The organism is Arsenophonus nasoniae DSM 15247 (assembly GCF_000429565.1).
Lineage (GTDB): Bacteria > Pseudomonadota > Gammaproteobacteria > Enterobacterales > Enterobacteriaceae > Arsenophonus > Arsenophonus nasoniae.
The window spans coordinates 1-46,380 of sequence record NZ_AUCC01000019.1 but is presented as its reverse complement, the minus strand read 5'-3'; the positions used below and the strand labels follow the sequence as shown (position 1 = coordinate 46,380).

Here is a 46,380-nt window from a genome sequence, read left to right as displayed (position 1 = left end):
CAGGCTGCTTTTCACCGGGGCGCAAATGGGTAAAAAAGCAACGGAATTGTTGTCAGAAAGACTGCATAACCTGGAGAAAAAGCGATGGTTACGCAGCTAAACGCAGGATCAATGTGTCTAAAATAAGGAAATCAGGTTAGAAATTACACTCTCTGAGGAAATGTTAACTGGCACTAAACACAATAAATCGATCCCCATCTCCTTTTTGCAATAAGGGATGGCTTTTGCTACTCACTTTAAAAGCGATTCAATTTCCTAACCATCAAGAACAACAACAACTAAAAGGGCCATTCATTGTATGCATTGACACGTCAGGTTCAATGGGAAAATTTAATGAGCGTTGTGCTAAAGCTTTCTGTCTCGCTTTAATGAAAATAGCCATGAGTGACAACCGTCAGTGTCACATTATTCTATTTTCAAAGGAAGTTATTCATTACGATTTGCTAAACATTGATGGATTAGAGCAATTAATGCAATTTCTTAATCAAACATTTAGTGGAGGAACAGATTTGGCGGCCTGTTTAAATAAATGTTTAGAAAAAATGCAACAACAGCAGTGGAAAGATTCAGATGTGGTTGTAATTTCAGATTTTATTGCTCAACGGCTACCTGATAATTTAATAAAAAGAATAAAAATTCACCAAACTAAACAACAACGCTTTCATGCTGTTACATTATCTAAATATGGAAAACCCGGTATCCTAAATATTTTCGATTATATCTGGCATTTTGATACCGGGCTAAAAAGTCGATTCATACGCTATTGTAAATAATTACAGCATATCCGCAATAACTGCATGACTTTCTGGCGACCATACACTACATTGAACTTGGCCAATATGCTTTTTCTGAAGTAATAACATTACTAAACGAGATTGTCCAATACCCCCACCGATTGTCTGTGGCATTTGATCTTTTATCAATGCTTGATGCCACTCAAGAGACATTCTATCTTCATCATCTGTGATTGCTAATTGGCGTGTAAGCGCTTCTGTATCGACACGGATCCCCATCGAAGAAATTTCAAATGCATCCTGTAATATAGGGTTCCATACAATAATATCACCATTTAAACCGGCATAACCTTCACCGTTAGGTGTTGTCCAATCGTCATAATCAGGAGCACGTACATCGTGAGCAAGGCCATGTGATAGTTTTCCACCAATACCAATAAGAAAAACTGCACCTAATTCTTTAGCTATTTCACGTTCTCTTCCTTTAGCATCAAGATCAGGATAGCGTTGTAATAGTTCTTCACTATGAATAAAATGAATTTGCTCAGGTAAGAATGGCTCTAAACCAAACTCTGTGTTTACGGCTTTTTCTGTTTCCTTTATGGCTTGATAAATTTTAATTACTGCCTGCTTTAAATAATCAAGAGAGCGCTCATCCTTAAGCATCACTTTTTCCCAATCCCACTGATCTACAAATACAGAATGAATAGGTGTGAGACGATCTTCATCAGGGCGCAATGCTTTCATATGGGTATAAAGGCCTTGTCCAGGTTTAAAATCAAAACGACCTAACGTTTTACGTTTCCATTTAGCCAATGAGTGTACAACTTCAAAAACAGAATCTGGCATCGATTTTACTTTGACTTGTACTGCTTTTTCATGACCGGAAAGGTTATCCTGAATTCCATCACCGAGACGACTTAATATAGGCGCTTGAACTTCAATTAAAGCTAACTTTTTTTCTAATAAACGTGAAAAATATGATTTAACAAAACTAATTTGTTGTTGTTTTTCGATGAATGACTTTTCCATTTTCTTACCCCATAATCTGTAGCATTGTTTGCTTTGTTATACAGATTAAGCAACAGATCAGGCCATAAATTCAATATACTTAATAAAAAAAAGTCATTATGATTTATAATATTCAAAATATATCCCTTTAAAATAGATAATCGCTAAAAATGGTGTTTTAAAATGGTTGAAAATTATCAGATCGATAATCTGGATCGTGACATACTTAATGAACTAATGAGAAATGCAAGGATCCCATACGCTGAAATGGCTAAAAAATTTGCCGTAAGTCCAGGTACGATACATGTCCGAGTTGAAAAAATGAAACAAGCTGGGATTATATTAGGAACACGTGTAGATATTAGTGTGAAGCGACTAGGTTTTGACGTCTGTTGCTTTATTGGCATTATTTTAAAAAGCGCAAAAGACTATCATACTGCCCTGAAAAAACTTGATGAATTAGACGAAGTGGTTGAAGTCTACTACACAACTGGACAATATAGTATATTTATCAAGGTAATGTGTCGATCCATTGATGCGTTGCAAGACGTACTTATCAACAAGATACAAACAATAGATGAGATCCAATCTACGGAAACCTTGATCTCTTTACAAAATCCAATAATGCGTACTATTAATCCATAAAAAATATAATAACCATATTATCCACAGGTAGATCCCAACTCATTCACAACATACAATAGCCATAGTTTTAAATAATGAGGTTTATAATGACAAAAGTAACATTGATAACAGGTAGCACTATGGGCAGCGCTGAATATGTGGCCGAGCATATTGCTGAAATATTGGAAAAAACTGGTTTCGACACTGAAGTTACATATGGTCCATCCTTAAAAGATCTACCAACAAAAGGTATTTGGTTAATTGTATGCTCTACCCATGGAGCAGGCGAACTACCTGAAAATATACAACCTTTAGCAAAAGAGATCAGCGAAGAAAAACCTGATCTTAGCCAGATTAATTATGGTGCGATTGGGATAGGTAGCAGGGAATATGATACTTTTTGTGGGGCAATCCATACTTTAGATCAACTACTAAAGGATCATCATGCAAAACGTGTAGGTGAACTATTAGAGATTGATATTCAAGAATATGACGTGCCAGAAGAACCCGCAGAAATTTGGATCGAAAAGTGGAAAGATAATATTACCGTTTTGAATAAATAAAATCACAAATAAATGTGGATAACTTTGCTTAAAAGCAGGGAATAACCGGTAGTTATCCATAGCATAAGCTTAAATGCTAGCAATCGTTGTGTATAACTAGCTATATTAATCCCAGCTTATACGGAGTAGGATCACTTATCATTCACAGCTAAAGATCATAAACAACATAATGATCTTCTTAGGGTATTTACGTTTATCCACAGAAGATCGCGATCCTAATAAAAGATCTAATAAAGAGATCTTTAAATAAAAAGATCTTATTTATATTAAACAAGGATCATATAACTTGCCTCTTTGCAAAACTCGAGTAAAATTCATTCCCAAAGTCATATTTAACACTAAGGTTCATACATGTTTTACCCAGAACAATTTGACGTCATTATTATTGGTGGGGGCCACGCTGGTACTGAAGCAGCTATGGCTGCTGCTCGTATGGGACGCCAAACTTTACTTCTAACCCATAATATTGATACGTTGGGTCAAATGTCATGCAATCCAGCTATCGGAGGAATAGGTAAAGGACATCTGGTTAAAGAAATTGATGCCTTAGGTGGCATTATGGCTATTGCAACTGATAAAGCAGGGATCCAATTCAGGACGCTAAATGCAAGCAAAGGGCCAGCAGTACAAGCAACAAGAGCTCAAACTGATCGCGTACTTTACAAACAAGCGATCAGGACAGCGCTGGAAAATCAAAACAATCTAATGATTTTCCAACAAGCTGTTGAAGACTTGATCGTAGAAAACGATCAAATTATTGGCGTAATAACCAAAATGGGATTAAAATTTCACACAAAATCTGTTGTACTAACCGTAGGTACCTTCCTTGACGGTAAGATCCATATAGGATTAGAAAATTATAGTGGTGGCAGAGCTGGTGATCCTCCTGCTATTGGTCTATCGCATAGGTTAAGAGAACTACCTCTACGGGTAGATCGACTTAAAACAGGTACACCACCTAGAATAGATGCAAGAACTATCGATTTTTCCCAATTAGTACCGCAATTTGGTGATGATCCTACGCCCATTTTCTCTTTTATTGGATCTGCGGAACAACATCCAAAACAATTACCTTGCTACATCACCTATACCAATGAAAAAACTCACCAGGTGATTCGTGATAACTTAGATCGCAGTCCTATGTATGCAGGTATCATTGAAGGAATAGGTCCTCGCTACTGTCCTTCTATTGAAGATAAAGTTATGCGGTTTGCGGATCGTTCAGCACATCAAATCTTCCTTGAGCCAGAAGGACTAACAAGTAATGAAATTTACCCTAATGGAATTTCTACTAGTTTGCCTTTTGATGTACAAATGCAAATTATACATTCGATGAAAGGTCTAGAAAATGCTCGTATTATTCGACCAGGATACGCTATTGAATATGATTTTTTTGATCCTCGGGATTTAAAACCAACTTTAGAAAGTAAATTTATCAAAGGATTATTTTTTGCTGGCCAGATCAATGGCACCACTGGTTATGAAGAAGCTGGAGCACAAGGATTATTAGCTGGACTTAATGCAGCTCGTTACGCTTTTGAACAAGAGGGATGGTTTCCTCGTCGTGATCAAGCTTACATTGGTGTTTTAGTTGATGATCTTTGTACATTAGGAACTAAAGAACCGTATCGAATGTTTACTTCACGAGCAGAATATCGTCTCATGCTACGTGAAGACAACGCTGATCTTCGTTTAACTGAAAAAGGCTATGAGCTTGGTCTAATTGATGAAAATCGTTGGCAAAAATTTTGTCGTAAAGTTGAATTAATAGAACAAGAACGTCAACGCTTGCGTAATCTTTGGTTACATCCTAATTCAGATAAAATTAATGATCTTAATCAAGTGTTAGCTGTTCCGCTTTCAAAAGAATCAAATGGCGAGGATTTACTACGACGTCCTGAAATGAGTTACAAATTACTTACTTCTTTAAAATATTTTTCACCTGCAATTGATGATCCTCAAGTTACAAATCAAGTTGAAATTCAAGTAAAGTATGAAGGTTATATTATTCGTCAACAAGAAGAAATAGAAAGACAACTCCGTAATGAAAATACAACATTACCGACTAATTTAGATTACAAGCAAATTACTGGCCTTTCTAATGAAGTCATTGCCAAGCTCAATGATCATAAACCTAGTTCTATTGGTCAAGCATCGCGTATATCAGGTATTACACCAGCTGCAATATCCATATTATTAGTATGGTTAAAAAAACAAGGTTTATTACGTCGGAGTGCTTAAAATGAGGTTAGTAACCTATTTTAAAACTTTATTAGATAAAACAGATATTATTTTGACCGATCAGCAAATACAACAGCTCATTGCCTATATTGAATTATTAAATAAATGGAATAAAGCATATAATTTAACTTCAATTAGATCTCCTGAACAAATGATTATTCGTCATATTTTGGACAGCATAATTGTTGATAAATACCTTGTTGGTAAACGATTTATTGATGTCGGAACAGGTCCAGGATTACCGGGTATACCACTTGCTATTGTTCGCCCTAATGCTCATTTCACACTGTTAGATAGTTTAGGAAAACGGGTCAGATTTTTGCGACAGATACAACATGAATTGATGCTTAAAAACATAGAGCCTATCCAAAAACGAGTTGAACAGTACCAACCGGTAGAAAAATTTGATGGCATAGTAAGCCGGGCATTTGCTTCAATACAGGATATGCTTTCATGGTGTCAGCATCTTCCGAAGCAAAATGGAGGACAATTCTATGCGCTTAAAGGTACACTTTCCGCAAGTGAAATATCAACTTTTCCTTCTAAATTTAAGCTAAATAAAATTATTTCGTTGGATGTACCTGGCCTCAATGAACAGCGACATTTAGTGATTTTAGGGTTCAATTAATATTGTTTTTGATCAAAAAAAGTGACATTTTTAGTCAAAAAAATAAATTTTAAAATGTTACTGTTATTTTTTGCATTAAAATTTTAAAAAGAAATAATATTAACTTTTTTATTACATTATGATAACCAAAAAGGATAATAATTATATTGTATTCTACTTATTATTAATTAGTTACATAAAAATATCTAAATGTATTTTTCCTATTTATTTTCAATAAAAAATAATTAGTATTTCAGAGTTAATTTTTTATCTTTGATTTTTCGATTTTTTTACTCTATTTCTTTTTAAGTAAATAATTTACCACATTAAAATGTGATAAAGATCATATTTTAAAAATTAATATAATTAAATAATGGTAATTAAATTGACTTAAATTTGTTTATTTTCGTGTTGCATCGAAAAATTTAAATATTTGTTCACGTTTTCGCTACTTATAGATTGAATTCATTTTTTTGGGTCGTATAATTTGCAGGTTTTTGTCTCTTGACACTCTTGAGCAAAGGCAGTTTTATACGCACTCTGCAATTTAAGATGCAAAATACTGGGAGAAAATATTAAGAGTCATGTCTGTATCCTTCTACAACGGTAAAATTGCTTTAAAACTGTTGTTATTTCAGTTAATGGCGCTTGTAATCCTGAGTATAGCTTTCTACATGAATAGTGTAGAATGGGGCTTATCTGCTTTTGCGGGCGGGTTCGCATGTTGGTTATCTAATGCTTTATTTATGCTGTTAATACGTTATCAAAAGGCAGTGAAAAAAGATGTTCCTATTCACATTGCATGGTTTTTTACCATTGGTGAGGGAGTCAAAGTTATTATAACAATAACTGTATTGGTAATTGCTTTGGGTATATTTAAAGCAGCATTTTTGCCATTAGGTTTGACCTATTTAGCTATGTTGACTATTCACATCATTACACCAGCTGTAATTAGATAGTGAGCATTTTTTAACAACAAAAGGGTAAAGACATCATGTCTGCATCAGGAGAAGTGATGACTGCGGGAAGTTACATAGGACACCATCTAAATAATCTTCAGTTGGACCTGCGTACCTTCAAATTAGTTGATCCCCATAACAACAATGATCCAACATTTTGGACGTTAAATATTGACTCGCTTTTTTTCTCAGTTGTCCTTGGAATTATTTTCTTGTGGCTCTTTAGAAAAATTGCCGTTAATGCAACCAGTGGCGTACCTGGTAAATTCCAAACTGCAATAGAAATGGTCATCGGTTTTGTCGATAATACTGTTCGTGATATGTATCATGGTAAGAGCAAAGTCATTGCACCTTTAGCTTTGACGGTGTTTGTTTGGGTATTATTAATGAATACCATGGATTTGTTGCCAATCGATTTACTTCCTTATATCGGAGAACACTACTTAGGTTTGCCTGCATTGCGTGTTGTTCCAACTGCGGATGTAAGCATTACTATGTCAATGGCGATTGGTGTATTTATCTTGATCATTTTCTACAGTATCAAAATGAAAGGATTAAGTGGATTTACGAAAGAGTTAACTTTACAACCATTCAATCATCCTATTTTCATTCCTATCAATTTGATTTTAGAAGGTGTTAGCCTGCTGTCTAAACCGGTATCACTAGGTTTACGGTTGTTCGGTAATATGTATGCAGGTGAATTGATCTTCATTCTTATTGCAGCTTTGTTGCCTTGGTGGTCACAGTGGATACTTAACCTACCTTGGGCAATTTTCCATATACTGATTATTACATTGCAAGCTTTTATTTTTATGGTTCTAACGATCGTTTATTTATCGATGGCGTCAGAAGAACATTAATTTCAACTTACTAATAAATTTTTTTATTTAACTGAAACAAACTGGAGACTGTCATGGAAAACCTAAATATGGATCTGCTGTACATGGCTGCCGCTGTAATGATGGGATTAGCAGCGATTGGTGCTGCAATTGGTATTGGCATCCTGGGGGGGAAATTCTTAGAAGGTGCTGCTCGTCAGCCAGATTTGATTCCTCTATTACGTACGCAGTTCTTTATTGTTATGGGCTTAGTTGATGCCATTCCGATGATTGCTGTTGGTCTAGGACTATATGTGATGTTCGCAGTTGCTTGATAATGCAAGCTAAATGGGAACATTAATATGTTAATTTTTAAAGAGGTATTGTGCGATGAATCTTAATGCGACAATCCTCGGCCAGGCTATTGCATTTGTCCTGTTTGTTTTGTTTTGTATGAAGTATGTATGGCCACCAATTATGGCGGCGATTGAAAAACGTCAAAAAGAAATTGCTGATGGTTTATCTTCTGCAGAGCGAGCTAAAAAAAACTTGGACTTGGCAAAAGCTGATGCGACCGAACGACTGAGAAAAGCAAAAGCAGAAGCACAAATCATTATTGAACAAGCCAATAAGCAACGTGTTCAAATGATTGAAGAGGCTAAAGCAGAGGCTGAAATTGAACGTAACAAGATCGTTACTCAGGCGCAAATTGAAATTGATGCTGAGCGTAAGCGTGCTCGTGAAGAATTGCGTAAACAAGTTGCTATGTTAGCAATTTCAGGTGCAGAAAAAATAATTGAGCGTTCCGTTGATGTAGCTGCTAATAGCGACATCGTTGATAAATTGGTCAACGAACTGTAAAGGAGGAAAGGGGCATGTCTGAAATTACTACGGTTGCTCGCCCCTATGCCAAAGCAGCTTTTGATTTTGCTGCAGAAAACCAACTTGTTGATAAATGGCAAAATATGCTTAGTTTTATTGCTGAAGCAACCCGTAATCAACAAATAGGTGAGCTGCTTTCTGGTTCAATAGCGCCAGAAACATTAGCGAAAACATTTATCACTATTTGTGGTGATGAAATCGATGAACATGTTCGAAATCTAATTCGCATTATGGCTGAAAACGGGCGTCTAAGTACGTTACCAGAGGTTTTGAAGCAATTCATACAATTACGCGCTTTTCTGGAGTCAACCGTTGATATTGACGTCATTTCTGCCACTGAGCTAAATGAAAAACAGCAATTTAAAATTTCTGCAGCGATGGAAAAACGTCTGTCACGTAAAGTTAAGCTGAATTGCAAAATTGATAAGTCTGTTATCGCAGGAGTTATTATCCGCGCCGGAGACCTGGTTATTGATGGTAGCGTGCGTGGTCGTATTGAGCGTTTAACTGACGTCTTGCAGTCTTAAGGGGATTGGAGCATATGCAACTGAATTCCACCGAAATCAGTGAACTGATCAAGCAACGTATTGCTCAGTTTGATGTAGTGAGTGAAGCTCACAATGAAGGTACAATTGTTTCTGTTAATGATGGGATCATCCGCATTCACGGTTTAGCTGAAGTTATGCAAGGTGAAATGATCGCATTACCTGGTAATCGTTATGCTATTGCACTCAATTTAGAGCGTGACTCAGTTGGTGCCGTAGTCATGGGACCTTATGCTGACTTAGCAGAAGGTATGAAAGTCAAGTGTACAGGTCGTATTCTTGAAGTCCCTGTAGGTAGAGGATTACTTGGGCGCGTTGTTAATACGCTGGGTGAGCCTATTGATGGTAAAGGGCCTGTTGAGCATGATGGGTTCTCTGCCGTTGAAGTTATTGCACCTGGCGTTATTGATCGTCAATCGGTTGATCAACCTGTACAAACAGGATACAAATCGGTTGATGCTATGATCCCTATTGGACGTGGTCAACGTGAATTAATCATTGGTGATCGCCAAACCGGTAAAACGGCATTAGCTGTTGATGCCATTATTAATCAGCGTGATTCAGAAATAAAATGTATTTATGTAGCAATTGGGCAAAAAGCGTCAACTATTGCTAATGTGGTACGCAAACTCGAAGAGCACGGTGCACTCGAGAATACGATAGTTGTTGTTGCTACTGCTTCTGAATCTGCGGCATTACAATACCTTGCGCCATATGCTGGCTGTGCAATGGGTGAATATTTTAGAGATCGTGGTGAGGATGCATTAATTATTTATGATGATCTCTCCAAGCAAGCGGTTGCTTATCGACAAATTTCGCTATTGCTACGACGTCCTCCTGGACGTGAAGCTTACCCGGGTGATGTTTTTTATCTCCATTCTCGTTTACTCGAGCGTGCTGCGCGTGTTAATGCTGAATACGTTGAAAAATTTACTAATGGTGAAATCAAAGGTAAAACCGGTTCATTAACGGCATTACCGATTATTGAAACGCAAGCAGGTGATGTTTCAGCATTCGTACCTACAAATGTAATTTCAATCACCGATGGACAAATTTTCTTGGAGTCTAACTTATTTAATGCGGGGATTCGCCCGGCAGTTAACCCAGGAATCTCAGTATCACGTGTAGGTGGCGCGGCTCAGACTAAAATTATCAAAAAATTATCTGGTGGCATTCGTACCGCGTTGGCACAATATCGCGAGTTAGCTGCATTTTCACAATTTGCTTCTGATTTAGATGATGCGACCCGTAAACAGCTTAATCATGGACAGAAAGTTACCGAATTGTTGAAACAAAAACAGTATGCACCAATGTCAGTTGCACAACAGGCTTTATCTTTATTTGCTGCTGAACGTGGTTATCTGGATGATGTTGAACTAGCAAAAATTGGTGATTTTGAGACGTCACTGCTGGCTTATGCTACTCGTGAGCATTCTATCTTGCTGAAAGAAATTGATCAGACAGGTAAATATAACGATGAAATCGAAGCCAAGTTAAATGCCTTGCTCGATTCTTTTAAAGCAACTCAATCCTGGTAATTCTATTCGGCCTTTATTGAGACCGTTTGGTTAATAAGGAGGAGCTGAAATGGCGGGCGCAAAAGAGATACGTTCTAAGATCGGTAGTGTACAAAACACACAAAAGATTACTAAAGCGATGGAGATGGTCGCTGCATCCAAAATGCGAAAAACACAAGATCGTATGGCAGCTAGTCGTCCTTATGCAGAAACTATGTGTAGTGTAATTGGCCACTTAGCATTAGGTAATCTGGAATATAAACATCCATATCTTAAAGAACGTGATGTTAAACGTATTGGTTATTTAATTGTTTCAACTGATCGGGGTTTATGTGGTGGTTTAAATATTAATTTATTTAAAAAATTGCTAACAGAAATGAAAATATGGACTGATAAGGGTGTTCAGGTTGATCTGGCATTAATTGGTTCTAAAGCAGTTTCATTCTTTAATTCGGTTGGGGGTAATATTGTTGCTCAGGTAACCGGAATGGGAGATGATCCTTCTCTGTCTGATCTTATCGGACCCGTGAAAATTATGTTAGAAGCATATGATGAAGGGCGTCTAGATAAGTTGTATGTGGTAACTAACAAATTTGTTAATACCATGACTCAAATACCAACGATTACTCAATTATTGCCTCTACCTGCGGGTGATGATGAAACATTGAAAAAGAAATCTTGGGATTATTTATATGAACCAGATCCTAAGATACTACTTGATACCCTGCTGCGTCGTTATATCGAATCACAGGTTTATCAGAGCGTTGTTGAAAACTTAGCTAGTGAACAGGCTGCTCGAATGGTAGCAATGAAAGCGGCTACTGATAATGGTGGTAACCTGATCAAGGAGTTGCAGTTGATTTACAATAAGGCTCGTCAAGCCAGCATTACTCAGGAACTTACCGAAATCGTTTCGGGGGCTGCCGCAGTTTGATGGTTAGGTTTACGAATTACGTAGAGGATTCAAGATGGCTACTGGAAAGATTATCCAGGTAATCGGCGCCGTAGTGGATGTCGAATTTCCTCAAGATGCGGTACCTAAAGTGTACGACGCGCTTGAGGTAATAAATGGTAAAGAAAAACTAATTTTAGAAGTTCAGCAGCAATTAGGTGGCGGTGTCGTTCGTTGCATTGCGATGGGGACTTCTGATGGTTTAAAACGTGGTTTAGACGTTGTTGATTTAGCTCACCCAATTGAAGTGCCTGTCGGTAAAGCGACCTTGGGGCGCATCATGAATGTGCTAGGTGATCCTATCGATATGAAAGGTGAGATAGGTGAAGAAGAACGTTGGGCTATTCATCGTGCCGCTCCCAGTTATGAAGATTTATCTAATTCAACAGAATTACTCGAAACCGGTATCAAAGTAATGGATCTTATTTGCCCATTTGCTAAAGGGGGTAAAGTAGGATTATTTGGTGGAGCTGGTGTTGGTAAAACAGTAAACATGATGGAACTTATTCGTAATATTGCGATTGAGCATTCCGGTTATTCTGTTTTTGCCGGTGTTGGCGAGCGGACTCGTGAAGGTAATGATTTCTATCACGAAATGACAGACTCAAATGTATTGGATAAAGTTTCTCTGGTTTATGGTCAGATGAATGAACCACCTGGAAACCGTCTACGTGTTGCGTTAACGGGATTGACGATTGCTGAGAAGTTTCGTGATGAAGGACGGGATGTCTTGTTATTTATCGACAACATCTATCGCTATACATTAGCAGGAACAGAGGTGTCGGCCTTGCTAGGCCGTATGCCTTCGGCAGTAGGTTATCAACCGACCTTAGCGGAAGAGATGGGGGTATTACAGGAGCGAATTACATCAACTAAAGCGGGTTCCATTACGTCTGTTCAAGCAGTTTATGTTCCTGCCGATGATTTGACCGATCCTTCACCAGCAACGACTTTTGCTCATTTGGATGCAACGGTCGTTCTTAGTCGTCAAATTGCCTCATTAGGTATTTATCCTGCGGTTGATCCATTGGACTCAACTAGTCGGCAGCTTGACCCATTGGTTGTAGGGCAAGAGCATTACGACGTAGCACGTGGTGTTCAGTCTATTTTACAGCGTTATCAAGAATTGAAAGATATCATTGCTATTCTGGGAATGGATGAGTTGTCTGAAGAAGATAAGTTGGTTGTTGCACGTGCTCGTAAAATTCAACGCTTCCTGTCTCAGCCATTCTTTGTGGCGGAAGTTTTCACCGGTTCACCGGGAAAATTTGTTTCTTTAAAAGATACTATCCATGGCTTTAAAGGTATTTTGAATGGTGATTATGATCATCTGCCTGAACAAGCGTTTTATATGGTAGGTACTATCGAAGAAGCGATAGAAAAAGCGAAAAATTTATAATGTCGCTGGTGGGAGGTTGATATGGCTGCAATGACATACCATCTGGTTGTGGTAAGCGCTGAAAAGCAGATGTTTGACGGCCTTGTCCAGAAAATCCAGGTGACAGGCAGCGAAGGGGAGTTGGGGATTTATCCACAACATACGCCGCTGTTAACTGCCATTAAGCCTGGTATGATACGTATTACTAAACAGTTTGGCGAAGAAGAATTGATCTATCTTTCTGGTGGTATTCTTGAAGTTCAACCAAATGGTGTTATTGTATTGGCTGATACAGCGATCCGTGGTAAGGATTTAGATGAAGCTAAGGCATTAGAATCTAAACGTAAAGCGGAAGAGCATATTCGTAAAGCACATGCGGATGTCGATTACGCTCAAGCATCGGCTGAATTAGCGAAAGCAATTGCTAAATTACGTGTCATCGAGCTGATGAAAAAATAATATAATCCTAAGAAATTATTAAAAGAATAGCTGTAGAAAGACAACTATTTTTATAAAAATTAGGTAAATACAGGGAGTGAGACAATTTATTTATGTTTCGCTCCTTTTCTTTTATATAGATAGTAAGCTTTTTTATTTGAACGAAATATGTAGTAATTTGCTTAATAAATAGTTTTACTTTTACCTAACTGATGGAGTTATTAGGTTTTTATGTCTATGAACGCAAAAAGTGTTGTGATTCTCGCGGCGGGGAAAGGTACCCGCATGTATTCTGACTTACCAAAAGTTTTACATCCACTGGCTGGCAAACCAATGGTGCAGCATGTTATCGACACGTCATTATCACTTGGGGCAGCTAATATTCATTTAGTTTATGGCCATGGAGCTGATTTAATTAAATTAGCTTTAGCTAATCAACCTGTTAATTGGATCTTACAGGCAGAACAGTTAGGAACAGGGCATGCAATGCAGCAAGCAGCACCATATTTTGCTGATAATGAAGATATCCTCATGCTTTACGGTGATTCTCCCCTGATCACAAAAGAAACACTTGAACGATTAATAGCCGCTAAGCCCGATGGCGGAATAGGTTTATTGACGGCAATCGTTAATGAACCGACAGGTTATGGACGTATTATTCGTGAAAGAGGCCAAATAGTTGGTATTGTTGAACAAAAAGATGCAACAGAAGAACAAGCTAAAATTAACGAAATTAATACTGGTATATTAGTTGCTAATGGTAGTGATTTAAAGCGATGGCTGAAAAAACTTAATAATAACAATGCGCAAAACGAATATTATGTAACCGATATTATTTCATTGGCGCATGAAGAAGGTTGTAAAATAAATGCTGTTCATCCTAAGAAATTGAGTGAAATGGAAGGAGTGAATAACTGTTTACAGCTTTCAGCGCTTGAACGTATTTATCAACAAGAACAAGCAGAAAGGTTGTTATTAGCGGGTGTTATGGTTATTGATCCGGCTCGTTTTGATTTGCGTGGGACATTAAAGCACGGGCGTAATGTAATTATCGATACTAATGTTATTATTGAAGGGGACGTTGTACTGGGTAATAATGTACATATTCATGCCGGTTGTATATTAAGAAATTGTATTATCAATGATAATTCAATTATTAGCCCTTACTCAGTTATAGAAGGCGCAGAATTATCTACCGCCTGTACTGTTGGCCCTTTTGCTCGTTTACGTCCGGGAACTAGGCTAGCAGATAAAGTGCATGTTGGTAATTTTGTTGAGGTTAAAAACGCCGCTTTAGGTGTGGGCTCTAAGGCTGGCCATTTAAGTTATTTAGGTGATGCTGAAATTGGTGCTGATGTTAATATTGGCGCAGGAACAATAACTTGCAATTATGATGGGGCTAATAAATTTAAAACCACTATTGGTGATAATGTTTTCGTTGGATCTGATACGCAATTAATTGCCCCGGTTACCATTGCTGATGGGGCAACTATTGGAGCAGGAACGACTTTAACTAACGATGTTAAAGAAAATGAACTCGTTATTAGTCGTATCAAACAGCGGCATATTCTCAATTGGCAACGCCCAGTAAAGAAAAAATAGCCACAAAAGAAATAATGACGATTGATCATCTATTTTATAAAGAATAAACCCAATATCTACAGGCTCTGGGAACGGTAAAAACCGAATTTATTAATCAGGTTACGGCAGCATAAGAGCAATATGCTCCTCTATTTTGGAATGAAAATTGATGTGTGGAATAGTTGGTGCAGTAGCACAACGTGATATAGCTGAAATTCTTATTGAAGGGCTTCGTCGACTGGAGTACCGAGGTTATGACTCTGCCGGTATAGCCGTGGTTGATGATAAAGCCAATCTGACACGATTACGTGAAACGGGTAAAGTTCAGATCCTGGCTGATGAAGTAGAAAAACATGCTGTCATTGGTGGCACAGGTATTGCGCATACACGTTGGGCCACTCATGGTCAGCCAAGCAAAAAAAATGCCCATCCGCATACATCGGAATATATTGCGGTTGTTCACAATGGAATTATTGAGAATTATCAAGAACTGCGTGAACAACTTAAAAAACAAAAATATGTTTTTACTTCAGAAACTGATACTGAAGTTATCGCGCATTTAACGCATTGGGAATTACAAAAGGGTGGCACTTTGCTTGAAGTGGTACAGCGTGTTATACCCCAGTTAAAGGGCGCTTATGGTACCGTCATTATGGATAGCCGTACTCCTGGATTACTGGTGGCTGCGCGTTCGGGTAGCCCTTTAATTATAGGTTTAGGTGTTGGTGAAAATTTTCTTGCATCTGATCAATTAGCCCTTTTGCCGGTTACACGTCGCTTTATCTATTTAGAGGAAGGTGATATTGCTGAAGTGACTCGTCGAACAGTGCGAATTTTTGATCAGCAAGGCATAGAAGTTGAACGAGAGTCAATAGAATCTAATGTTCAATATGATGCTGGAGATAAAGGAATTTATCGCCACTATATGCAAAAAGAGATCTATGAGCAGCCCTTAGCAATAAAAAATACCTTGGAAGGTCGCTTTGATCAGCAGGATAGAGTTATTTTTACCGAATTAGATAAAAAAGCCCAAAATCTATTATCTCAGGTTGAACATATTCAAATTGTTGCTTGTGGGACTTCATACAATGCTGGAATGGTTGCCCGTTACTGGTTTGAATCTTTAGCCGGGATACCTTGTGATGTAGAAATTGCTTCTGAATTCCGTTATCGCAAACCGGCCCGGCGGAAAAATAGTTTATTGATCACCCTTTCTCAATCGGGTGAAACCGCCGATACTTTAGCGGCATTAAGATTATCGAAAGAGCTTGGTTATCTGGCATCATTGGCCATATGTAATGTTTTCGGTTCTTCTTTGGTTCGTGAATCAGATTTTGCATTAATGACAAAAGCCGGCGCAGAAATTGGTGTAGCATCCACCAAAGCATTTACCACCCAATTGACAGTTTTATTATTGTTGGTTGCTTATCTGAGCCGCTTGAAAGATAAAGATATTGCCCTTGAGCGAGACATCGTTCAGGCATTACATGCCCTACCTGCTCGTATTGACAGTATGTTATCGCAAGAAAAAATGATTGAAGTTTTAGCAGAAGATTTTTCAGATAAAAATCATGCTCTTTTTCTGGGGCGTGGTGATCAATTTCCGATAGCGGTTGAAGGTGCGTTAAAGCTAAAAGAGATTTCTTATATTCACGCCGAAGCCTACGCAGCTGGTGAGTTGAAACATGGCCCATTAGCCTTGATTGATGCCGATATGCCCGTGATTATTATTGCGCCGAATAATGAATTATTGGAAAAGCTTAAATCAAACATAGAAGAAGTTCGTGCCCGAGGAGGATCACTTTATGTTTTTGCTGATAAAGACGCCGGTTTTATTGACAGTGAAAATATGAAAATTATCCCATTACCCCATGTTGAAGAGTTAATTGCCCCGATTTTTTACACCATTCCACTGCAATTATTATCTTATTATGTAGCCTTAATCAAAGGTACCGATGTGGATCAACCAAGAAATTTAGCTAAATCTGTGACTGTTGAGTGAGTTGGGTTAGGCTATCCTCATAAATTATTGTATAGAATAGTCTGAGATAGCTTTTTTACATTTTGTTACCTATTTTTATACTGAAAAATGCGCTTTGCTCTAGCGTATTTTTTTATAAGATTAAAAAATAGCAAGCTAAAATATTATTATTAAGTTAATTTGATTATTGATTACCGAAAATAAATATTTTTATATTTAATAAGGTCATTAATATAATACCATCAATTAAACAATACTCACAATTTATCGAGCTCTGAACGATAACAAAATAAGGAATGAAGGATGCGATTGCGATTAAAGGGGATAAGGTGGTTTATTACTTCGTTATTTTGCTTGTTTTTAGTCGTTGGTTGTAATAATAAAAAAGTCGCGGATGAGCAGAAAACAACAATTAAAGCAGAGATACCCGTACGTGGTGTGTGGTTAACGACCGTATCTCGCCTTGATTGGCCCTCCCTTTCATCGGTTAACCTTGATTCAGATCAGCGTAGAATTGAAGTACAGAAAAAAGAGCTAATCGATAAACTAGATAATTTGGTAAAAATAGGCATTAACACCATTTTTTTTCAGGTCAAACCCGATGGTACAGCGCTTTATCATTCTCACATTCTTCCTTGGTCTGACATGCTTACAGGCGTAGTCGGTAAAGACCCAGGTTATGATCCGTTAGCGTTTATTATTGCTGAAGCACATAAAAGAAATTTAAAAATACATGCTTGGTTAAATCCCTACCGTGTTTCAATGGATACGCAGCCAGAAACTATTGCTTCACTGAAAAAGACACTTTCTTCTCCGCCTGCTAGTGTTTATGTTTTACATAAAGATTGGATACGTACTGCCTACGACCGTTTTGTGCTTGATCCAGGCTTACCAGAGGTTCGTAATTGGATCACCAGTATTGTGGCTGAAATAGTTAGAAACTATGATATTGATGGAATTCAGTTTGATGATTATTTCTATTATGAAACACCTTCCTCCAAAATTAATGATGATGCAACATTTCAACGATATGGTCAGGGATTTTTAGATAAAGCCAGTTGGCGAAGAAATAACACTTTGTTGTTGATTCGAGAGGTTTCTTCAACAATTCGTGCGTTAAAACCCAATATTGAATTTGGTATCAGTCCTGGCGGTGTTTGGCGAAATATTGCAGATGATCCACGCGGCTCTGATACTAAGGCGGGTGGGCCTACTTACGACAAAGCCTATGCCGATACCCGACTATGGGTAAAAGAAGGTTTATTAGATTATATCGCCCCACAGATTTACTGGCCTTTTGCCCGCGAAATTGTGCGATATGATGTGATTGCAAGATGGTGGGCTGATGTGGTGAGATCGACTAACACTAAATTGTATATTGGAATGGCGTTATATAAAGTTGGTGTGCCATCTCAGGCAGAGCCAGATTGGTCTCTTGACGGCGGTGTCCCGGAACTAAAAAGACAACTCGATCTAAACGATCAATTACCTGAAATTAAAGGCGAGATCCTATTTAGAGAGGGACTACTCCAGTCTTCTCCGCAAACTGAAGAGGCAGTAAAATATCTTAAATCTGGTTGGCATCCATAAGCGTAGTAAAGTTATTTACCGTTATTTTAAGCAAAACACCCTTAATACGGGGTGTTTTTTTATCAGTTATAAATAGATTTTTATTTATTAAATAATTAGTGTTAATAAATGGCGAAAATGATTTCAATTTGCGATTATTGTTTATAAATGACGATAATTTTACTTGAGCTTCAACGTTCAGATTGGATATAAAAAGAATGAAAAATGTTGGATTTATTGGCTGGCGAGGAATGGTTGGTTCTGTGTTGTTGCAACGAATGGCTGAAGAGGGTGATTTTGATAATATCAATCCTGTTTTTTTTACCACCTCTCAGCATGGTGAGCTGGCGCCAAAATATGGTCAACATCAAGGAACACTACAAGATGCTTTTGATCTTGATGGGCTGAAGGAATTAGAGGTAATAATTAGCTGTCAAGGGGGCGACTATACCGAGCAAATTTACCCTAAACTACGTGCTATTGGTTGGACAGGTTATTGGATAGATGCCGCATCTTCGTTACGGATGGAAGAGGAGAGCATTATTATTCTTGATCCCGTTAATCGCCAGCATATTGATAGAGGTTTAAATGAAGGGATAAAAACCTTTGTTGGTGGTAATTGCACGGTCAGTTTAATGCTAATGGCATTAGCTGGTTTATTTGCTGAAAACTTGATTGAGTGGGTTTCGGTCGCAACCTATCAGGCGGCTTCTGGTGCAGGTGCGCGTAATATGCGTGAATTATTACTGCAAATGGGTGAGTTACATGCACAGGTTGCTGATGAACTGCAAAATCCGGCGGCGGCGATTTTATCGATCGAGAAAAAAGTCACTGACTTCACGCGTAGCGGAAAAATGAGCACAGAAGCCTTTGGTGTGCCATTAGCCGGTAGTTTGATCCCCTGGATAGATAAACAACTGCCTAATGGTCAAAGCCGGGAGGAATGGAAAGGGCAGGCGGAAACTAACAAAATTTTAAATAGTGTTAGTCATATTATTCCTGTCGATGGTTTATGTGTTCGTATTGGCGCATTGCGCTGCCATAGCCAGGCATTTACCTTAAAATTGAAAAAAAATGTGGCTATTGCTGATGTTGAGCAAATTTTGGCTGCCCATAATGAATGGGTTCGCATTGTTCCTAATGAACGAGAATTAACCATTCAACAGTTAACACCGGCGGCAGTGACTGGAACCCTAAATGTTCCGATAGGGCGTTTGCGGAAATTAACTATGGGGCCAGAATATTTAACCGCTTTTACGGTTGGTGATCAGCTATTATGGGGAGCAGCCGAGCCTTTACGCCGTATGTTAAAAATATTATAAAATATTAGATAGCTTGATTTAATAAAAAGCCCCAAATTAGGCATGGGGCTTTTTGTTTTGTTATTTAAAAATTAAATGTCGATATTTTCGGCTTTTAATGCGTTTTCTTCAATGAAAGCTCTACGTGGCTCAACCGCATCACCCATTAGGGTGGTAAACAGTTGGTCAGTTGCGATTGCATCTTTAACGGTAACACGCATCATGTGGCGGGTATCTGGGTTCATCGTTGTTTCCCATAATTGCTCTGGATTCATTTCGCCCAATCCCTTATAGCGTTGCACCATCAAGCCACGGCGTGATTCTTTTGATAACCAGTTTAATGCATCTTCAAAGGAAGAAATAGTCTGGCGACGCTCACCTCTTTCCACATAGGCACCATCCTCAATTAGATCGCCTATTAGCTGACCTATTTTAGTAATGCGAGTATATTCAATACCATGAATAAAATCGAAATCTAGATTGTAATCGGTATCAACGCCATGGGTTCTAATACGTAAAACCGGTTCAAATAATTGACGCTCACTATTTTCATTAATGTGGTAACTATAAGTACTACCATGTTCTTCATTATCGGTTAGGCGTTTAACTAACATGTTTATCCAATCTTCTACTTTTGCTTTATCTTTCAAATCATCTTCTACCAAAGTAGGTTGATAGATAAGATTATTTAATAAAGCCAGCGGATAGACACGTTCTAACCGTTTGATAATTTTCTGCGCCGCATTGTATTCAATGATTAACTTCTCCAATGGCTCACCTTTCAATGCCGGAGCATGAGGGCTGGTATAGAGTGCGGCATTGTCTAAAGCAATTGAGATCAAATATTCGTTCATCGCCTCATCGTCTTTAATATATTGTTCTTGCTTACCTTTTTTCACTTTATATAAAGGTGGCTGCGCAATATAGACATGGCCTCGCTCGATGATTTCTGGCATCTGACGATAGAAGAAAGTTAATAACAATGTCCGAATATGAGAGCCGTCAACATCGGCATCGGTCATGATAATAATGCTATGATAACGTAATTTATCAGGATCATATTCATCGCGTCCAATACCACAGCCTAAAGCAGTTATTAAGGTAGCGACTTCCTGTGAGGAGAGCATTTTATCGAAACGGGCTTTTTCCACATTAAGAATTTTACCTTTTAACGGTAAAATTGCCTGATTTTTCCGGTTACGCCCCTGTTTGGCAGAGCCGCCTGCGGAATCACCCTCCACTAAATAAAGTTCTGATAACGACGGATCACGTTCCTGGCAGTCTGCTAATTTGCCTGGTAATCCGGCCAGATCCAGCGCACCCTTGCGGCGAGTCATTTCACGTGCTTTACGGGCGGCCTCGCGGGCACGGGCAGCATCAATAATTTTGCTAACAACGATTTTGGCGTCATTAGGATTCTCTAATAGATATTCAACCAGCTTTTCATTCATTAATGTTTCAACAACGGTTTTTACTTCGGAAGAAACCAGCTTATCTTTTGTTTGTGAAGAAAATTTTGGATCGGGAACTTTAACTGACACAACGGCAATTAAACCTTCACGGGCATCATCACCAGTAGCACTAACTTTGGCTTTTTTCTGATAACCTTCTTTATCCATATAACTGTTTAGTGTACGTGTCATTGCGGTACGAAAACCAACCAGATGCGTTCCTCCATCTCGTTGTGGAATATTATTGGTAAAGCAATAAACATTCTCCTGGAAGCCGTCATTCCATTGCATGGATATTTCTACATTAATACCCTCTTTTTCAGCCGAAAAATAGAAAACACTGGGATGAATTGGGGTTTTATTTCGGCTTAAGTATTCGACAAAAGCTTTAATTCCACCTTCATAATGAAAATGGTCTTCTTTATTATCACGTTTATCGAATAAACGAATGGAGATGCCCGAATTGAGAAAAGAGAGCTCCCGTAACCGTTTTGCCAAAATATCGTATTCGAATTCGGTAACCGTTTTGAAAGTTTCCAAACTTGGCCAGAAACGAATATAAGTTCCCCGCTCTTCAGTTTCACCGGCAATCGTTAAAGGTGCCTGCGGAACACCTAATTGATAAGTCTGCTCATGGATCTTTCCTTCACGGCGGATCACCAACGATAATTTTTCGGATAAGGCATTAACGACAGAAACGCCAACACCATGTAGGCCACCCGAAACTTTATAGGAATTATCATCAAATTTGCCTCCAGCATGGAGAACCGTCATGATGACTTCTGCGGCAGACACCCCTTCTTCTTCATGAATATCGGTTGGAATACCACGACCATTATCGAGAACAGAGATGGAGTTATCGGTATGTATAGTTACAATAATATCGGTACAATACCCTGCCAAGGCTTCGTCGATAGCGTTGTCGACAACCTCGAAGACCATGTGATGAAGGCCTGTACCATCGTCGGTATCACCGATATACATGCCTGGGCGCTTACGCACCGCGTCTAGCCCTTTTAATACCTTGATACTTGAGGAGTCATATGTATTCGACATCAACGTTTCTCGCTAATTTCTGATCCTATGGTTGAACTTCTATTTTGCCATGTTTTACGCAAAACATCCTACTATTTCCATCTAACATATCTTTAACTTGCGCGATGGTAATCGCGCTAACAAAGACCTGAGCTTGTGTCGCTTTAAGCCGTTCGGCTAATAATTGACGGCGATCCTTATCTAACTCAGAAGCAAAATCGTCTAATAGATATAAGCATCGTTGCCCACTCTGTCGGGTGAAATATTCACCTTGTGCTAATTTTAGTGCGCACATTAATAATTTTAACTGCCCGCGGGATAAAATATCTTCAACGGCAATTCCTCCTACACGGAGCCGTAAGTCAGCTTTGTGTGGTCCTAATGCGGTATAGGTTAGCATTCGATCACGTTCAAATTGCCTTACTAGTATATCTGAATAATCAGTTTCTTTATCCCATCCTCGTTGATATGAGATGCTAAGTGAAAATTCAGGTAAGAACTGTTTACAGGTGTTTTCAATATCTTTCGCAATACCTGCAATATAATTGGCCCGCCATTCGCTTATTTTATGGGCCAGCGGGATCAGTTCATAGTCCCAATGACTAAGCTCATTATAACGTGTTGCTTGGCGCAATGCTGCATTACGTTGCTTTAATAGCCGTTTTAAATCAGACCAGGCAGCAAAAAACTGAGGTTCATTATGGAAACATCCCCAGTCAAGAAAAGCTCGACGATATTTAGGGCCACCATTTAATAAAGTAAAACCTTCAGGGGTTATTAATTGCATCGGTAATAATTTGGCTAATTCAGCAATTTTATGTCCATCACTACCATTAATACGAACTTTACTATCACCATTACGATCTTTACTTAGCCCCAAAGTCAGTTCACGCGATTCCGGCTCTAAAGGAACAAGACGACCATGTAAAATAAAATTATCTTGTTCATGTCGAATGACACGCGCAGCTTGAATGCTACGAAAAGCCCTGCCGTGCCCTAATGTATAGATCGCTTCAAGAATACTTGTTTTTCCGCTGCCATTTGGACCAATCAAAAAATTAAAACCTGTTGCTAATGATAGATCCGCACTTTCAATATTACGAAAGTCGCGGATAAGTAAACGCGAAAGCATCATAGAATTTGAATATTATAGACGCATAGGCATAACAACATAAGCTGCTGCGTTAGTGGCCGCGTCTTCGATTTGTACGCTTGAATTTGAATCAGTCAACAATAAATTAACCTGCTCGCATTTTAGTGTATTTAATACATCGAGGATATAACTGACGTTAAAACCAATTTCTATCATCGGACTTTGATAATTGACATCAACAATTTCTTCTGATTCTTCTTGTTCTGGATTGTTTGCGGTAATTCTAAGTTGATTTTCACTTATATAAAGGCGAACACCGCGGAATTTTTCATTGGATAAAATCGCAGCTCGAGAAAATGCTTGTTTTAGTTTATCACAATCCGCGGTCAATGTTTTATCCGGATTTTTGGGCAAAACACGTCGGTAATCAGGAAAACGGCCATCAACCAGTTTGGAGGTGAAAATAAAATCACCAACATGAGCTCGGATATTATTACTACCAATCTGTAACTTAAGTGACTCGTCGCTACTATCCAGTAATCGCATAAATTCTACCACTCCTTTGCGAGGAACAATCACTGAATGGGTTGGTAAATCCTTATCAATATTGAGTGAACAAACAGCTAAACGATGGCCATCAGTAGCAACAGTGCGTAATTCTTGACCTTCAGTTTCAAATAGCATGCCATTAAGATAATAGCGCACATCTTGATGTGCCATTGAAAATTGGGTAGCTTCAATTAGGCGTTTTAAGGTAGCTTGAGGCAGTTCAAATTCGACTTCACTTTGCCAATCGTCTAGGTTGGGAAAATCAGCGGCAGGAAGAGTAGAAAGCGAAAAACGGCTGCGGCCAGAACGTACAAGCAGACGGTCTCCTTCAAGTGTGACCTTGATTTCTGCGCCATCGGGTAACCCACGCCAAATATCGAAAAATTTACGGGCGGGTACAGTGATTGAACCACTTTCACCTGGTTGTGTTAGTGTTACCTTTGCGACCATTTCTACTTCTAGATCGGTACCAGTTAATGAAAGTATATTTTCACTCACTTGCAGTAATAAATTACCTAAGATAGGTAATGTAGGCCGCCCACCAAGTGGACCACTGACTTGTTGCAGTGGTTTGAGTAATTGTTCACGTTCAATAGTAAATTTCATAGCATTAGGATGATAATGTTCTGATTAAGTTAGAAAAATCCTCTTTAATGTCGTGACTTTCCTCCCGTAGTTGCTCAATTTTTCTACAAGCATGGAGTACGGTTGTATGATCGCGTCCACCAAAGGCATCCCCAATTTCGGGCAAACTATGGTTTGTCAGCTCTTTTGCTAATGCCATTGCCATTTGCCTCGGACGCGCCACAGAACGGGAACGGCGCTTGGATAACAAGTCAGCAACTTTAATTTTGTAATATTCTGCAACGGTTTTTTGAATATTATCAATAGTGACAAGTTTTTCTTGTAATGCGAGTAGGTCGCGTAATGCTTCGCGAACAAAATCAATGGTAATTGCACGACCGGTAAAATTAGCATTGGCGATAACTCGATTCAGTGCCCCTTCCAGCTCTCGAACGTTTGAACGCAAGCGTTTAGCAATAAAAAAAGCGACTTCATCAGGCAATTGGATCTGATTTTCGTCGGCTTTTTTCATCAAAATAGCAACCCGTGTTTCCAATTCTGGTGGTTCAATCGCAACCGTTAATCCCCAGCCAAAACGAGATTTTAGTCGATCTTCAACCCCATTAATTTCTTTAGGGTAGCGATCTGAAGTCAGAATGATTTGCTGATTACCTTCGAGTAAAGCATTAAAGGTATGGAAAAATTCTTCTTGAGAACGCTCTTTATTAGCAAAAAACTGAATGTCATCAATTAATAATGCATCTACCGAGCGATAATAACGTTTAAAATCTTCAATCGCATTATTTTGTAACGCCTTTACCATATCTTGGACAAAACGCTCAGAATGCATATAAACCACTTTGGCATTCGCTTTGCGCGCCATGATGTTATTACCTACTGCATGAAGCAGGTGAGTTTTACCTAATCCTGTGCCCCCATAAAGAAAAAGTGGATTATAAGCTCCGCCAGGATTATCTGCTACTTGGCTGGCAGCGGCACGAGCAAGTTGGTTTGATTTACCTTCGACAAAGTTATTGAATGTGTGCTTAGGGTTCACATTTGAACGATAGGCGATTTCAGGTTGAACCTGTGTATTGTCCCAACTAGGCCGTATTATTGAATTTATTGGTGTCGAAATGGTTTTATTTGCAGCGGTATGCGTTGAAGCACCGCTTGGTGTTATTTGCGGTTTATTACCCACTTCGAATTTCAGTGCAGGCACATCAGAACCACAAAAATCACTCAATAATTCATTAATATTATTGATGTATTTATCTCTTACCCAATCTAGTACGAAACGGTTAGGAGCATAGAGTGCTAATGTGTTATCACTCAATTCTGCCTGGAGAGGGCGTATCCACATACTGAATTCTGTGGCAGGTAACTCATCCTGCAATCGGGCAAGACATTGCTGCCAAAGTGAAAATGACACGACGGACTCCCCTAAAACAAGACCAATGGAAAATTATTAAATTTAATAGGTAATAAAAACTGTTAATACCTCAGAAAAGATTTACCGAAAATTCGCGCGATAAACGATATCAACTTATACAAGCTATGATCTTAGTACACTATAATAGATCATAACGCAAAATTTGAATAAGATCCTCACTCTTTTACACAGTTTTAGCACTTTTTATCCACAGGATTAAATTTAGGATTAAGATGTATAAAATGAAGTAAGGAAGCAAAAAGAATACTAGCACATATATTAGATATACATAACACCTAGTAACAGATAACTTTAGATCAAACTTGGCAATTAGTCTCTATCTTGAGCCAAATAATTTTTGATCTTTTAATGATCCTTGAGATTTCCATGAGAATCCGTATAATTTTGCACCTTGTGTGTGATATCATCATTTTTCCAGTTTTCTGGCAGTACTTGGTAAGAAAGAAAAGTAGGGTATTAGTTTAAGTTTTATAGTAGCTAATGATGGAGAAAAGCGTCGAATTTGTCTCCTGCATTGCGTAATGCTAGATATTTTATTACAATCCTGCCTCTTTACTATATTGGTGTTGTTACGATTGGATATATCAGTATTGTTTGTTCCACTGGTCACCCACGAATTTACTGAATCAATAATAACTATTTTGTTAAGTTAGGTAGAAACCGCTATGAAACGCACTTTTCAACCGTCCGTACTAAAACGTAATCGTTCTCACGGTTTCCGTGCTCGTATGGCAACTAAAAATGGTCGTCAGGTTTTGGCTCGCCGTCGTGCTAAAGGCCGCGCTCGTCTGACCGTTTCTTCAAAGTAATAACCCTATCGAAGTGGTTATGCTTGCTTTTCCTAGGGAGTTAAGATTATTAACTCCCAGGCACTTTGATTATGTCTTTCAACAGCCACAACGGGCGAGTTCTCCAGAAATAACCATTCTTGGACGCCTCAATGAGCTGGGGTACCCGCGTATTGGTCTTACTATCGCAAAAAAAAATGTTAAACGCGCTCATGAACGCAATCGCATTAAGCGACTAACGAGAGAATATTTTCGTTTACATCAGCATGAGTTGCCTTCGATGGATTTTGTGATATTAGTAAGAAAGGGGGTTGCTGATTTGAATAATCAAGAAATCACCGAAACATTAGGCAAATTATGGCGTCGTCACTGTCGTTTGGCTCGCGGCTCTTAATCTCGATAATAAGAGGTTATCAATTGATAATAAGTCCTTTATTAGGGCCTCGCTGCCGTTTCAACCCTACCTGCTCACAATATGGGATCGAAGTATTATATCGATTTGGATTGATAAAAGGTGGTTGGTTAATGATGAAACGCGTATTAAAATGCCATCCTTTACATAGAGGTGGTGACGATCCCGTTCCACCTAGACAGAATGACCATAATAGAGAACATTAACGATGGATTCGCAACGCAATCTTTTATTCATCGCTTGGCTATTTGTTTCGTTTTTGATTTGGCAGACATGGGAAAGTGATAAAACACAACCTATAAAAACTGACCAAATCGTAAAACAAATGGATATGCCAAGTCATGATGACCAAGCTAATCTGGGTCATGAGCAAGCTAAATTTATCACCGTAAAAACTGATGTGCTTGAATTACGCATCAATACCCGCGGAGGTGATATTGATGGGGCTGATCTATTGCTTTACCCTAAGGAATTACACTCATCTGATCCGTTTCGTTTATTGGAAACCAGTAAAGATTTTATTTATCAAGCACAGAGCGGCTTGATTGGTCAGGATGGTCCCGATAACCCAGGCTACAATAACGGATTGCGTCCTTTATACCTCTCAACTGCAACCAGTTATGCGTTACAAGATGGCCAAGATGAACTGCGTGTTCCTCTTACCTTCACAGGTAAAGATGGTGTGGTTTATCAGAAAGTCTATGTATTAAAACGTGGAAAATATAATATTTCTGTTGAATATAATATTGACAATAAAAGTGCTAAACCATTGTCGTTGGCTTTTTTTGGTCAATTGAAACAGACTGTGGAACTACCAAAAGAGCGTGATACAGGAAGTAATAATTTTGCTTTACATACCTATCGCGGCGCAGCGTATTCTTCCGATGAAACGAACTATAAAAAATATAGCTTCAGCGATATTACTGATAATAACTTAAACGTTAATAGCAAAGGTGGCTGGATCGCAATGTTGCAGCAATATTTTGCGACAGCATGGATCCCTGGCTATCAGAACCAAAACACCTTTTATACAATCGATTTAGATAAAGCCATTGCTATTATTGGCTATAAGAGTTCGCCGATAACAGTAGCGGCTAATAGTAAAGAAAATTACACTTCAACTTTGTGGGTAGGTCCAGAATTACAAGCGGAAATGGCAGCCGTTGCACCACATTTAGATTTAACCGTAGATTATGGTTGGCTATGGTTTATTTCTCAACCGTTATTTAAATTATTGAAATTTATTCATGGATTTATCGGTAATTGGGGCTTTTCCATCATCGTTATTACTTTTATTGTGCGCGGGATTATGTACCCATTAACCAAAGCACAATATACATCAATGGCAAAAATGCGTCTATTGCAGCCTAAACTTGCAGCAATGAAAGAACGGATTGGTGATGATAAGCAACGAATGAGCCAAGAAATGATGGCGCTCTATAAAGCAGAAAAAGTCAACCCGTTGGGTGGTTGTCTGCCTTTATTGATTCAGATGCCTATTTTCCTTGCTTTATATTATATGTTGATGGGTTCTGTCGAGCTACGCCATGCTCCCTTCATTGGTTGGATCCAAGATCTGTCAGCCCAGGATCCATACTATATTTTACCGTTGTTAATGGGCTTAACCATGTATATTATTCAGAAAATGTCGCCAACGACAGTAACTGATCCTATGCAACAGAAGATTATGACCTATATGCCGGTTATTTTTACGGTATTTTTCTTGTGGTTTCCTTCTGGTTTGGTTTTATACTATATCGTTAGTAACCTGGTAACGATTATCCAGCAACAAATTATTTATCGTGGATTAGAAAAGCGTGGCCTACATAGTCGCGATAAAAAATAAGTTTGGCATTTTGTTATTTTCGTCCATAACAAAATAGAAAATGTATTAAGGCGGTCTAATGACCGCCTTAATCATATTTATTGTAATAATTGAGAGTAAGATGAGTACATATACCAATGATACAATTATTGCGCAGGCAACGCCCCCTGGACGTGGTGGTGTTGGTATTTTGCGAATATCAGGGCCAAAAGTTATTGAGATTGCCCGCATTGTTTTAGGTAAATTACCTCAACCACGCTATGCGGATTATCTTCCTTTCTATGATAGCAATGGCAAAGTGTTAGATCAGGGGATTGCACTCTATTTTCCCGCACCCAACTCATTTACTGGTGAAGATGTCCTTGAATTGCAAGGACATGGTGGGCCGGTAATTATTGATTTATTACTTAAGCGGATTTTAGTGATTGATGAAATCCGTATTGCCAATCCAGGCGAATTTTCTGAACGCGCTTTTCTTAATGACAAAATGGATTTAGCTCAGGCGGAAGCGATTGCTGATTTAATTGATGCGAGTACTGAACAGGCTGCTCGTTCAGCAGTAAATTCTTTACAAGGTGTTTTTTCCCAACAGATCTATGAAATGGTGGAAGCGCTTACTAACTTGCGTATTTACGTTGAAGCGGCAATTGATTTTCCCGATGAAGAGATTGATTTTTTATCTGATGGCAAGATAGAAACAAAATTGAATGAAGTAATAGCCCATTTAGATAGTGTGCGCTCACAAGCTTACCAGGGCAGCTTATTACGGGAAGGGATGAAAGTTGTTATTGCTGGACGGCCGAATGCAGGTAAATCTAGCTTATTAAATGCGCTATCTGGCCGTGAAGCGGCAATAGTAACGGATATTGCCGGTACAACTCGCGATGTATTACGTGAACATATTCATATTGATGGTATGCCACTGCATATTATTGATACGGCGGGTTTGCGTGAAGCGACAGATGAAGTTGAGAAGATAGGTGTTGAACGAGCCTGGCAAGAAATAGAGCAAGCTGATCATATCTTATTTATGGTGGATAGCACAACGACACAGGCAACTGAACCGAAGCAGATTTGGCCTGAATTTATGGCGCGATTGCCTAAGTCGTTACCGATTACGGTCATTAGAAATAAAGTAGATATAACTGATGAACCAATAGCGATAACAAAGGTTGGTAATTACTCACTTATTCGTCTTTCAGCTTATCGAAAAGAAGGTATTGATTTATTACGTCAACATTTGAAAGAAAGCATTGGGTTTAATCATCATATTGAAGGAGGATTCTTAGCTAGACGTCGTCATATTCAAGCGCTTAATATCGCAGCGGAGCATCTACAGCAAGGATATCAACAGTTAGTGGTTGCTCACTCAGGCGAGTTATTAGCAGAAGAACTCCGTTTGACTCAACAAGCATTAAGTGAAATTACTGGCGAATTTAGCTCTGATGATTTATTAGGCAGTATTTTTTCCAGTTTCTGTATTGGTAAGTAGTTGCGGTTTTGTTTAGATTTACTGAAATTCATCGTTCAGTATAACTAATTATTATATAGAATTTTTATACCTATTTAGATATAAGAAAATTTATATAACTCCATTATTGTGCTTTTTTCTATTGCTATGGGTCATGCTTATTTTCATATTGAAATTTGCTTATCATCATATTTTAGATGATAAGCAGCATGGCATAATACTGGAATTAAATCTTTTGTTTGATTTGTAACATTACTGGTAGTTAAAGGAGTATTTAGTAATGGCGTTGATGGTATTAATTGTTTTTATTGTCGCTATTATTTTTATATGGAATGTTTATGTAACAAAAAAGAGAAAGCAGTATTTACTAAATAAGTATGGTAATGCGGAAATTGTGGAAAAAATAATGAATCGTTATTTTTGGGTTGGCCAAACCGCTGAGCAATTAAGAGATTCTTTAGGTAAACCGGCAGATATTTCTACTAAAATAATGAAAACAAGATATAGAGAAACATGGAAATATAATCAGACCGGTAAAAATCGATATGGTTTACGGATCACTCTGGATGACCATGTGGTGCAACGCTGGGAGCAGAAATAATCATTGAGTGGCACATAATTGTGCCCATAATATAATCAATTAACTAACTCTCTTCTGGAGTTTTGTAGTCAGTGATTAATAAATTTATTAAATGGGAATAGTGTTTGAATTTTGATAAATAATGTTATCTTTGTTTACATTTTTCTATTTTTCGTTTCACATAAAAAAGATTACAGTAACATAGTTATCAGTTCTATCAATCATTAATCAATCTAACCATAATTTTAACAAATAGGATTAATAGACTATGCTCCCTTCTCTGTCATATTATACTGCTACAAATAGCGCTTATTGTAATACAAATTTACCTTCTTCATCGGCTACTCGAAGGATGACACCAGAAGACTATCTTATTGAAAGTTTGGGTGGGATTGATAGTCCAGAGAACAGAAAGTGGGCGCAAGAATTATTGTCTAAATATGATTTTCCGGCAAATAGTTGCCATAATTCATTAGAATTTGCTATTCATTATGTACAATGTGAACAAATTCCCGATTGGGCAGAGCAATACAAAGTAGCCGCTATTGAAACGAAAGTTATAGATAAAGCGGAAAATGTCCATACCTTATCTTATTTTGCTAACCACCGGATCCATTCAGGCGTTGATGGTGAAGTTTTTCAAGATAAGGATGAAAATTATGTTTTAAAAAAATACCATGAAACCTACAACTACTTAGATGTCAGTGAGCTTGGCGCGATTGAAAAATCTACTGCCTTTTTTTGTCATTACTATGGCGCAGACAGTGCAAAAATTTATTATGATGAAGAAAATTTATTTGTCAGAATGAAGAAAATTGCCGGTATACCTTTAAGTAAGGTAGATTCGTTCCCGACAGATGCAATTGAAAAATTTGAATCTATGTTGGCGACTATCGCAGAAAAAAATATTTTTCATTCAGATTTACAACCAGATAATATTCTATGGAATTGTTATGAAAAAAAATTCAATCCTATTGATTTTGGTGATGATCCTAGAAATTTTTCCAACATATTAGAGCCAGAAGAACTTTTACAAGAATTGAAATATAATGCAGAAAATTGTGTAAAACTTATCGAACAGAAAATAATTACTCCCGATAAGCAGACTAATTTATTTCAGCAGATGATATTCAAAAATTTGGTATAGTCGTCTACTGTTGGCATTTCGCCTCGTCCTAAAAGTCGAGGATTATTACTGTATTTGGAGTAAGTATTTTTTCTTGAGCTGTGGTTGTTATTATTAAAATTAATAACTTTATTCTTTCAATTGTTATTAAGTTATCTAAAATATTATTATCTTATCATAAAATTTTAAAATCATAACTTTATGATTTTTATTATAATATCCATAAAATATTATTGAATATTAAGTGAGTGTTTTTAAAGTTTTTTATTTTTTCATTAATCGTGTTTTATAAAAATAAATAAAGTTTTTAAATTAATTTAATTATTACTACTCAAATAGCCTTTAATTTGCTCTAAGAATGTTATTGCATTTAGTAAATTGCCACTGCATATTTATTTAGCTGTGGCGTAAAGAAAATAATTATTTCATATCGTTATTCAGTACGGAATAAAATGATTTTAAGTAGCCGATTAGCTTTTGGTGCTTTTACTCATTCTATCAATATAAGCCATACCAAAGGCAGATAAAACAAAAGCTAGGTGGATAATGACACTCCACATTATTTTATTATCTGGTACTTTTTCAGCTTCCATAAACAGTCGTAAAAGATGAACTGAAGAAATCGCAACAATTGATGAGGCAACTTTATTTTTAATGGAATTAACGTCCATTTTTCCCATCCAGCTCAATTTTTGATGTTTATCATCAACGGTCATTTTTAAAATAAAGTTTTCATAACCTGAAAACATCACCATAACTAAAAGGCCACCAACCAGTGCAATATCAACAAGTGATAAAACGGTTAATATTAATCCTGATTCAGTGATAGTAAAAAGTTCAGGGATGATATGAATTATCTGCTGAAAAAATTTTAAAGTGAGTAAAATAAATCCAAATGATAGTCCTATATAAACAGGAAATAGTAGCCATCTTGATGCATAAATGATTTTTTCAATCGACTTTTCCATGTTATTTATCCTTCTTTTATTTGAATTTCTAAAATTTAATTGCCAACGGTATGACTTTTGCTTTAAAAAGAAACAAAGCTATGATGCTATTTTAAGCAGTAATTTTGATAATTATCATTAGAACCAGATTGAGATATAATTTTCTTCATTATCCAACCTAAAAGTTTTATCATAAATTCCATTCATAAAACAGATTTAGCAAATAAAGCTAGTTTATCATTAAGTGTAATTGGGAATCTTCTTTTTCTTTCTCCTCTAGATGGAAAAATAATTTATTTTTAATATTTTTTTAACAATATGGAAGCAATTAGAGAAGAAAATTGGTTTCTTCATCATCACATTTTTTTATCAATGAGTGATAATAAAACTAAATTGAATATGGTTAATGATAAATGGTTTTTATTGCAAAAAAATTTCAAAATAGTATAATAACTGATTGGTTTTTATGTTATTCATTATGTTAATCCATTAGATTTTATATTGAGTATCACTAAAAAAGATAGAATACATTAATTTATTTAACAATAAAATCATTCAATTGAAAATATAAGCAAAGATATAAAAGAAAATTTTTAAATTTATATAAATATTAGAGACTAGCTTGATTAGATATTTATTTACCTTTTATATTAATATTATAAAAAATTTTCATTAAAATTAAATTAATCCTATTTATTTTCTACTAAATAAGCGAAAAATAATATTTAAAAGCAGTTAAAATGACCATTAGCAGATATTGTATCTTATGATAAGTAGTTTAAATAAAAAGCATATTTATTAAGTTAAGCATAATCTTATCAACTAGTTGAAAGGTAATGTTAATCAATTAATATAAATTTTTTAAATTAATAAATTAAAACAAATAACGAAACCCATTAATATTAAAAAATATACTTTGGTGTAATAATAGCTTACTTACTGACAACTATATTTTCAGCCAATATAACAGCATGCAGCTTAATGAAAAAATAGACTAAACGCCCAATGCAGATACAAGTCACACAACCTATTCTACCGATAACCCGGACTGGTATACTTTACAAAATGGTTTTTTGTGTGGATGGTAAATACAACTATTATATTCATAACAATGGCAAGCAATATACCACGGCAAATACCGTTGGTTATCGACTTGTGAAGCTAGATCTCGGTGTAATGACGCACAAGAAGGATTTGAGGGGGCAAGCTAACCACTATACTAGTCTCTACCTTTCTCTATGAAAATGAACAAACAGGCGTCTATTTTTATCAATAGACTCAAGTTATAAGGAAACAGAGGGTTAATATTGGCCGCTATGATATTGACAGATAATGCTATTGAGTTGTTCATCTAACTAGACTCTGTTTAAGTATGTCATTTATAACAAAGACGAGTAAAAACGGTGCATCCAATACTGGTTCAAATCAGGGATATTGCTTACATGTTAACGATTAATTCGTTAACATGTAGATATATTAGTTAATTGTCCATTTTATTTTGCCTAATTTTCCTGATTCTTCTCGGCTTTTCTCAATAATAACCATCGCCTTATTGCTCTTATCGGTGCAAATGATGATATATCGGTGGACGAAAGATCTGTTTCTTGTATGGGCGCGGACGATGCTTTATTAAGTGTTAAATTGGCCAGAATAGCAATCACTGTACCTATGGTGATGCCGCTATGGAGGAACATTTGCATCATGCTAGGAAAGCCTTCAAATAGATATGGTACCATGATAGGCATTAGGCCTAAACCTAATGTTAATGCTACCACCATTTCATTATTATTATGGCGATAGCTAATACTACTGAGTGTGCGAATTCCCGATACGGCAACCATACCAAACATAATGACGCCCGCGCCGCCTAATATCGGTTTAGGAATTGCCACCACCAGTGCCGCCATTTTGGCAAACATTCCCATTAAAATGAGGAGCAAACCCGATACAGAGACCACGAAGCGGCTACGTACACCAGTAAGGCCAATCAACCCAACATTTTGTGCAAACGCAGCGTAAGGAAAAAGATTAAACAGTCCTCCTACCATAGTTGCAATACCGCAAGCATTGAGACCATTACGTAAAGTGGTAGCGTCGGCCTTTTTGTCAACCATATCACCAATCATCATCATTGATGACATGGTTTCTATCATCACTACCACCATAACCATAGATAACAATGTGACAGGAATAATGTGAAATTCTGGCTTTGCCAGCCACATGATTTGGGGAAAATTAATCCAAGGCGTTGAATTAACGAAATGAAAATCAAGTGGCAGAAAGAAACTCCAGATAACCGTACCGCCTATTAAACCAAGAAGTACGGCAATATTTTTAATCATTCCGGTCATAAAGTGATAGATATGAAGAATAATAATGAGCGTGAGTGCCGCCATAACAAGCGGTAAGATGCCCCCATTATTGCCACTAATAATCCAATTGCCTGCTACAGGCATCAGTGAAAGTCCGATCAGTGTCACAATCGAACCCATAACAACTTTAGGAAAAAAGCGTACAAGATGGCATATCCAGGGGGCACATATCAGCGTGAATAATCCAGCGATGATTACAGCGCCAGAAATACCGCTAATACCATACTGTTTACCAATTAGTATCATTGGAACCAGTGCGGCAAATGTGCATCCTTGCACTAATGGCAAGCGACAACCAATCCATGATCCAAAGCCAAAGGATTGGGCAATGGTTGCTATTCCACAGATAAACAGATCAGTACTAATTAATAGAATAATTTGCTCAACAGGTAAGCCAACAGTATTACCGATAACTAATGGAACGGCGACTGCGCCTGCATACATCACTAAAACATGTTGCAGCCCGTAAAGTATCATTTGCCCAATGGGAAGGACTTCGTTAACTGGGGCTGATTGGTGCTTGGAGATAACAGATCCTTTCATAAAGTTACATCACTCCTGTTGGTGAGTACTTCGTTAACCGGGCTGATCGGTGTTTGGAAAGAACAGTTAATGTGCATGTTAGAACAGTATTTGACATTCAAACTGGTCTAAATTGATCCAATCAGCATTTCAGCAAATATCAATAACTATGCGTAACCCATGCCAATATAAATAAATAGGTAAAAGAGTTGGTGTCATTCGTGAATCAAGTCACGTTTTTTGTCGGCTAGATTGATAAATGGGAAAGTATTGTTAAAAACGCACCGAATAATCATATTTTATACTTGAGGTTAATTCTCATCTTGAGAATATAAAAAAGGGGCTGGTTATGACTATTTGTTTTCAACTCAGTGTTAAAGCCATGATCGATATTACCTGCAACAGCGCTAAAGTTTACTTTTTCCGGCTTTTATTAGTTGAAAAAAGATATTTTCTTGTTTCACTGTGATACGTCATTCTCAAAGTGAGAATACTTTAAGACAAAAAAATGAATAGGGCTAAATATGATAAAGACAACTTTTTGAACTAAATCGCAAAATTTTAAGTTAAGCATAAATTATTAAAAAAATTTGCCCAATTATTGCATCCTTATTGGAACAATATACCTGAGCTTACCAGCTAGGAGAGCGAATGAATAAAATGATTATTGCTGATCCAAGTGAATGCATCGGTTGTCATGTTTGTGAAATTGCCTGTGTGGTTGCTCATAATCATCAATGTTGGCCACAGAGCACAGGTGAGTTTGTCCCGCGTATCAGAGTATTGAACGATGAGAAAAATAGTATTGCGGTAACCTGCCGTCATTGCAATAACGCGCCTTGTATTACCAGTTGCCCGGTGGATGCATTGCGTTTTGTTAGTGCAACCGTTCAGCTTGATCAAAATCGCTGTATCGGTTGTAAAAGTTGCATTATAGCCTGCCCGTTCGGCGCTATTGATATGGTACCGGCAGTGGATTCAAATATCGTACTGGCACAAAAATGTGATATGTGTCAGACAACCAGTGTAGTCCAGCCAGCTTGTGTGACACATTGTCCTACGCAAGCATTACGAATTTTTGATGAGCAAACGTTGTTAACTTTGCGCCAAGAGAGACAACAGAGAACGATAGATAGTGGAGATCATCGTCAGTTCGAAAAACAGCTGCCGCGTAAACAGATATTGAATAAGCCGCTGCGAAAAGGGGCGCAAAAAATTTCTGCTCAACAACGTATTCAGCACTTTGCCGAGATTTATATTGGGCTTGATCAGCAGCAAGCCCATTATGAAAGCACACGTTGCCTCTATTGCGCCCAAAAAGCGCATTGCAACTTAATATGTCCTTTGCATAATCACATACCAGATTTCATTCAGTTAGTCAGTGAAGGAAACATTATGGACGCGGCTGAATTATGTCATCAGTCTAGTTCATTACCAGAAATATGTGGTCGTGTCTGTCCACAAGATCGGTTATGTGAAGGGGCATGTACCCTGAAACATCATGGTGGCTCGGTCTCTATTGGAAATTTAGAGCGCTATATTACTGACACTGCACTGGCACAAGGTTGGCGACCAAATTTATCGCAAGTAAGTCCGCGTTCGGAACGAGTAGCCATAATCGGTGCAGGACCTGCTGGTCTTGGTTGTGCTGATATCCTCGCACGAGCAGGGGTTCAGGCTGATGTGTATGAGCGTCATCCCGAGATCGGTGGATTACTTACTTTTGGCATACCACCGTTTAAACTTGATAAGCAGTTGTTGAGCTCTAGACGCAAGATCTTCAGTGCGATGGGTATTCAGTTTCATCTCAATTGCGAAATTGGTCAGAATATCTCTTTCACTAGATTGACTAATGATTATGATGCTATTTTCCTCGGTACGGGAACGTATGGTTTGATGAAGATTGGGTTGGAAAATGAGCATGCCTCTGGCGTGGTACAAGCACTAGATTTTTTGACTGCCAACACGCGACGGGTGATGGGATTAGAAGATGATCCTCGATATCCTTGGATTGAGATAACCGATAAAAAAGTAGTAGTGGTAGGTGGTGGTGATACTGCAATGGATTGTCTGCGCACGGCAGTACGACGCAATGCTGCTAGTGTAACGTGTGCTTATCGCCGTGATGAAGCTAGCATGCCTGGTTCTAAAAAAGAGGTGACTAATGCACGAGAAGAAGGTGTTGAGTTTTTATTTAACGTTTCACTTCAGTGTATTGTGCTAGATGATACTGGAAAAGTATCAGCGGTGAAACTGACACGTGTTCAATTAGGGGAGCCTGGTAAAGATGGACGACGGAGACCGCAACTAATTGCGGGTTCAGAATTTGAACTGGCGCTCGATGTATTAATCATTGCTTTTGGTTTTCAGCCACATGAGATGCCCTGGTTGCAGGGACACAATATTAATCTTGATGATTGGGGTTTGATCCAAACGGGCGGTCAAGGGCGCTTGTTGACATAAACTAGCAACGACAAAATATTTGCCGGTGGAGATGCTGTGCATGGTGCAGATTTAGTAGTAACCGCAATGGCGGCAGGTCGACAGGCGGCGAGGGATATACTTAATTTTCTCGATCGAAAATCATCTACCAACCAATAAGTTATTAAGGTGACATTGATGAATAATATAGCAGATAAAAGCACGTAATTGCTTGAATGGTTGACTAATTATAAAGGGTTTAACGAATTAAGATATTTTGCCACTTATGAATATTTTAAAATGTTAACTCATTAATTACATTAATAAAGATGATGAATTTAATATTTTTAAATTAGTTTTTTATTATCAGGTTAATAGAAAAGCGAAAAATCAGGCCAAGAATTAGCATAATCTAACCGTAAAATCATAATATTAAATTAACAGTATTCTATTAATAAAATGAGTAAATTAAGATAATTTTGTCCATATACGTAAAGGTGTAAATTGTTTAATTAACTGTTGAGTCATAAAACGTAATCAGCTAAAGTAATATTGTTATTGGAACACGCCAATAACCGAGGTTTTGCAGCCTTGTTCACTAACACACTGGTAAGAAGTTTTACCAGTGCTACTTGTAGCGCCCTTTATGGCGGTTCAGGTAGGGGAGCCGAAAGGCTCGCCGGAGTTAGTGCCGGTCTGCAAACCTTATCTGGATCGCCTCCATAAAGAAAAGGGATAGTAAAAATGCTTGATTTTAGCTATAACTGGCACGGCGCTAATATTGTTGCTGCATTCCAACAAAACATAACTCTATCATCGATTTCCCATAAATTTGGATTAAACTCAAAAATACTAAATAATAGACTTATTCGCATTTTTTCAAGTGATGAAAAGTGTATTATTGCTAGTATAAATCTCCATCAATCTGCAACCTTGCCAAGTTATTATTGCGATAGCACAAAAGCTTTCCAATAGAAGCATTGATATTGAATGTATAACTTAATAAAAAAATTATATTGCTGTGAACGACTATTTCGATTTAATAATCTTAATGTGATTTTTTAATGTGAGAAAGTTTAAATTTAGAATTAAAAAATTAAATATTTTTTGAGAAAAAACTATTTTCTAATTCATTTTATCACCTTATGAAATTACATATGATATTATTTACCTAAGTTATAAAGAGGTTTTGATGAGCAATAATATCAATGATAAATCCATTAATATTATCGATTCAATTATTACGATGGTAGAAAACCTAGATGAACCTTGGGGAATTAAAAGTATAAAATCAGAACATATTTATATGAATAATTCTGCCCGTCTTTTCACAAATACACCAAAAAATTTTTCTATCGAAGGTAAAATGGATGAAGCATTTCCTACTACTTGGAGTGAATTATTTCAGGAGTTTAAAGAACATGATGAATTAACGAAAATTGAGTCTTCTACGACGAGAGTGATTGAAATAGATTACTGGAATGGAAGTCCTACCTTAATACCTTATATCAGTGAAAAAATACCTATTTTAAATAAAGATAAACAATGTATTGGAATTTTATGGAATGCAAAAAAATACTCAATATAAACCCATTGATCTACCATGAAAAAAAAGCTGTCAATATATTAAAAACTTATCAAGAAAGCTGTTTTTTTTCCAAACGAGAACTTGAAATAATATTTTTACTTCAACAAAGACTCGGGAGTAAAGAAATAGCGAAATATTTAAATCTCTCACCTATAACGGTAAATTATAAATTACAGGTTATTTATCAAAAAATGGGTGTTAACTCAGCCAGACAACTTATTGAATACTGTAAAACATATTCTCTTGATAACTTTATACCTGAACGTTTTTTAACTCCAGGTGTTCTTTTTATAACAAAGTGAATTAATTATATGAATTTAATAGATAACTATCCAACAAGTCGTGTTCCGACCAATATACGTTTATCATTTCTGAGTGTTACATTAGTTCATGCTGGTATGCTAACTGCCTTAGATCAATTTATGCTAGGTGCAGTATTAGGTAATTCTATGACTTTAGCTGACGCTTTTTTAGCCATCTTCATTAGTAGTATTATTTTTGGCATTATTACTTTTGCTCTTGGCTTGGCAGGAATGAAAGAAGGATTATCCAGCAGTCTTTTAGCAAGATGGTGTGGATTTGGACGTATTGGTTCAGTTTTGGTCAGCCTTACAATAGCCATTAGCTTGGTAGGTTGGTTTGGGGTACAAAATGCAGTCTTTGCTAAAGGACTTAATTATGCATTAGGCAATAAATTAGGTTTTGAATGGTAAGCAACGTTATCTGGTTTATTTTTGACGATCTTAGTGGCTTTTGGTTTTAAAGCGCTACGATTTACTGCATGGATTGCGGTTCCTTTTTTTGTCATCGTGGTTTTATTTATTTCTGCAGGAATTCTTAAGCATCATAATACAATAGATTTGATTCAGTCTGTTCCTAATGGTGAAACGATAACCTTGTCTTCTGCAATCACATTAATTATGGGAGGATGTATCGTTGCCACTCTTATTACGCCAGATATGAGTCGATATTCAAAAAATAGCCGTCAGGTATTTTGGATGGTTATGGTATCAATTATTCTCGGTGAATTTGTCATTAATGGACTGGCTATATTATTAGCCAGAGCACTAAATACGTCCGATGTCGTAACCATTATGACGCAAACGGCTGGAGGTATTGGTTTATTGGTGGTTATCTTCTCTACTTTGCGGGTAAATGATATTAATCTTTATTCATCCTCATTAAGTATTGCTAATTCAATTTCAGTATTGACGGGCAAAAAAGTTAATTACACTATTATCACTTTATCTATTGGTATCATTGGTACAACTTTTTCTGTTTTGGGTATTTTAGATAAATTTGTTGGTTTTTTGACTATTCTTGGTGTTGTCTTTCCGCCGATAGTTGGTGTTATGCTAACGGATTATTTTATTATCAAGACTCATAGAAATATTCTTAAGGAAACACAACAAGGAGAGAAAATTCCGGCCAATAAAGATACACCTTTAATTGGTTGGAATGCTGTTTTCGCCTGTGTAATAGCCAGTATTCTTGGTATAACAGTGGAAACAGGTATACCAACGATTAATTCTCTACTCGCTGCGAGTATTATTTATGTTTTATTAAGTATCATTAAAAAATAAATAACGATGTAACAACGGAAAAAACTGCATAAATGGCGACCACTCTAATGAGCTGGTCGATCCAAATGATAATAGTAGATTAGTCGTTACTGCTAATCAATTTAGCAAACATCTGTGTTTTTCAGCGGCTTTGATAAATAATAGCGGGTGTAACAGTGAGCAAATTTGTCTAAGTGTCCATATTCCTTATAGCCTAATTTTTTATAAAAATTAACAGCTTGAAAGTCAAAAGTGTCAACATAAGCCATATGACACTTTCTTTTTATTGCTTCATCTTCTGCTTTTTTCATTAAATCTTTTCCAAAGCCCTTTTTTCTGTAGTTTTCCGCTATCCATAGATATTGGATATCTAAGCCACCCCACCAGGTTCTGGCAATCAAGCCACCAACAATATTATCATTATCCATTAAAGTCACTTTTAGCGGATGCATATCTACAGTGGTAAAATTGGAATTATGTTTCCACAGACTATCAATGATGGTATTTTCTTCTGCAATATTTTCTTTATCGTTAAGTATAAGTTTCATCTTAGTATCATCCTTTTTGTTTGTTGCTGAAAATTTTTTTAATTTTTGTGTATATCAATTAGTTATTCATGTTATAAATCTTTTTTATCATATTTTTTTGTTTTTTATAAATAAAGTTGTAGTTTTAATTTTTTATATATTTGAAAGTGTTGTGTTAATTTTTGGTTAATTTTTATCTTTCTATTATCGTGTTATTTTGCTGACATTAAAGTAAAGGTTTTATTCTATTAACAGAAAATTATCTGATAATCAAGGTTAAATATTAACCTTTTTTCTAACTTAGAATTTGTTTAATGTAGTTAACAAAAGAAGATATAACTGATTTGTTTTTGTTATAAAGTTTAGTAATTTTTTATTTAAAAATTTTATAGTTAGTTTAAAGGCTTTTGCCAACACTAGGGTATATTTGTATTTTAAATTTAATAAACAATGGAGTAAGTAAAGATACGGATATTAATTCTAACAATGTAAATTTAAGCTATCAAAAATAAAACCAATAATAATCGTTTTTGACGTTGAATAAATATTAATAATAAAGCTAAGGGATGTATAAATAACATAAAAGGGATTAATTTATCGATTTATATCGATACAAGTAATGAAATACTAATGGGCAAAAGTGGTAAAAGTAATCATTATTAAATGATCGTACAAAGTATGTGATATTTATTAACTAGAATAAATAGTTAAAATACAATAAGTTTAGTCTTGATTTCAATAAGTTAATCGACATCAAAAACGCACTTCTTTCCTTGTTGTGCGTTTTATTTTTTATCAATTAAGGGTAGCTGTGTTGGCTCAGTTAACAACGGCACAGTCGGCCAAGGTTAAAACAGATCCTAGTTGAATACTTATAAGTACTCACTCTTCATTTTGTTCAAAAAGAGATTAAAATGTAGGTTGCTTATTAATTAGTATTATATTTAATTTCTATCTATGTTGAACTTTATTTCGGTACTCATGGTTGAACTTATATGGATAGGCTTAGGTCCGATAGAACGACTCTTTGCAATGGCCGTTAATGCAGCCTTATCAAGGGTATTGAAACCAGAAGAGCGAATGATTTTAGCGTCATATAAGCTACCGTCAGTATTAATATTAAATTGTAATAATACTCGCCCTCGATGGCGCTGTTTTCTGGCTTTACGGGGATATATTTTATTGCGCTCAATTTCTTGTTTGACTAGCGAATAATAGCGTTCACCTTCTTTTCGTTCGCCTACCTTTATTGGAGAAGGTTCATTATTTAGAGCCCCTCCTTGCATGGTGGTATTATTGTTGCCGTCAAAATTCACTGCGGAATTAACCGATGGATTATTGTTCTTATTCTTATTGATTTTCTTCTTGGTTTCTAAGACGGTTTTATTATTAGTTTTTTTGACCGCTGTTATTTTCTTTTTATCATTGATTTTTTCTTGTTTCTTTTTAACGGTTAGTACTGGATTTATTGGTGAATCAGGTAGAATCATTGGTTGCGCTTCACTAGAAGATCTATTTATTTCGGATATTGTTTCTATACTGGCAGATACCAAGGTAATTGTTGTATTAGGAGAAATATTATGGTCGCTTGCTAATGTCGGCGTAGAATTAGCAGAGGTCGATAAGCACAGCCATATTAAAGCAGTATGTAAAATAATAGATAATACAATATAAGCTAACAGTCTTATCATAATTTTTTATCTCAACATTTTAGTTGGTTTAATATGGTTGTGTTATTGTTTATTTAATTAAAACTTACTATTAAAACTGAGTTTAAATGTTCTTCCCGGGGCAGGCATCATAGAACGAGTTAACGGGTCGAGATAATATTCATCAGTTAAATTGGTTCCGGTTAATTCTACTGACATATTGTCATTAATTTTATAATTCACATAGGCATCAATTGTAAAAATTGGATCCCAACGCATTGGATTATTATTCGTACCTAAATAAGAAAGAGGTTTAATAATCATTAAATGTTTTTCATCACGATTTTCTGCTTTACTATGGTAGGTAAATCGACTGCCAATTTTGATTTTTTTATCCCATAAACGAGCACCTAAATTCATATTCAGGGAGTACTTAGGTTGAATTGCAGTACGTAAAAAACCACCCGGAAAACCACCATCAATACATTCTGGAATATTGTGTTGATTATAAGGATCTAAATAATGACTGGTATTAAGATCACAAACTTTATTTTTTATATTATAAACGTAACTAATATCACTAAAAATAAAATCATTATCATAACGCCCCTGTATTTCAATACCGGATAATAACTGTCTATCCATTTGGGTAAAATTATATGCCATATCACGATCGAATACGTTTTCTATCGTGGTGTCAAAATAGATTAATTTAATATCAGCGTGTTTTTCTGTTTTTAATAGATTTGCCAGATTATAGTGAATACCAAATTCTTGTGTTTTAGCGCGTTCCGGTTTGGTTTTTTCACCCATAACAATTCGGCGTTCGTCGGAAAAGCCAACCCCGTCTTCATATAAGCTGGGCATTCGGACTGATTCGGCATAACGAAGATAAACACTTAAATCATCCGTGATCGATATGCCCGCTGAGAGGACCGGGGCAATACCGTGATCTTTGCGTTTTTTCTCTTTTTGCCATAGCGTGTCTTCTGGCCGAGCAACAAGAATTTTATCCCCATCTGTAATCTGTTTAGAATAATAGCGTTTTACCGTTTTTCCTGTTTTAGCATCAATCGTTTCTTCATCTATATTTATTTTACCGGTAAAGAAAGGATTATCCTTTTTATGCAATTTTCCATCGTTAGGGTTGTAAAGTAAGGTAATCGATTTTGGTCGATAATTGGTTCCATTTTTATCGGGTATTTGCACTTGCTTGTTAGTACCTATCTTAATCAGGTATTCATCTTGTTCTGTATACTCTTTTCTTGTTGCCAGCGTTAGCTCGATACGCTGTTTTTTTAATTTATCGATATTGTTTGCTAGCGCTATTTTCTCCTGCTCATTAAGTTGATTTTTATTATCGGCTAAGGCCTCTGTTAATCGAGCTATTTCTGTCATATAAATATGGTGTTTGCTGGCAGCTAGTTTTTTTATTCGTTTCTTCCAGTCATCGGCATAAGCATCATTGTCATAATCTTGTTGATTAACTGATTGAAAAAACGGAACATTATAGCCGGCAAGATAGCCGCTCTTTTGGTAGCCGCTTATTTTTTCAGTTCTTTTTCTATTGACCAGATCATCAATTGACCAATAAGTCACATAATTGGCGCCGGCGGAGAAAGTTAAGAATTCCACCGGTTGCCAGTCGAATTTAAACCCCAGTTGATACTCTTGCCGACGGCCTTCTTTGCCTGGATATTGGAAATAACTAACCTTAACACCAGTATATTCCGTATGGTTAATTAATTTTTCATTCTGAAAGCGGCCGTTCAGGGTAAGATTTAAATTAGGTGTCAGGGTAAATATATTGCTAATGTCCAAACCCCAGCGATTATTTTCATTACTATTATTAGCGCTATTGATTAAGCTACCATCAATAGTGGGATTTTTAATCGCGGTGCCAAACTTATAGAAGGTGAAATTATCCCAATCAGCATCTCTGTCTTTTGGGGCTCTTGGGTAGCCGCCCGTACTATTGGTATTTGCATCAGTATGATTAAACCAAGCACTCAGATAAAAATCGAACCATCGACTATCAAGCGATTGATATTTAAGGTTGGCACTACCGGCTTTTTGGTGCACCTGAGCTAAAGGCCATTGCGGAACCAAATTACGTTCGATATCAACAAAACCCAGTCGAGAGGGCATAATATCGCCAAATTCCAGTCGGGAATCGCGATAAGTAAAATTAACCGTTAAATCATCAGTCAGATGCCAATTATTTTTTAGTAACAGCGATTTCATCATATTGGAAGTGTTAGGCACTTCTTTGCCTGGATGATAAATATTGGCAACAAAAGGCATATAAGGATCGATTATTATTCTAGTGTTGGTAAATTCTTTTTTTTTCTCATTAGTAACCGAATCACAGTAACGATTAGCTCCCCTGGTACCGGCAAAATAGTTGCCTTTATTGCGATAACTTGATGGTTAGGAAATTGAATCGCTTTTAAAGTGAGTAGCAAAAGCCATCCCTTATTGCAAAAAGGAGATGGGGATCGATTTATTGTGTTTAGTGCCAGTTAACATTTCCTCAGAGAGTGTAATTTCTAACCTGATTTCCTTATTTTAGACACATTGATCCTGCGTTTAGCTGCGTAACCATCGCTTTTTCTCCAGGTTATGCAGTCTTTCTGACAACAATTCCGTTGCTTTTTTACCCATTTGCGCCCCGGTGAAAAGCAGCCTGTCGCCACACAGAATACATTTGTACGGATCGGTACGCAGAAATCCTTTCATCAGCA

39 protein-coding genes and 4 pseudogenes are annotated in these 46,380 nt (G+C 36.9%); 31 read left to right on the top strand and 12 right to left on the bottom strand.

Annotated features, from left to right (window positions below; genetic code table 11):
* Positions 1–239: 239 nt before the first annotated feature.
* Positions 240–773, top strand: a pseudogene (locus tag G468_RS0106470) (VWA domain-containing protein); the annotation flags it as partial.
* Here the strand turns inward: G468_RS0106470 and asnA are convergent.
* Positions 774–1,766: an aspartate--ammonia ligase gene (gene asnA, locus G468_RS0106465; RefSeq protein WP_026822431.1), complete on the bottom strand. Its 993-nt coding sequence runs from the start codon at positions 1,764–1,766 to the stop codon at positions 774–776.
* A gap of 162 nt (positions 1,767–1,928) precedes the next feature.
* Here asnA and asnC point away from each other — a divergent pair, with 162 nt between their 5' ends.
* The 17 genes from asnC (at position 1,929) to asd (ending at position 19,722) form a co-directional block, all read left to right on the top strand.
* Positions 1,929–2,390 (top strand): transcriptional regulator AsnC, encoded by a 462-nt coding sequence (asnC, locus tag G468_RS0106460; protein ID WP_026822430.1) that lies wholly within the window; start codon positions 1,929–1,931, stop codon positions 2,388–2,390.
* An 86-nt stretch (positions 2,391–2,476) separates the two neighbouring features.
* A complete protein-coding gene (mioC, locus tag G468_RS0106455) occupies positions 2,477–2,932 on the top strand; it encodes an FMN-binding protein MioC (protein WP_026822429.1) in 456 nt (151 codons plus the stop codon).
* Positions 2,933–3,283: 351 nt separating this feature from the next.
* A complete protein-coding gene (gene mnmG / locus G468_RS0106450; RefSeq protein ID WP_026822428.1) occupies positions 3,284–5,173 on the top strand; it encodes a tRNA uridine-5-carboxymethylaminomethyl(34) synthesis enzyme MnmG in 1,890 nt (629 codons plus the stop codon).
* 1 nt (position 5,174) lies between these two features.
* Positions 5,175–5,801, top strand: a complete 627-nt coding sequence (gene rsmG / locus G468_RS0106445; protein WP_034249434.1) for a 16S rRNA (guanine(527)-N(7))-methyltransferase RsmG — start codon at positions 5,175–5,177, stop codon at positions 5,799–5,801.
* 563 nt (positions 5,802–6,364) lie between these two features.
* Positions 6,365–6,739 (top strand): F0F1 ATP synthase subunit I, encoded by a 375-nt coding sequence (gene atpI, locus G468_RS0106440; RefSeq protein WP_026822426.1) that lies wholly within the window; start codon positions 6,365–6,367, stop codon positions 6,737–6,739.
* A gap of 35 nt (positions 6,740–6,774) precedes the next feature.
* Entirely contained in the window at positions 6,775–7,599 is an 825-nt protein-coding gene (gene atpB / locus G468_RS0106435; RefSeq protein WP_026822425.1) for a F0F1 ATP synthase subunit A, read from the top strand.
* A 53-nt stretch (positions 7,600–7,652) separates the two neighbouring features.
* Positions 7,653–7,892, top strand: coding sequence for a F0F1 ATP synthase subunit C (gene atpE / locus G468_RS0106430; protein ID WP_000429386.1), 240 nt, complete (start codon positions 7,653–7,655; stop codon positions 7,890–7,892).
* A 55-nt stretch (positions 7,893–7,947) separates the two neighbouring features.
* A complete protein-coding gene (gene atpF / locus G468_RS0106425; protein ID WP_026822424.1) occupies positions 7,948–8,418 on the top strand; it encodes a F0F1 ATP synthase subunit B in 471 nt (156 codons plus the stop codon).
* Positions 8,419–8,432: 14 nt separating this feature from the next.
* Positions 8,433–8,966 (top strand): F0F1 ATP synthase subunit delta, encoded by a 534-nt coding sequence (atpH, locus tag G468_RS0106420; RefSeq protein WP_026822423.1) that lies wholly within the window; start codon positions 8,433–8,435, stop codon positions 8,964–8,966.
* Positions 8,967–8,980: 14 nt separating this feature from the next.
* On the top strand, positions 8,981–10,522 hold the full coding sequence (gene atpA / locus G468_RS0106415; protein WP_026822422.1) for a F0F1 ATP synthase subunit alpha: 1,542 nt from the start codon (positions 8,981–8,983) through the stop codon (positions 10,520–10,522).
* A 49-nt stretch (positions 10,523–10,571) separates the two neighbouring features.
* A complete protein-coding gene (gene atpG, locus G468_RS0106410; protein WP_026822421.1) occupies positions 10,572–11,435 on the top strand; it encodes a F0F1 ATP synthase subunit gamma in 864 nt (287 codons plus the stop codon).
* A 34-nt stretch (positions 11,436–11,469) separates the two neighbouring features.
* The gene (atpD, locus tag G468_RS0106405) at positions 11,470–12,852 is read left to right on the top strand and encodes a F0F1 ATP synthase subunit beta (RefSeq protein WP_026822420.1); all 1,383 of its coding nucleotides are present in this window, start codon (positions 11,470–11,472) and stop codon (positions 12,850–12,852) included.
* A 21-nt stretch (positions 12,853–12,873) separates the two neighbouring features.
* Positions 12,874–13,290: a F0F1 ATP synthase subunit epsilon gene (locus G468_RS0106400; protein ID WP_026822419.1), complete on the top strand. Its 417-nt coding sequence runs from the start codon at positions 12,874–12,876 to the stop codon at positions 13,288–13,290.
* Between the two features lie 210 nt (positions 13,291–13,500).
* Positions 13,501–14,871 carry a bifunctional UDP-N-acetylglucosamine diphosphorylase/glucosamine-1-phosphate N-acetyltransferase GlmU gene (glmU, locus tag G468_RS0106395; RefSeq protein WP_026822418.1) on the top strand — a complete coding sequence of 457 codons (1,371 nt, stop codon included), beginning with the start codon at positions 13,501–13,503 and terminating at the stop codon, positions 14,869–14,871.
* A 148-nt stretch (positions 14,872–15,019) separates the two neighbouring features.
* Positions 15,020–16,852, top strand: a complete 1,833-nt coding sequence (gene glmS, locus G468_RS0106390; RefSeq protein ID WP_026822417.1) for a glutamine--fructose-6-phosphate transaminase (isomerizing) — start codon at positions 15,020–15,022, stop codon at positions 16,850–16,852.
* A 282-nt stretch (positions 16,853–17,134) separates the two neighbouring features.
* Entirely contained in the window at positions 17,135–18,421 is a 1,287-nt protein-coding gene (locus G468_RS0106385; RefSeq protein WP_026822416.1) for a glycoside hydrolase family 10-like protein, read from the top strand.
* 197 nt (positions 18,422–18,618) lie between these two features.
* Positions 18,619–19,722: an aspartate-semialdehyde dehydrogenase gene (gene asd / locus G468_RS0106380; RefSeq protein ID WP_026822415.1), complete on the top strand. Its 1,104-nt coding sequence runs from the start codon at positions 18,619–18,621 to the stop codon at positions 19,720–19,722.
* Positions 19,723–19,793: 71 nt separating this feature from the next.
* Here the strand turns inward: asd and gyrB are convergent, their stop codons facing one another.
* Genes gyrB through dnaA form a run of 4 tightly spaced genes read right to left on the bottom strand, consistent with a single transcriptional unit; the run spans position 19,794 to position 25,825 of the window.
* Complete coding sequence (gene gyrB, locus G468_RS0106375; protein WP_026822414.1) at positions 19,794–22,208, bottom strand: DNA topoisomerase (ATP-hydrolyzing) subunit B; 2,415 nt, start codon at positions 22,206–22,208, stop codon at positions 19,794–19,796.
* Between the two features lie 25 nt (positions 22,209–22,233).
* Positions 22,234–23,322, bottom strand: coding sequence for a DNA replication/repair protein RecF (recF, locus tag G468_RS0106370; RefSeq protein WP_026822413.1), 1,089 nt, complete (start codon positions 23,320–23,322; stop codon positions 22,234–22,236).
* Between the two features lie 12 nt (positions 23,323–23,334).
* A complete protein-coding gene (gene dnaN, locus G468_RS0106365; protein ID WP_026822412.1) occupies positions 23,335–24,435 on the bottom strand; it encodes a DNA polymerase III subunit beta in 1,101 nt (366 codons plus the stop codon).
* 4 nt (positions 24,436–24,439) lie between these two features.
* Entirely contained in the window at positions 24,440–25,825 is a 1,386-nt protein-coding gene (gene dnaA / locus G468_RS0106360; protein ID WP_026822411.1) for a chromosomal replication initiator protein DnaA, read from the bottom strand.
* 686 nt (positions 25,826–26,511) lie between these two features.
* Between dnaA and rpmH the strand changes: the two genes are divergently transcribed.
* The 7 genes from rpmH (at position 26,512) to G468_RS0106330 (ending at position 32,069) form a co-directional block, all read left to right on the top strand.
* Positions 26,512–26,655, top strand: a complete 144-nt coding sequence (rpmH, locus tag G468_RS0106355; RefSeq protein ID WP_004906236.1) for a 50S ribosomal protein L34 — start codon at positions 26,512–26,514, stop codon at positions 26,653–26,655.
* 13 nt (positions 26,656–26,668) lie between these two features.
* A complete protein-coding gene (gene rnpA / locus G468_RS0106350; RefSeq protein ID WP_026822410.1) occupies positions 26,669–27,028 on the top strand; it encodes a ribonuclease P protein component in 360 nt (119 codons plus the stop codon).
* Positions 26,992–27,252 (top strand): membrane protein insertion efficiency factor YidD, encoded by a 261-nt coding sequence (gene yidD, locus G468_RS22850; protein ID WP_071846856.1) that lies wholly within the window; start codon positions 26,992–26,994, stop codon positions 27,250–27,252. The genes rnpA and yidD overlap by 37 nt, the downstream gene beginning before the upstream one ends.
* Positions 27,253–27,254: 2 nt before the next feature.
* Positions 27,255–28,892 (top strand): membrane protein insertase YidC, encoded by a 1,638-nt coding sequence (gene yidC, locus G468_RS0106345; protein WP_026822409.1) that lies wholly within the window; start codon positions 27,255–27,257, stop codon positions 28,890–28,892.
* A gap of 100 nt (positions 28,893–28,992) precedes the next feature.
* On the top strand, positions 28,993–30,363 hold the full coding sequence (gene mnmE / locus G468_RS0106340) for a tRNA uridine-5-carboxymethylaminomethyl(34) synthesis GTPase MnmE (RefSeq protein WP_026822408.1): 1,371 nt from the start codon (positions 28,993–28,995) through the stop codon (positions 30,361–30,363).
* Positions 30,364–30,622: 259 nt separating this feature from the next.
* Positions 30,623–30,943 carry a hypothetical protein gene (locus tag G468_RS0106335; RefSeq protein WP_026822407.1) on the top strand — a complete coding sequence of 107 codons (321 nt, stop codon included), beginning with the start codon at positions 30,623–30,625 and terminating at the stop codon, positions 30,941–30,943.
* A 247-nt stretch (positions 30,944–31,190) separates the two neighbouring features.
* Complete coding sequence (locus G468_RS0106330; protein WP_155846979.1) at positions 31,191–32,069, top strand: OspG family effector kinase; 879 nt, start codon at positions 31,191–31,193, stop codon at positions 32,067–32,069.
* A 449-nt stretch (positions 32,070–32,518) separates the two neighbouring features.
* On the opposite strand, the gene G468_RS0106325 is transcribed toward G468_RS0106330, so the two are convergent.
* Positions 32,519–33,016 (bottom strand): TIGR00645 family protein, encoded by a 498-nt coding sequence (locus tag G468_RS0106325; RefSeq protein ID WP_026822405.1) that lies wholly within the window; start codon positions 33,014–33,016, stop codon positions 32,519–32,521.
* A gap of 984 nt (positions 33,017–34,000) precedes the next feature.
* On the opposite strand from G468_RS0106325, the gene G468_RS0106315 reads away from it, so the two are divergent.
* Positions 34,001–34,237: a hypothetical protein gene (locus G468_RS0106315; protein ID WP_026822404.1), complete on the top strand. Its 237-nt coding sequence runs from the start codon at positions 34,001–34,003 to the stop codon at positions 34,235–34,237.
* Between the two features lie 260 nt (positions 34,238–34,497).
* Here G468_RS0106315 and G468_RS0106310 read toward each other — a convergent pair whose 3' ends face one another.
* Positions 34,498–35,910 (bottom strand): nucleobase:cation symporter-2 family protein, encoded by a 1,413-nt coding sequence (locus G468_RS0106310; RefSeq protein WP_026822403.1) that lies wholly within the window; start codon positions 35,908–35,910, stop codon positions 34,498–34,500.
* A gap of 630 nt (positions 35,911–36,540) precedes the next feature.
* Here G468_RS0106310 and G468_RS19955 point away from each other — a divergent pair.
* The 5 genes and pseudogenes from G468_RS19955 (at position 36,541) to G468_RS19940 (ending at position 41,481) form a co-directional block, all read left to right on the top strand.
* Positions 36,541–38,490: pseudogene (locus tag G468_RS19955) on the top strand (FAD-dependent oxidoreductase).
* A gap of 564 nt (positions 38,491–39,054) precedes the next feature.
* On the top strand, positions 39,055–39,285 hold the full coding sequence (locus tag G468_RS19950) for a helix-turn-helix domain-containing protein (protein ID WP_034249432.1): 231 nt from the start codon (positions 39,055–39,057) through the stop codon (positions 39,283–39,285).
* Positions 39,286–39,502: 217 nt separating this feature from the next.
* Complete coding sequence (locus tag G468_RS23395) at positions 39,503–39,898, top strand: hypothetical protein (RefSeq protein ID WP_051296978.1); 396 nt, start codon at positions 39,503–39,505, stop codon at positions 39,896–39,898.
* Positions 39,871–40,200 (top strand): helix-turn-helix transcriptional regulator, encoded by a 330-nt coding sequence (locus tag G468_RS23390; protein WP_051296977.1) that lies wholly within the window; start codon positions 39,871–39,873, stop codon positions 40,198–40,200. The genes G468_RS23395 and G468_RS23390 overlap by 28 nt, the downstream gene beginning before the upstream one ends.
* A gap of 9 nt (positions 40,201–40,209) precedes the next feature.
* A pseudogene (locus G468_RS19940) lies at positions 40,210–41,481 on the top strand (cytosine permease).
* 101 nt (positions 41,482–41,582) lie between these two features.
* Here G468_RS19940 and G468_RS0106285 read toward each other — a convergent pair.
* From G468_RS0106285 to G468_RS25280, 5 genes and pseudogenes are all read right to left on the bottom strand, one after another.
* Entirely contained in the window at positions 41,583–42,008 is a 426-nt protein-coding gene (locus G468_RS0106285; RefSeq protein WP_026822402.1) for a GNAT family N-acetyltransferase, read from the bottom strand.
* Between the two features lie 923 nt (positions 42,009–42,931).
* The gene (locus G468_RS22335; RefSeq protein ID WP_026822401.1) at positions 42,932–43,678 is read right to left on the bottom strand and encodes an energy transducer TonB; all 747 of its coding nucleotides are present in this window, start codon (positions 43,676–43,678) and stop codon (positions 42,932–42,934) included.
* A gap of 57 nt (positions 43,679–43,735) precedes the next feature.
* Positions 43,736–45,940: a TonB-dependent receptor domain-containing protein gene (locus tag G468_RS19930; RefSeq protein WP_051296976.1), complete on the bottom strand. Its 2,205-nt coding sequence runs from the start codon at positions 45,938–45,940 to the stop codon at positions 43,736–43,738.
* A 14-nt stretch (positions 45,941–45,954) separates the two neighbouring features.
* Positions 45,955–46,101: a hypothetical protein gene (locus G468_RS23710; protein WP_155846978.1), complete on the bottom strand. Its 147-nt coding sequence runs from the start codon at positions 46,099–46,101 to the stop codon at positions 45,955–45,957.
* A gap of 124 nt (positions 46,102–46,225) precedes the next feature.
* Positions 46,226–46,380 (bottom strand): annotated as a pseudogene (locus G468_RS25280) (IS91 family transposase); the annotation flags it as partial.

Bases quoted from the DNA above. Each gene is read 5' to 3' on its own strand.
- G468_RS0106310 (WP_026822403.1), bottom strand. From the start codon at position 35,910: ATGAAAGGATCTGTTATCTCCAAGCACCAATCAGCCCCAGTTAACGAA.
- G468_RS0106325 (WP_026822405.1), bottom strand. From the start codon at position 33,016: ATGGAAAAGTCGATTGAAAAAATCATTTATGCATCAAGATGGCTACTA.
- yidC (WP_026822409.1), top strand. From the start codon at position 27,255: ATGGATTCGCAACGCAATCTTTTATTCATCGCTTGGCTATTTGTTTCG.
- G468_RS23395 (WP_051296978.1), top strand. From the start codon at position 39,503: ATGAGCAATAATATCAATGATAAATCCATTAATATTATCGATTCAATT.
- mnmE (WP_026822408.1), top strand. From the start codon at position 28,993: ATGAGTACATATACCAATGATACAATTATTGCGCAGGCAACGCCCCCT.
- atpE (WP_000429386.1), top strand. From the start codon at position 7,653: ATGGAAAACCTAAATATGGATCTGCTGTACATGGCTGCCGCTGTAATG.
- atpI (WP_026822426.1), top strand. From the start codon at position 6,365: ATGTCTGTATCCTTCTACAACGGTAAAATTGCTTTAAAACTGTTGTTA.
- atpH (WP_026822423.1), top strand. From the start codon at position 8,433: ATGTCTGAAATTACTACGGTTGCTCGCCCCTATGCCAAAGCAGCTTTT.
- mioC (WP_026822429.1), top strand. From the start codon at position 2,477: ATGACAAAAGTAACATTGATAACAGGTAGCACTATGGGCAGCGCTGAA.
- G468_RS22335 (WP_026822401.1), bottom strand. From the start codon at position 43,678: ATGATAAGACTGTTAGCTTATATTGTATTATCTATTATTTTACATACT.
- asnC (WP_026822430.1), top strand. From the start codon at position 1,929: ATGGTTGAAAATTATCAGATCGATAATCTGGATCGTGACATACTTAAT.
- G468_RS0106330 (WP_155846979.1), top strand. From the start codon at position 31,191: ATGCTCCCTTCTCTGTCATATTATACTGCTACAAATAGCGCTTATTGT.
- G468_RS19930 (WP_051296976.1), bottom strand. From the start codon at position 45,940: ATGCCTTTTGTTGCCAATATTTATCATCCAGGCAAAGAAGTGCCTAAC.
- G468_RS0106285 (WP_026822402.1), bottom strand. From the start codon at position 42,008: ATGAAACTTATACTTAACGATAAAGAAAATATTGCAGAAGAAAATACC.
- gyrB (WP_026822414.1), bottom strand. From the start codon at position 22,208: ATGTCGAATACATATGACTCCTCAAGTATCAAGGTATTAAAAGGGCTA.
- asnA (WP_026822431.1), bottom strand. From the start codon at position 1,766: ATGGAAAAGTCATTCATCGAAAAACAACAACAAATTAGTTTTGTTAAA.
- glmS (WP_026822417.1), top strand. From the start codon at position 15,020: ATGTGTGGAATAGTTGGTGCAGTAGCACAACGTGATATAGCTGAAATT.
- atpG (WP_026822421.1), top strand. From the start codon at position 10,572: ATGGCGGGCGCAAAAGAGATACGTTCTAAGATCGGTAGTGTACAAAAC.
- atpA (WP_026822422.1), top strand. From the start codon at position 8,981: ATGCAACTGAATTCCACCGAAATCAGTGAACTGATCAAGCAACGTATT.
- G468_RS0106335 (WP_026822407.1), top strand. From the start codon at position 30,623: ATGGCGTTGATGGTATTAATTGTTTTTATTGTCGCTATTATTTTTATA.
- atpD (WP_026822420.1), top strand. From the start codon at position 11,470: ATGGCTACTGGAAAGATTATCCAGGTAATCGGCGCCGTAGTGGATGTC.
- glmU (WP_026822418.1), top strand. From the start codon at position 13,501: ATGTCTATGAACGCAAAAAGTGTTGTGATTCTCGCGGCGGGGAAAGGT.
- yidD (WP_071846856.1), top strand. From the start codon at position 26,992: ATGGCGTCGTCACTGTCGTTTGGCTCGCGGCTCTTAATCTCGATAATA.
- G468_RS0106315 (WP_026822404.1), top strand. From the start codon at position 34,001: ATGCAGATACAAGTCACACAACCTATTCTACCGATAACCCGGACTGGT.
- asd (WP_026822415.1), top strand. From the start codon at position 18,619: ATGAAAAATGTTGGATTTATTGGCTGGCGAGGAATGGTTGGTTCTGTG.
- dnaN (WP_026822412.1), bottom strand. From the start codon at position 24,435: ATGAAATTTACTATTGAACGTGAACAATTACTCAAACCACTGCAACAA.
- G468_RS19950 (WP_034249432.1), top strand. From the start codon at position 39,055: ATGCTTGATTTTAGCTATAACTGGCACGGCGCTAATATTGTTGCTGCA.
- G468_RS0106385 (WP_026822416.1), top strand. From the start codon at position 17,135: ATGCGATTGCGATTAAAGGGGATAAGGTGGTTTATTACTTCGTTATTT.
- mnmG (WP_026822428.1), top strand. From the start codon at position 3,284: ATGTTTTACCCAGAACAATTTGACGTCATTATTATTGGTGGGGGCCAC.
- G468_RS0106400 (WP_026822419.1), top strand. From the start codon at position 12,874: ATGGCTGCAATGACATACCATCTGGTTGTGGTAAGCGCTGAAAAGCAG.
- rsmG (WP_034249434.1), top strand. From the start codon at position 5,175: ATGAGGTTAGTAACCTATTTTAAAACTTTATTAGATAAAACAGATATT.
- rpmH (WP_004906236.1), top strand. From the start codon at position 26,512: ATGAAACGCACTTTTCAACCGTCCGTACTAAAACGTAATCGTTCTCAC.
- recF (WP_026822413.1), bottom strand. From the start codon at position 23,322: ATGATGCTTTCGCGTTTACTTATCCGCGACTTTCGTAATATTGAAAGT.
- atpF (WP_026822424.1), top strand. From the start codon at position 7,948: ATGAATCTTAATGCGACAATCCTCGGCCAGGCTATTGCATTTGTCCTG.
- atpB (WP_026822425.1), top strand. From the start codon at position 6,775: ATGTCTGCATCAGGAGAAGTGATGACTGCGGGAAGTTACATAGGACAC.
- G468_RS23390 (WP_051296977.1), top strand. From the start codon at position 39,871: ATGGAATGCAAAAAAATACTCAATATAAACCCATTGATCTACCATGAA.